We start from the raw sequence: 48,117 nt of genomic DNA on the forward strand, positions 1-48,117 counted from the left end.
GTCGCCCGCCGGGGCGGGCGGGGCGGGGGCGGCCGGCGCCCCACGAGCGGGCCGCGAGGGGCACCACGTGTCGTGGGGGGGGGGGGCCCACCCCCCCGCACCGCCCGCCCCCTTCCCAACACCGGACCCGAAGGGACGTACAGCCATGTCCGTACCCGGCTCCCTGCCGTCCGTCGACCACCTGCCTCCCGCCGACTCCCTGGCCGCCGGCGCCTGGGGCGACGCGGCGGTCAAGTTCGGCAACAGCATCGGCGCGATCGCGGGCTTCCTCGGCATCCTGCTGCTGGTCTTCCTGGTGGCCGGCCGGGCCAGGGGCCGGCTGGCCCGACCGCTGGCCGTGCTGGTGTTCCTCGGGCCGGCCGTGCTGCTGCTGGCGGTCGGCCTGGTGGTGCCGCTGGTCCGAACCGTCTACCTGAGCCTGCAGAACGCCGACGGCAGCAGGTTCGTCGGTGGCGAGAACTTCGGCTGGGCCTTCACCACCGACTCGATCCGGGAGGTGCTGCTCAACACCCTGCTGTGGCTGGTGGTCGCGCCCCTGGTGGCGACCGGGCTGGGTCTGGTGCTGGCGCTGCTGGTGGACCGGATGCGCGGTCAGGCGGTGTACAAGTCGCTGATCTTCATGCCGATGGCGATATCGCTGGTCGGCGCCTCGATCATCTTCAAGTTCGTCTACGAGGCGCGCGGCAAGGACCAGCCGCAGATCGGTCTGCTCAGCCAACTCGCCCACGTGGTGGGCTGGTCGGACCCGCCGAACTGGCTGCTCAGCCAGCCGCTGAACACCTTCCTGCTGATGGCGGTCATGGTCTGGGTGCAGACCGGCTTCGCGATGGTGGTGCTGTCGGCGGCGATCAAGGCGATCCCGGACGAGGTGACCGAGGCGGCCCGGCTGGACGGCGCGACCGGGCTGCGGCTGTTCTGGTCGGTCACCGTACCGATGATCCGCACCACGGTGATGGTCGTGCTGACCACCGTCATGATCATCACCTTGAAGGCCTTCGACATCGTCCGCACCATGACCGGCGGCAACTTCGGCACCCAGGTGCTGGCCAACGAGATGTACTCGCAGTCCTTCGTGCAGTTCAACGACGGGCGGGGCAGCGCCCTCGCGGTGCTGCTGTTCCTCGCGGTGCTGCCGCTGGTGGCCTACAACATCGTCCAGCTGCGGAGGGAGCGTGAGGTGCGGTGAGCACTCCTGAGGGGGAGGCGGTCGGCGCGGGACCCGTCGACCGGAAGCCTGCCGACCGTCGGGCCGATCGTCGTCCGGCTGATCGTCGCCGGGCTGGTCGTCGTCCCGCCGACCGTCGTACGGCTGAGGGGAGCCCCGTGCGGAAGGCCTTCAGCAGCCCGCTGGCCTCGGTGTTCGTGATCGCGATGACGGTGCTCTGGACGATCCCGACCCTCGGCCTGCTGGTGACCTCGCTGCGTCCCAAGCAGGACGTGACGGCCGACGGCTGGTGGAACGCCCTGCTCCACCCGGACTTCGGGCTCGGCAACTACCACGCGGTGCTGTTCGAGGGCGGCTCCGGCGTCTCCACCGGTCTGATGCCCTTCCTGGTGAACTCGCTGGCGATCAGCGTCCCGGCCACCCTCTTCCCGCTGGTGCTGGCGGCGATGGCGGCCTACGCGCTGGCCTGGGTGCGGTTCCGGGGGAGCGACGCGGTGTTCTTCACGGTGTTCGCGCTCCAGGTGGTCCCGCTCCAGATGGCGCTGATCCCGCTGCTGCGGCTGTTCTCCGGCGGCGCGCATCTGGGCCCGCTGACGTTGATCCCGGCGGTGGACCTGAAGGGCAGCTACGCGCCGGTCTGGCTGGCGCACACCATGTTCGCGATGCCGCTGGCGGTGTTCCTGCTGCACAACTTCATCGCCCAGCTGCCGCGCGACCTGATGGAGGCGGCGGTGGTGGACGGCGCGTCGCACTTCAAGATCTTCCGCTCGATCGTGCTGCCGCTGTGCGCCCCGGCGCTGGCCTCGTTCGCGATCTTCCAGTTCCTGTGGGTCTGGAACGACCTGCTGGTCGCGCTCACCTTCGCCGGCGGCACGCCGGAGGTGGCGCCGATGACGGTCCGGCTGGCCCAGCTGTCCGGCTCCTTCGGCGGGCGCTGGGAGCTGCTCACGGCCGGGGCGTTCCTGTCGATCATCGTGCCGCTGATCGTCTTCTTCAGCCTCCAGCGGTACTTCGTCCGCGGGCTGCTGGCCGGGTCGGTCAAGGGATAGACCGCGGTCACGTTCTTCTGAACGCGTTCAGAAGCAACTTTTGAACTTGTTCAGAATGGTCTACAGTCGGCAGCGGCCGAGGCGCCCGTCGCGCCCGTCGGCCGCCGGCGGACCGCCCCGAGGGCGGCTTCCGCATGCCCGCCGACCACTGAGGGGGACTCATGTCAGGCCTGTCCGCGCCCGCCCCGACCGATCCGCCGCCCGCGTCCGACCGCCGCCCGCCGGGCCCGTGCCGGTCGCCGGGCGCGAACGGGCCGTACCGATCGCCCGGCACGCCCGTGCCCTCGCGCGGTGAATGGCTGCGCCGCACGGACCCCGAGCACCGGGCGGCGGCCACGCCCCGGGTCCTCCTGTTCGCGCTGCTCACCGGGCTGCTGACGGCCTGGCTGCTGTACGACGGCGTGGGAGTCAACCTGCTGATCTGCGGTGCCGTCACCGCCGTCGGGGCCGGCCTCGTCGCCCACGCGGCGGGCCGCCGGGTCCGGCCCTGGACCGTGATCTGGAGCCTGCTCGCGCTCGCCATGCTCGCCGTCCCGGCCCTGTGGGACGCGAGCTGGCCCACCGTGCTGTCCGTCGGGGGCGCGCTCGGCCTGGCCTCGCTCGCCCTGCACGGCGGGCGCCGTTGGCCGGGCGTGCTGTTCGCCCTGCCCGCCGCCGTCTGGCAGTCGGTGCCGGGCGTGGGCTGGCTCTGGAACGGCCTGGAAGGCCGGCCGCTGCCCGGGCGCGGCCGGATCGTCCCGGTGCTCAAGGCGCTCGCGGTCGCCGCCGTGCTGCTGACCGTCTTCGGTCTGCTGTTCGCCAGTGCCGACGCCGCCATGGCGGACCTGCTGAGCGGCCTCAGCCCCAGCTTCGACCTCCGCCAACTGCCCCTGCGCGCGGTGCTGTTCGTGCTCGGCGCGCTCACGGCGCTGGGCTTCGCGCACATCGCGGCCGGCCCGCGCCGCTGGGACCGCATGACGGTTCGGCCGGGACGGGAACGGCGACGGCTGGAGTGGGCGCTGCCGCTGGTCGCGCTCAACCTGATGTTCGGCGCCTTCGCGGTGATCCAGGCCGTGGTGGTGCTCGGCGGCGCGGACGCCGTGCTCGGCCGCACCGGGATGAGCCGCTCCGAGTACGCCCGACAGGGCTTCTGGCAGCTGAGCGTGATCACCGTGCTGACCCTGGTCGTGGTGGCCGTCGCCAAGCGCTGGGCCCCACGCACCACGCCGGCCGACCGCCGGGTGGCGCGGGTCCTGCTCGGCCTGCTCTGCCTGCTCGCGCTGGTCGTGGTCGCCTCGGCGCTCGGCCGGATGTGGTTCTACGTGGACGCCTCCGGGCTCACCCGGCTGCGGCTGTGGGTGCTGGTGGTCGAGCTCTGGCTGGGTGTCGTCTTCCTGCTGCTGATCACCGCCGGCCTCACCCGCGGCGCCGGCTGGCTGCCGCGCACCGTCGTCCTGAGCGGCGTGCTCACCGTCGCGGTGTACGGGCTGATCGGGCCGGACGCGATCGTCGCGGAGCAGAACGTCGCCCGGTACGAGCGCTCACAGCAGATCGACCTGCGCAACGTCCGCGAGCTCTCCGCGGACGCGGTGCCCGCCCTGGACCGGCTCCCCGAACCGCAGCGGACCTGCGCGCTGCAGCTGATCCGCACCGATCTGGCGGACCACCCCTCGGCCTGGTCCGCCACCAGCCGCGCCGCCGACCGGGCCCGCGCGATCCTGGCCGCACGGCCGTTGGCCGACGACGGGCCGAGGGAGACGAGCGCCTGTAGGCGGGCGGGGCTGCGGATCGACCCGTACTTCTGACGGCCGGGGTGCGCGACGGGCCCGCCGGGAGCGTGCTGCTCCCGGCGGGCCCGTTCGGCGGCGGCGTCTCAGCGCGTCGCGGTGCCCCAGCGGGTCACAGCGCTCGGTGCGTTGTGATCGCTCAGCGCGTTGTGATCGCTCGGCGCATCGCGATCGCTCAGTGCATCGCGACGCCGGCGGAGTCGCCGCTCGGCAGGTCGCTGGCCTTCGCCTTGACCACGAAGAGCGCGATCAGCAGGGCGACCCCGGCGAGCGCTGCGCCGACGATGAAGCCGTGCGAAATCCCCTGGGTCAGCACGGAGTTGGAGGGGTCGGTGCCCGGGATGAACTCGTGATGCTGCTCGAAGAAGGCCTTCTCCTGCGGACTGGCGCTGTGCATGAACGCCGGAAGCTGGGCCTTGGTCTCGGCGGTGGCGTAGTGCGCGAAGACCGTGGTCAGGATTGACAGGCCGAGCGAACCGCCGATCTGCTGCATCGAGTTGAGCAGGCCGGAGGCGGCGCCGGTCTCCTCGCCCGGCACGCCCGCGACCGAGAGCAGCATCACCGGGACGAAGATCAGGCCCATGCCGAAGCCGAAGACGACCGTGGGGCCGAGCACCCCGTCGACGTAGCCGCTGTCCTTGCTCATCTGGGTCAGCCAGGAGAGGCCGACGGTGACCAGCAGCGCGCCGCCCGCCATGAACGGCTTCGGGCCGTACTTGGCCTGCAGGTTGGATGCGATCTGCGCGGCGATGATGATCGAGATGCTGATCGGCAGGAACGAGACGCCGGCCTTGAGCGGGCTGTAGCCGAGCGGTCCCTGCACGAACAGGACGACGTAGAAGAAGATGCCGAACATGGCCGCGGCCAGGCAGAGCATCATCACCAGGCCGCCGGTGCGGTTGCGGTTGGCGAACAGGTGCAGCGGGGTGATCGGCTGGTCGGTGCGGTTCTCGATCACGAGGAAGGCGGCCAGCAGGATCGCACCGGCCGCGAAGGAGCCGAGCGTGATGCTGTCCGACCAGCCGTCCGAGGCGGCCCGGATGAACCCGTAGACCAGGCCGACCAGGCCGAGCGTCGAGGTGAGCGCGCCGGGCACGTCGAAGCGGCCCGGGTGGCGCTCGGACTCGGCGATGTAGCGCGGCGCGGCGATCGCGATCAGGATCGCGATCGGCACGTTGACGAAGAACACCCAGCGCCAGTTCAGGTACTCGGTGAGCAGACCGCCGGCCAGCAGGCCGATCGCGGCGCCTGAGCCGGCCACCGCCGAGAACACGCCGAACGCCTTGTTGCGTTCCGGTCCCTCGTCGAAGTTGGTGGCGATCAGGGCGAAGGCGGTCGGTGAACAGATCGCGCCGCCGATGCCCTGGAGCGCGCGGGCCGCCAGCAGCAGGCCGCTGTCCTGCGCGAAGCCGCCCAGCAGCGAGGCCAGGCCGAACAGCAGGGTGCCGAAGATGAACACCCGGCGGCGGCCCAGGATGTCGCCCGCGCGACCGCCGAGCAGCAGCAGCCCGCCGAAGGTCAGCGTGTAGGCGTTGATGACCCAGGACAGGTCGGTGGTCGAGAAGTTCAGCGCGTCCTTGATGTGCGGCAGCGCGATGTTCACGATGGTCGTGTCGAGCACGACCATGAGCTGCGTGGCCGCGATGACGGTCAGGGTGATCCCCTTCCCCTGACCTGCGCGGCCCTTCGGTGGTGAGTTCTTGTTGAGCGTGTCGGAGATGGCCACGAATCTTCCCCCTGCGGGCTACGTGCTCGGTGCCTGGTACACGGTGCGTGGTGCTGGTGCGCGATGGTGCCGCGCGGTGGTGGTACGTGCTTGGTGCCCGATAACTCGGTGCTTGGTGTCCGGCCTACCTGCCGGGCCCGGGGTGCTGCTGTGCGATGGTGCCGCGCGGTGGTGGTACGTGCTTGGTGCCCGATAACTCGGTGCTTGGTGTCCGGCCTACCTGCCGGGCCCGGGGTGCTGCTGTGCGCCGATGACGGGCAGGTGCAGGTGTGGGCTGGGAAGGAACGGTGCCGTTCACTAATCTGGACGATATCCTGGGCTTGATAGTGAACGCAAGCGTCCCTTAAGGAGGGTGGCAATGGATCGGTTGGTGCGGCGCCTCACGGCGGACCGGGCGTCCGGTCGGGCGGCCGCCCGACCGGCGGAGGATGCGGTGCCGTCGCCCCCGGCGGCTGTGGCTGCGGCAGCGGGTACGGCGCCCGTTGGGCCCGCAGGCCCTGCGGCGCCGGTGGGGCCCAAGGCGTCAGGGGAGTCCGGGGAGTCGGTGGCGCTCGCGGGGCCGCCGGGCGGGGAGTCGGAGCCCCGCTGTCCGGTGCGGGTCGCCCGGGAGGCGTTGGCCCGGCCGGTGCGGCGCCGGGGGAAGGAGTTGGAGAACGCGATCTTCGCGGCCGCGCTCGATCAGCTCACCTCCGGCGGCTACGCGCGACTGACGATGGAGGGCGTCGCCGCTGCGGCGCGGACCGGGAAGGCCGCGCTCTACCGGCGTTGGGCCTCCAAGATGGAACTCGTCATCGACGCCCTGGACTCCACTCTCCCACGCCCTCACGGGGTGCCCGACCTTGGGTCCGCCCGGGCTGAATTGCTGCAGCTCATCGAGCTGTTCACGGGGGCGATCGGCTCCAGCGCGGGCGCTGCCCTGCACGTTCTGATGGGAGAGCTCCCCCAGCAACAGGCCGAGGTGTTCAAGGGCTTCATCGTGCAGCGGGTGATGGAGCCGATCAAGGACACCATCCTGGACATCCTCCGTCGTGGCGTCGAGCGCGGCGACGTCCGGCCCGGCGCGGTCAGCCCGCTGGTCGCCGACGTCATTCCGGCGATGCTGCTGTTCCGGGTGAAGGTCCACGACCGGGAGATGGCCCCCGACTTCGCGGTCCGGCTGGTGGACGACGTGCTGGTCCCGCTGATCCGGCAGCCGTAGAGCGGCCGCGCGGGGCTGGCTCGGGGCGGCCGCACTGGCCGGGCTCGGCCGGGCTGGGCTGGGCTGGGCCGCGCCGGGCTTGGGCTCAAGCAGTCGTGCGGGCTCGGCTCGGGGTGGTCTTTCAGCGGGCTTAGGCTGGGGGTTGCCCCACTCGAACGGGCTGCCTTGCCGAACGGAGCCCCTGCGATGCCCATCGTCCCGCCGACGCACTCCGTCGAACGCTCGCTCCGCCGGGCCGGCGCCAAGGTCGTGGTGGGCCTGGACGAGGTCGGACGCGGCGCCTGGGCCGGGCCGGTCACCGTCGGCGCGGCCGTCACCGGACTGCGCAAGGCGCCCGAGGGGCTGACCGACTCCAAACTACTCACCGAGCTGCGCCGCAAGGCACTCGCGCCGGTGCTCGCCGACTGGGTCACCGCGTACGCGCTCGGGCACGCCTCACCGCAGGAGTGCGACGAACTCGGCATGACGGCGGCGCTGCGGCTGGCCGCCGTCCGCGCGCTGGAGGTGCTGCCGGTCGAGCCCGACGCGGTGATCCTGGACGGCAAGCACGATTACCTAGGAGGCCCCTGGCGGGTGCGCACGGTGATCAAGGGTGACCAGTCCTGCATCTGCGTCTCCGCCGCCTCGGTGCTCGCCAAGGTCCACCGCGACGGAATGATGGCCGAACTGGGCGAGGCGTACCCGGATTACGGCTTCGCGGAGAACGCCGGCTATCCGTCCCCGGTGCACCGCGCCGCGCTGGAGGAGTACGGCCCCACCGAGCACCACCGGCTCTCCTGGGCCTACATGGACGCATTGCCGAAGTGGCGTCACCTCAAGCGCGACCGGGACGTCGGGGGCGTGGTTCAGGGATCCGCCGACGAACAGTTGACGCTCGGTTTCTGACGGTCCGTCTGGAATTGCCCCGGGTGCGGGTGGCAGGTGTCCGGTGCTCAATGGGTGGGGCGCCCGTGCACCTCCGACCGGCATTTGATAGATATCCGGGTATGCCTGTCTTCCCCGAGGAGCCGGAGATTCACGAGAGCCTCCCGGGCCCCGGCGTTCCCTTCCCCCGCGAGTCGGACGCACAAGCCCTCCACGTGCCTGCCACCGGCGGCGCACCCGCCACCAAACCCACCGCCGTCGCACCGGCCCCGGTGCCCGGTCCCCGTCCGGCGCCCCCGCGCCCGGCTCAGCCGCGCGCCGACCGTTCGGGCCCGCCGCGTCTGATCCCCAAGCCGGGACCGGCGCCGCGCCGCCCGGCCGCTGCCACGCCGCGGGTCGAGGTCCAGCGGATCGCCGCCACCCCGGCCCAGGCGCTGGAACGCGCCGACGACGCGGTCGACCAACTGCTGGACTCCGGCCGCAACCCGGGCGACATCCTGGTGCTGACCGTCGGCGGGGCACACCCCTGGCAGCAGCACGAACTCTCCTTCGGGGAGGAGCGCTACTGGGCGCAACTCGCCGAGGGCGCGGATGTGTTCTACGCGGACGCCGCGCTCACCCGTCCGGTCCGCCGCGAGGTGGTCGTCCTGGTGGTCAACGGCGGTTCGCCCACCCGGGCCGTCGAGGCGTACACCAAGGCGCTCGGCCGCGCGACCGGCCTGCTGGTGGTCTGCGGGGAGGCCGGCCCGGCTGCCGCCGGGGTTGCCGCTGCCGCACCGGGACGCCCGGTCACGGCCTGACATTCGTTCCCACTCCGGGCCCGACGCCTCACGGTGCCGGGCCCGGAGTCCGTCCGAGGTGACCCGCCCCGCCGCGCGTCGGCGCGGAACTGGGCGTGCCGGGTGTGCTGGGCGTGCCGGGCGTCGTGCGCCGCGTCTGCCGGTGCGTGGTGGTGCCCGTCGGCGCGTACGGCGACTGCCTGTCAGACTGCGGCCTCCGGGTCCGCCGGGCTGGTGGTGCCCGTCGGCGCCGTTCAGCGGGTGCCGGTGCGGCGGCTCGGTTCGACGGCCGTGACCCGCGCCGGCGTCCACGGGGGCTCGGACGGGTGGGAGTGCGGCGCAGCGTCGACGCGCTTGGCCTGCTCGGCCGCCTGCTGCCGGGCGCGCTGACTGCGCGGGGCGTCGTCGAGCGCCGATCGGGGCGGCAGCTCCGTCACGGTGTGCACCGGCCCGTCCGTCCACGAACCCGCATGCGGATTGCGTCCACTGCGCCCGTCGCCGAGGATCTGCCAGCCCGCCGGGGTGAGTCCGATGTACGAGCCGCAGCGCAGCCCGTGCAGCACGGACGCGTCCCGCAGCGCCCACATCCAGGCGCCGTCCTGTTCCGTCCAGCCGGGCGCGCCCTCGCGGCAGCGCAGCAGCACGGCCGTCCGGGTCGGCTCGGGCCGGCGCAGGTCGTGCGGGATGATCCGGCGCAGGTGGGCCAGCAGGTCGTTCCGGTGCTGCCAGCCATCGGTGTCGTGCGGCCAGGGCGTGAACGAGGCCGAGGCGGCCAGGTGGTGGAGCGTGTCCAGGACCGCGAGCACGATCGTGCCCGACTGGGGCAGGTGGCGCTGGTGCAGTTCCAGGACGAACTCGCGCGGATCGCGCAGCATCGGGATCCCCGAGGCGGTCCAGGTCTCCAGGTCGAGCAGCCGTCTGGGTGACGAACTCCCGGAGAGGGGATGCTGACCTCGGCCGATACCGTTGATCACGATCCTCCTTCCTGGCCCGTGGGCAGGCGGGTGCCTGGGTACGCCGAAGGGCGGGTCCAGCGGACCGGATTTCGGGTACCCCCCAATTCTCGGGGCAACCAGGGCGGACCGGCAACGATGAAATGATGAACGCCACCCGAAAGCCCATGATCTGCCGGATATGTTCCGCGGCCGCCCAGGTGTTGCCGAGGCGGCGCCCGACCTTGATCCACACCTCGCAAAGGGCATGGTGAAGCGCGTTCGGCATGGTGGGCACTCCTTTCCCGGGTCGGTCCGCGATGTGATCGAAATCGCCCTGTCTGCTCCTTTCTGTTAGGCCATTCGGGTGAGGGTGGTTGTGGCCGGAGACGCTCTGCCCGCGGCGGTCGGCCGCGGCCCGCTCACCCCTGCACGGCCAGGACCAGCGGCAGCACCGCGCTCGCTCCGGCCCGGCGCAGCAGCCGGGCGGCCACGGTGACCGTCCACCCCGAGTCCACGAGGTCGTCCACCAGCAGTACCGGCCCGCCGGCCGCCGCCACCGCCTGCTCCAGCTCCGGCGGCAGCATGAGCGCCCCGGCCAGCGAGTGCAGCCGTTGAGCGCTGTTGCTGCGGGCCCCGTGCGGCGGCAGCCCACCCGCGTACTCGATCCTCCCGAGCAGCGGCAGCCGCCCGATCTCGGCGATCCGCGCGCCGAGACTGCCGACCAGCTGGGGGCGGGTGGAGCAGGCCATGGTCACCACGCCGACCGGCCGCTCCAGCCGGGTGCCCTCCGCCGTCGTCGGCCCGGCCCAGCCGCCCGGGCCCCGCGCCCAGTCGGCCAGCACCGCCACCAGCGCGTCCACCGCCTCGCCGGGCACCGGCACGTCCGGCGCCTGCTCGGCGAGCAGGGTGCGCAGCCGGTTGCCCCAGCCGATGTCGGACAGCCGGCCGAGCGCTCGTCCGGTCTCCGCCTGCTCGCCCGCGGGGATCCGGCCCTTGAGCGGCACCCCGAGCGCGTCCATCCCGGTGGGCCAGAGGCGGCGCGGCTCGAAGCTCACGCCCGGGCGGCCGAGCGCGGCCCGGGCCGCGGCCAGCGTCTCGGCCGAGACCTCAGGGGTGTGCAGCGGGCCCGCGCAGTTGTCGCACCGCCCGCACGGCGCGGCCTGCTCGTCGTCCAGCTGGCGGCGCAGGAACTCCATCCGGCAGCCGGTGGCCGCCGCGTAGTCGCGCATCGCCCGCTGCTCCGCCTCCCGGGAGGCGGCCACCTTGGCGTAGCGGGCGGTGTCGTACTCCCAGCTCTGCCCGGTGGCCGTCCAGCCGCCCTTGACCCGGCGGACGGCGCCGTCGACGTCCAGCACCTTGAGCATGGTCTCCAGCCGGGCGCGGCGCAGGTCCACCCGGGGCTCCAGGGCGGCGGTGGAGAGCGCGCGGCCGGCGTCGGCCAGGGCGTCGATGGTGCGGCGCACCTGTTCCTCCGGCGGGAAGGCCAGCGAGGCGAAGTAGCGCCAGATCGCCTCGTCCTCGCGCCCGGGCAGCAGCAGCACCTCGGCGCGGTCCACCCCGCGCCCGGCGCGGCCGACCTGCTGGTAGTAGGCGATCGGCGAGCTGGGCGAGCCCAGGTGGACGACGAAGCCGAGGTCGGGCTTGTCGAAGCCCATGCCGAGCGCGGAGGTGGCGACCAGCGCCTTGACCCGGTTGGCCAGCAGGTCGGCCTCGGCGGTGCGGCGCTCGGCGTCCTCGGTGCGGCCGGAGTAGGAGGCCACCGGGAAGCCGCGCTCGCGCAGGAAGGCCGTCACCTCCTCGGCCGCGGCCACCGTCAGGGTGTAGACGATGCCCGAACCGGGGAGCCGGTCGAGGTGGTCGGCCAGCCAGGCCAGCCGGTGCGCCGGGTCGGGCAGGGCGAGCACACCCAGGGTGAGGCTCTCCCGGTCGAGCGGGCCGCGCAGCACCAGGGCGTGCTCATCGGTGGTGCCGGTGCCGAGCTGCTCGGCGACGTCCGCGGTGACCCGGGCGTTGGCGGTGGCGGTGGTGGCCAGCACCGGGACCCCGGGCGGGAGGTCCGCGAGCATGGTGCGCAGCCGCCGGTAGTCGGGGCGGAAGTCGTGGCCCCAGTCGGAGATGCAGTGGGCCTCGTCGACCACCAGCAGGCCGGTGGAGGCGGCGAGCTTCGGCAGCACCTGGTCGCGGAAGTCCGGGTTGTTCAGCCGCTCGGGGCTGACCAGCAGGATGTCGACCTTCCCGGCGGCGACCTCGGACTGGATCTCGTCCCACTCCTCGGTGTTGGCCGAGTTGATGGTGCGGGCGTGGATGCCGGCCCGGGCCGCCGACTCGACCTGGTTGCGCATCAGGGCGAGCAAGGGGGAGACGATCACCGTCGGCCCGGCGCCGCGGGCGCGGAGCAGGGCGGTGGCGATGAAGTAGACCGCGGACTTCCCCCAGCCGGTGCGCTGGACGACCAGTGCGCGGCGGTGGTCGACCACGAGGGCCTCGATGGCCGTCCACTGGTCCTCGCGCAGGGCGGCGGCGGGGCCGGCCAGTTCACGGAGGACGGCCTCGGCCCGCGCCCGGACCTGGTCGCGGTCGGCGGTGGCGGTGGTGTGGATGTCGGGCTGCTGCATGGCGTCGATGTAACCCCATGGCGCCGACAAGGGGCGAATGCGGGTGAGGCACGGGAGCGGAAGGCGCAGTGGATTTCATCCGGTGATCCGCTGAACGGTTGTCAAAATCCACCCGGTGGAGTGGGTGTCGTGTGCTCCGAAAGGGCGATGGGAAATTCGGGGCCCGAGTTATCCACAGGAAAAAAAGACGTTCGGCGCCGTTGTCGGATTGCGTCCACTCTTGCGGCCATGAACGCGATGAACAACGAACACGTCATCCTGTCCCTCGGCCCGGCTTCCGAGCAGCGGCCGGTCGTCATGCGCGGTCCGGCCGACATGGCCGAGCTGTTGCCCTATCTCCTGGGGTTCTACCCCGACGACAGCATCGTCGCGGTCGGCCTCCAGGGCCCCGACCTGCACCAGGGCGGAGTCATCCGGGCGGACCTCCCGGCCTCACCCGCGGACTGGCCCGCGGCGGCGGAGGAGACGGCCGCCCTGCTGGTCGCCCTCTCCGAGCGCCACGGCAGCCGCCCGTTCCAGGTGCTCCTCTACCTCTGCCAGGATCCGGTCACGGCACACGCCCCGCCGGTGGTGGAGGGCCTGCGGCCGCTGGCCGACCACCTGCGGGCGGCCTTCGGGCGCAGGGGAGCGGTGGTCAAGGAGTCGCTGTGCGTCTCGGACGGCCGGTGGTGGTCCTTCCTCTGCCGCCGTGAGGGGTGCTGCGATCCGGCGGGCAACCCGGTGCGGCGCGGGCCCGATCCGGGCCCGGCGGCCGCCGCCGCGACGGTGGCGGGCCTGGTGCCGCGCGGTAGCCGCAAGGCGATCATCGGCGGGCTCGTCCCGGTCGGCCCACCGGAGGACGCTGCCCAGCGCGAGGCGCTCGCCCGCTCCGAGGCCGCCGTCGACTCGGTCTCCCGCGAGCAGGGCATCGAACTGTTGGGGCAGGCCTTCGCCGAGTTCGCGGCCGGCGCCCGGGAGCTCGACGAGGAGCGGGCGGCCCGGCTGCTCCTCGCCCTGCGGGACCGCCTCACCCGGGACCGCGGCGTCGAGTACGTCCGGCCCGCCGAGCTCGCCCCCGCCGAGCGGCTCTGGCGCTTCCTCGCCCGGCGCGCCGTGCCGCCGTACGAGGGCTGTGCGGTGGCCCCGCTCACGCTGCTGGCCTGGGCCTCCTGGGTCGCCGGGGACACGGCGACCGCCCGGGTGGTGCTCGGCCACGTGCTGCGGCTCGCCCCGGGCTACCTGCTGGCCGAGCTGCTGTACGAATCGATGAACGACGGCATGACGCCCGGGGCGCTGATGGCCGCCGTCGAGGCCCAGCGACGGCGGCGCGAGGAGCGCGCGGGCAGGCCGGCCACCGAGCCCGATCCCGCTGTGGACGGAGCGTCTGGGCCGGGGCCCGTCCCGGGCGCGGGCGAGGCCCCCGAGTGTCCCGAGGAGCGGCCCGGAACGGCCGACGGCGGGCGCCGACGCCGACGGGGCGCCCGCCGGAAGGGCGCGGCCACGGCGTCGACCCGGACCGATCGTGGCCCCGACGGGCCCGGTGGCCCCGAGAGCTCCGGCAGCTCCGCCGAGCAGGGGTCGGACGGGGGCGGGCCCGGGCCGGTGTCCCCGCTCCCGAGGTCAGGGTGTGGCCCGGCGTCAGGGCACGATCCGGCGGTCGGGCGGCGCCCCGCCCGGGGTGTGCGGCTCGGCCGGGCGGCGGCGTGCGCGTCGGCCGCCGTCCGGTCCGGTGTCGGGCGCCATCGGTGCCGGGGCACCCGGCAGGCGGCGAGAGGGGCCCGCCGTGTGCACTGATCCGCTCGCCGCCGGGTCGACCCCCGAGCTGCTACACCTCGCCGTGGGCCATCTTGATCAGCCGGTCCAGCACCTTGCCGCCGCTCACCCGCAGGCCGTCGTGCTCCCACTCGTTGGTGATCCAGGGCCGCAGGCCGCGCACCGCGCGGGCGGTTGCCAGCGAGTCGGCGGTGTCCACGTACATGTCGTCGTGGTACACCGCCGCCACGACCGGCACGGTGTTGGCGGCCAGCCGGGCCGGGTCGTACAGGTCGGGCCAGTCGGTGCGGGCGGCGAGAAGGTCCGCGGTCTCCTTCAGCGGGCGCAGCGCCGGGTCGGTGTCGAACATCCAGGGGTAGATCATCTCCCCGGTGAACAGCACCGGGGCGCCGGACTCCAGCGAGGCCCGGGCATCGAACTGCGGGAACTCCTTGCGGACCCGCTCGGCCGACCAGCCGGTGCCGCCTTCGTCCACCGAGCGCTGACCGTAGATCGACTCGTGCAACACGGCGTAGAGCGGGCCCTCGGCGAAGGAGAGCCGGGCCTGCACGCCGGCCAGGAAGGTGTCGGAGAGCTCGGCCCCGGCCGGGCCCTCCGCCCAGGCCTCCTCCAGCAGGTAGTGCAGGGAGCCGGAGCCGCTGCCGCCGCCGAGCATGAGTCCGAGCGACTGGAAGGCCTCGACGGTCAGCAGCCCGCCACCGGGCAGGGCGGCGGGGGAGTCGGCGAGGTGGGCGGAGATCCGCCGCACGGTCTCGACGTCCTGCGGGAAGCGGGCGTAGTGGTCCTCGTTCTTGCTGACGACGCGCGGGTATGCGGCGCGGTAGACGTCGTCGGCCGAGCTGCCGAGGCCGGAGAGGCCGCCGGTGATGAAGGCCTCGGTCAGGCCCTCCGGAGCGAAGGAGAGGTAGGTGAGGGTGCAGAAGCCGCCGAAGCTCTGGCCGAGTACGCTCCAGCGCTTGTCGGCGCCGAGCAGCCGGTGGCGGATCAGCTCGGCGTCCCGCACGATCGAGTCCGCGCGGAAGTGCGCCAGGTAGTCCGCCTGCTCCTGCGGGCCGCCGCGGCGGGCGAGGGTCTGCCGGGTCGCGGGCGTGGAGCGCCCGGTGCCGCGCTGGTCGAGCAGCAGCACCCGGTAGTCGTCCAGGGCGCGGTCCAACCAGGAGTCCCGGCCGAGCGGGCGGGCGGCCTTGCCGCCGGGCCCGCCCTGGAGGAAGACCAGCCAGGGCAGGGCGTCCTTCTCGCGGCCGCAGGCCACCACCTCGCGGGCGTACACCTCGATCTGCTCACCGTCGGGGGCGGAGTGGTCGAGGGGGACCTGGAAGACGTGGTCGGTCGTGACAATCCCGGGCAGCCGGCTGACGGTGGACATGCAACTCCTCGGTCTCTGCTGGTCACAGCGATTGCGTCGCGGTTCACGGGGTCACCGGGTGCGGGCGCCGCGACCCCCGCACCGTATCCTGGCGGCGGTCGAGCGCCGGTTCGACCGTCTCCCCGGTCGGACAGCCTGCGGCGGCCGAGCCCACCGCTCCGAGCGGCACCGGAGCCGGCCTCAGCTCATGGACGGTGACGGGCCCGCGGCGAGGCCCTGAGCAACGGCCCGGCGGAGGCCGGGGGCGGCGACGCGACGGCCTGGCGGGCCGGGTGCGACCGGCGACCGCCACGTCGGGGCGTGACCTGGCGGCGGTGTGCGGCGTTCACCCCGGGGGCCCTGCGCCCGTACCGTGTCCGACCGGCGCCCGGTTCCGGGCGGCCGCCCGCTCGGCGGTGCGGACCGGCCGAGCGAGACCGCCGGCCCGACGGGCGCGGGCCACGGGGGTGGGGCGCCACGACCGGGGCGTCCCCGGCAGGGCGTCACCGTCAGGCCCGGGCACCGGACCTGACGGCGTGGCCGGGCACGATGGCGTGCCCGGCGCGGAGGCGTGGCGCGCCGGTACCGGCCCGGTACCGCACGCCGCATGGCACGGCCCACCGTCGGGTACGGCCAGGCACGGAACACCGCCGGCGGGAGAAACCCCGTCGGCTCGGCACCATCAGCACGCGATCGAGCATGCTCGCGGCCCACCGGCCCTGACCGGCCACCGGACCGCCGAGGGGAGGAGAGTCCGGTGACCGCCATGAGGCCACTACAGGCCACGCCGGCCGAGAGCGTGGTCGGCGCGCCCAGACCGGCCGGCCGGCCCGAGCAGATGCCGGCGTCCGGGCCGACGGGCGCACCCGTCGCCCAGGGCCGGCCCACGGCCCCGCCGCGCCCTCAGCCCCCGGCCGTCCACCATGCGGTGCTCTGCGTCAACGCCCCCGCGATGGCCGCCTCCGGACCCGACGGCCAGCTGCGCGGCCACGGACTGCACGGCTTCTACCGCAACGGCGTCCGGGTGGTCGCCCGGATGGAGCTGCGGCTCGGCGGCATGGAGCCGCTGCCGCTCCAGGGCGCCCAGACCAGTGCGGCCCAGGCCCGCTTCCTCGGAGCCGTCCGCCTGCCCGGCGACCTCGACCCGGACCCGGCGCTCACCGTCGAACGGCTGCGCCACGCGGACGGCGTGGAGACCGTGACCGTGCGCAACACCGGCGCCCGGCCCGCCCGGCTGCCGCTGGAGATCGCCCTCGGCACCGACCTCGGCCCGGTCGCCGAGATCGCCGCCGGGCACCGCCCGCCCGACCTTCCGGGACAGGTGCAGTCCGCCGGGCTGCGCTGGGCCGGCCCGGTGCACAGCGCCGTGGTCAGCGCCAAGCCCTCCCCGCACGCCGTCCTGGCCGGCGCCGGAGTGCTCCGCTGGGACCTGGAGGTCCAGCCCGGCGCCCGCTGGTCGGTCGAGCTGCGTGCCGAACTGGAGAGCGCCCCCGGCGGCCCGCGCCCGCCGGGTGGGCGCGGCACCGGCGTCCCGCTGCCCTGGGCCGAACCGGAGGTGCGCAGCGACGACGTCCGGGCCGCCCTGCTGGTCTCCCGTTCGCTGGACGCCCTCGGCGGGCTGCTGTTCGCCGACCCGGACCGCCCGACCGACCTCTACCCGGCCTCCGGAGCGCCCTGGCGCTTCGGCCTCGCTCCGGCCGACGCGCTCTGGGCCGCCCGGCTGACCCTCCCGCTCGGCACCCGGCTCGCCGCCGGCACCCTGCGCGCGCTGGCCCGCCGTCAGCAGCTCGCCCCTGCCTCCGGGCGGGTCGAGGGCCTGCTGCCCGGCGCCCTGCGACACGGCGGTCCGGAGCTGCCACCCACTTGCACCGCCACCGAGGCCACCCTGCTGTTCGTCACCGTGCTGGCCGAGGCCTGGCGCTGGGGGCTGCCCCGCGGGGAGGTCGCCGAACTGCTCCCGGCCGCCGAGCGGGCCCTGACCACCCTGCGCGAGGGTCTGGTCGACGGCTTCGTCACCGACCTGAGCCGCCCAGTGGAGGACCGGGCCGCCCACCCGGTGGCCGCGCGCGCGGAGGTCCAGGCACAGGCCCACCGCGCCGCCCTGCACGGGGCCGAGCTCCTGGAGGCCTTCGGCCGCCCGGGCGCCGAGGACTGGCGGAACTGGGCCGCCGGGCTGCGCGGCCGCTTCCGCGAGCGGTTCTGGATCGACGACCTCTCCGGCGGCCGCCCCGCCGCCGGACTGGCCCCGGGCGGTCAGCCGCTGCCGGCCGTCGCGTCCTCCCTGGTGCACCTGCTCGACACCGGCCTCGCCGACGACGGCGGGCGGCACGAGAGCCTGCTGGACCGCGAGCAGACCAGGCTGCTCGCCCAGCGTCTGGTCGCGCCGGAGCTGGACAGCGGCTGGGGCCTGCGCACCCTCAGCGCCAAGTCCCCCCGCTTCAACCCGCTGGGCCATCGCGGCGGCGCGGTGCGGATCCACGAGACGGCGCTGGCGATCGCCGGACTCGCCGAGGCCGGCCACGAGAACGAGGCCGGCACTCTGCTGGAGGGCCTGCTCGCCGCGTCCGCCCACCTCGAGGGCCGGCTGCCGGAGATGTACGCGGGGGAGCAGCGCACCCCTGGCTGTCCGCCGGTGCCGCACCCTGCCGCCTGCCGTCCGGCGGCGGTTTCCGCGGCCGGAGCCGTCCACGCGGTGTTCGCGCTCGCCGGGGTCCGGCCCGACGTCCCGGGCGGCCGGGTGCTGGTCCGCCCGGCCAGCACCGCTCCGCTCGGCGAACTGGAGCTGACCGGTCTGCGGGTGGCGGGTGAGCCCTTCTCGGTCAGGGTCAGCCGGATCGGCGTGGCGATGGTGGAGGAGGCCTCAGTGGACCTTCAGCTGGTGGCCCGCTGACACCGGGCCCGACCGTGCAGGGCTGTCGGCCCCGGGCCTGCACGGTCGGCGCCGCGCCCGCCCCGCCAGCGCCGCGCCCGCCCGTGCGCGAACCGTGACCGGGCGGGCGCGGTCACCGGGGCTGTGCACCCCGTGCGCGGGCCTGTGCTTATCGTCAGAGAGACGACTATGATCGTCGCCATGTCGCGTTACGATCCGTCGGCCTTCCCCCCATTCGCTGTCACGGTTGACCTGGTGGTGCTGACGGTGCGCGACCACTCGCTCTGCGCCCTGCTGGTCAGACGGGGCGAGCCGCCCTACCAGGGGTACTGGGCGCTGCCCGGCGGCTTCGTCCGTCCGGACGAGGGCCTGGCCGAAGCCGCCTCCCGTGAGCTGGCCGAGGAGACCGGCCTTCGCGCCCACTCCGCCCCCGGCCACGACGCGGTCGGCCCCGGTGCGGCCGGCGCCCACCTGGAGCAGCTCGCCACCTACGGCCACCCGCAGCGCGACCCCCGGATGCGCGTGGTCAGCGTCGCCTACCTGGTGCTCGCCCCCGACCTTCCGACGCCCCGGGCCGGCGGTGACGCCAGCAGCGCCCGCTGGGCCCCGGTCGGCGAACTCCTCGGCGAGAGCCCGGTCGACGGCGTCCCGCTCGCCTTCGATCACGGCCTGATCCTGGCCGACGGCGTGGAACGCGCCCGCTCCAAGATCGAGTACTCCTCGCTCGCGACCGCCTTCTGCCCGACCGAGTTCACCGTCGGCGAGCTGCGCCGCGTCTACGAGGCCGTCTGGGGTGTGGTCCTCGACCCGCGCAACTTCCATCGCAAGGTCACCGGTACCCCCGGCTTCCTGCTCCCCTCGGGCGGCACGACGACCCGTCAGGGGGGCCGCCCGGCCCAGCTCTTCACGGCGGGCGGCGCGACCGTCCTCAACCCGCCCATGCTCCGCCCGGAGTCCTGAGCACCCTGGGGTCCCGGAGCCGGCTTCGCGCGGGGCCGCCGAACGGCCCCGGTCCGGAGGCCGATGCGGTGCCGCCGACGCACAGTGTCGGTGGACGCTTCGGTCGCCGGACCGGAGGACTTTGGAGCCAGGGAGCCCCGTGATGGCCGCCGACGACATCTGTGCCAGACAGCGAGCCGGCATCGAGAGTTTGGTGGCGGACCGCAAGAGTCTCATCGCGACCACCACCAGAACCGAGCGGCAGCTGGCCGCCCTGAAGGCCGCGCATGCCGATCCGGCGACGATCGCCTCCGTGCAGGAGACGCTGAGCGCCGAGCAGGAGCAGTTGGCCGAGATCGCCGTCGCGGGCAAGGCCGCCGTTGAGGAGTTCCAGGGGGAGTGCGTCGACCAGCCGCTCCCGACGGGAGCCTCGGACTTCCTGTGACGGTCACAGCCACGGCACCGGCCACCGGTCGGGGCACCGACGGCCCCCGGAACACGCGCGCCCGTGAATCGCAGGATCGGATTGTCCCCTGATCGGGTGAGGCGGGCGGCCGGTGGGCCCGTGGCGGTTCGGTAATGCCCGGAATCGGCGGTGCCGACCCCTAATGTGCTGGCGTCGAGCAGATCGGCCGAGGGCATGGGAGCAGCCAGCGATGATCCAGATCACCGGACTGACCAGGGTGTATCGCAAGGGCGCCCCACCCGCCGTACTCGATCTGACCTTCGATGCCCGGCCCGGCATGGTGACCGTTCTGCTGGGTGACGAGGGGGCGGGCAAGTCCACGGCCCTGCGGCTGATGCTCGAACTGGAACGTGGCCGGGGCATCACGCTCTTCAACGGCCGCCCCTACCAGCGGATCCGCCGCCCCGAGCGTGAGGTCGGTGTGCTGCTGCCCGGGCCGGGGGAGGGGGCCGCCGCGGTGGCCGGGCACCCGGGGCGCAAGGCGTCCGGCCACTTGCGGATGCTGGCCGCGGCCGTCGGCGTCCCCGCGCGGCGCGCCGACGAGCTGCTGGAGCAGACGCGGCTGGCCGCCGTCGCCGGTCGGCGGCTGCGTATCTTCTCGCCCGGCATGCACCGCCGGCTCGCTCTGGCCGCCGCGCTGCTCGGCGATCCCGGCACACTGCTGCTGGACGCGCCGACCGAGGGCCTGTCGCCGCGCAACGTCGAGTGGTTCCACTCCTTCCTGCGCTCCTTCGCGGTCGCGGGCGGGACGGTCCTGGTGACCACCCGCACCCTGCAGGAGACCGCGCGGCTGGCGGACCGGGTGGTCACCCTGGACCGCGGCCGTCTGGTGGCCGACCAGCCGGTCTCGGAGTTCTGCCGGACCAGGCTCAGCCCCGAAGTCGCCGTCCGGGGTCCGCAGATGGCGCGGCTGGCCGACCTGCTGGTCAGCCACGGCGCCGAGGTGCGCCGGGATGGCGGTGCGGGCCTCGCGGTGGCGGGCATCGAGCGCACCGAGATCGGTGAACTCGCCTACCGCCACGGGATCCTGCTGCACGAGTTGGCCGACCGGGTGGTCGAGCAGCAGGCGCCCCGGGCCGCCCTGCCGGCCCCCGCCGGGCGCTCCGTCCAGCTCCGCCTCCAGCAGACGGCCGAACCGGCCCCCGAAGCGGAGCCGAGCCCCGAGCCCAGTGCGGACCGGCACGCTGAGTCGCACTCAGACCCGCACGTCGAGCCGCACCCCGACCCGTACGCCGAGTCGCACTCGGACCCGCTCCCCGAGCCGATCCACCAGCCCGTGGTCGCCGAGCCCGCTACTCGGGGCCGCTCCCGGGACGACGCCTCCCTGCCCACCCGCGCGCTGCCCGTCGCCGCTGTGACGGCCGCCCTCCCGGTCCTCGGCGCGGCCGCCGCCGACCAGGCCGACCCCGCCCCCACCGTCGCCCTGGACCGGCTCGTCCGCGACCAGCCCGCCCCGGCGCCGGGCCCCGCCCGGGCGAGCACTGCCGTCCCGGCAAACGCCACCGGCCGGGCGAGCACTGCCGCCCCGACCGGCACCACCGCTCGGTCAGACGACTCCGCCCGCACCGAGACCCAGCCCCCGCGCTGGCGCCAGAGCGCCGCCGACCTGCTCACCGACGACACCGTCCGCCTCGGCCGCCTCACCAGCGGCAAGGCTCCTGCCACCCCCGACGACCACCGGAGCGAGTGAACCGTGCGTGTCCTGGCCTACGAGCTGCGCCGCCTGCGCGGCCTGCGTTCCACCTGGCTGCTGCTCGCCGCCGTACTGCTCTGCGACGCCGTCGTGGCCGCCGTCCTGGCGAGCCAGGCCCCGCCCGGCCAGCTGGCCGGGCGGGCCGGGGTGCGGCTGCTGACCGCCGCCGTCCCGCTGATCCCGCTGCCCTTCGCGGCGCTCGGAGCCGGCGTGCTAGGCGCGCTCTCGTACGGCCACGAGGTGCGCCACCCGGGGCTGGCGGCCTCGCAGGTGGCGTACTCGCGCCGGGTGCGGCTGCTGCTGGCCAAGCTGCTGGTGGTCGCCCCGGTGGCTGCGCTGTTGGCGCTGGGCACCCTGCTGCTCGACACGGTGGCCGTGCACCTCGCGCTGCCGGCCGGGGTGACGGTGGCGGCCTGGTCGGACCCGGCCGCGCTCTCCGGGCACGCGTCCGGGGCGCTGGCCGCCGCCGGGAGGAACGCCCTCGGCGACCTGCCGGGCGTGTTCGCCCCGTTGGCGCTGTTGGCCGGGGACGGGGTGCCGGCCGCGCTGCTGGCCTTCGTCCTGCTGACCGTGGTGGCGGGCTGGACCGGTGTGCTGACCGCCTCGCTGACCCGTAGCGCCGTCGCCGGGGTGCTGCTGCTGTGTGCGCTGCCGCCGCTGCTGGAGTCCGGCGTGGCCCTGCTGCTGCGCTGGACCGGTCGCCCATGGCCGGGCCGGGCGGCCGAGCTGCTGCCGTTCCAGTCCGGCATCGAGTGGGCCTACGGCTTGGTGTACGGGGCAGCGCGCGGGGCGGTGGCCGGCAGCCCGGCGTTGACGGAGCCGGCGTTTCTCGCGGCGGCCGTGGCCCCGCTGGCGACCCTGCTGCTCGCGGCCCTGATCGTCCAGACCCGCCGCCGCGCGCTGTAGCGCCGGCAGCGGGACCGCAGGCGGCGCAGGCACCGTGGGCAACCGGCAGACCGCCCCGAACCACCAAGATCGACCAGCAGTGACCGCAATGTGCGGTTCTTCCTGATAAAAAGTCAATTATCCAGTCACGGCCGATCACCCTTTCGTGTGCTTTTCACGAGAATTCTCAAGCTGCGCCTGCCGATCGCCGACAAAGGAGGCGTGAGTACCCTTGCGCACCCCACCATGACCCCCGCCCGTTCCGCCGAAGGGCCCATCCCCGGCTCCGGCGACCTGGACCGCTTCTCGTACGCCGACCGGCCGACGCCGCCGGCGCCCCGCTGGGAGGGCGCCGAGTCCGACATCGCCCGGGTCGGCCGCAAGACCACCAGCAGCCGCGGTCGCGGTCTGCACGGCCAGCTGGTCCAGCAGCTCGGCCAGATGATCGTCTCCGGCGACCTCGGCGCCGACCGTCCGCTCGTGCCCGAGGAGATCGGCCAGCGGTTCGAGGTGTCCCGGACCGTCGTCCGCGAGTCGCTGCGCGTGCTGGAGGCCAAGGGCCTGGTCAGCGCCCGTCCGAACGTCGGCACCCGGGTCCGCCCGGTCAGCGACTGGAACCTGCTGGACCCGGACATCATCGAGTGGCGCGCCTTCGGTCCGCAGCGTGACGAGCAGCGCCGGGAGCTGTTCGAGCTCCGCTGGGCGATCGAGCCGCTGGCCGCCCGGCTCGCGGCCGGCCACGGCCGGGAGGACGTCCAGCAGCGGCTGGTCGAGCTGGTCGAGATCATGGGCCACGCCGCCGCCCAGGCCGACCCGTCCACCTACACCCGGGCCGACGCCGAGCTGCACGGCCTGGTCCTGCAGATGGCCGGCAACCGGATGCTGGAGCACCTGTCCGGGATCGTCTCCTGCGCCCTGCAGGTCTCGGGCGGCCCGGCGATCTCCTGTGAGCGGCCCTCCGAGTCCTCGATCAGCCTGCACGCCCGGCTGATCGACGCGCTGGGCGCCGGCGACGGCACCGCGGGCGAGGCCGCGATGCGGGCGCTGCTCACCGTCCACCCCGAGGTGGAGCCCTCCGTCCCTGCGCCCCGGGAGCACTGAGCGGGCTGTTCTCGACGAGCGGGCGCGCCGGGCGCGGCTCGCTCCTCCAGGGCCCTCCGGCCGCACCGCGCGGCGCAGCCGGAGGGCTCCTGCGCGGCGGTGGCGGCCCGAGAGCCCGCGACGGTCACCCGGCCCCGGCCTCGCCGTCCAGGTCGGCGGGACGACAGCCCGCGCCCGTACCGTGCCGTCGCGGTGCCCGACCGTATGGCCAGTCCATGACAACCAACTCCGGAGCGAGTGCGCGATGATGGATCCAGGCCCCCGGGCCGCGGGCGCCGAGCGGTGTGACCCGCGACACGAAGGCCATGCGTAACACTTGACGAGTAGCAGCGATGTGTCCTGAGCGAGAGCAGCTCCGGAATACTCCAACATGTCAGAATGCTGTGTTGGTCCGCGGCGCTGCTGCCGTCCTGCAAACCCAGTCCTCAAGCCCGAGTCGGTCGGAATCGACACCGCGCGTCCGGCGCGCGATCTCCTTCCCCGCCCGCTCGGGCGGCCGGTACGGGTTCGAGTCCACTCATCGTCCGAGAGGTTGTTCGTGTCGGCCAGCACATCCCGTTCGCTTCCCCCCGAGATCGCCGAGTCCGCGGCTCTGCTGGCGCTCATCGAGCGGGGCAAGGCCCAGGGGCAGATCGCCGGTGACGACGTACGCCAGGCGTTCGAGGCGGACCAGATCCCGGTCACCAAGTGGAAGAACGTCATGCGCAGCCTCAACCAGGTGCTGATTGAGGAGGGGGTGGACCTCATGGTCAGCGCGGCCGAGCCGGCCGGCGCCAAGCGCAAGAGCGTTGCTGCCAAGAGCCCCGCCAAGCGCACCGCCACCAAGGCTGTCACCACCCGGACCCCGGCCGCCTCGTCGGCCCCGACCAAGCCGCCCGTGCGGATCGCCCCCGGCGCGCCCGTCGCGGCTCCGGCCGTCGCGGCCGCCGCGGCCTCCGCCCCCACGGTCTCCGCCGAGATCACCGTCGACGCGGCGACCGGTTCGGTCACCGAGGTGAAGGCGGCTCCGGCGAAGAAGGCCGTCCCGGCCAAGAAGACCGTGGCCAAGAAGACCGCTGCGCCGGCCAAGAAGGTCGCCGCCAAGAAGACCGCCACCGCCAAGGCCGGCAAGGGCGGCGACGAGGAGCTGCTCGGCGACGAGGAGCTGCTCGAGGAGGTCGCGCTGCCGGGCGACAAGGCCGAGGCCGAGGGCCCGGAGGAGGAGTCGGAGGGCTTCGTCCTCTCCGACGACGACGAGGACGACGCGCCGGCCCAGCAGGTCGCCGTCGCCGGTGCCACCGCCGACCCGGTCAAGGACTACCTGAAGCAGATCGGCAAGGTCCCGCTGCTCAACGCCGAGCAGGAGGTCGAGCTCGCCAAGCGCATCGAGGCCGGCCTGTTCGCCGAGGACAAGCTCTCGGCCGCCGACAAGCTCGCCCCGAAGCTCAAGCGCGAGCTGGAGATCATCGCCGAGGACGGCCGCCGGGCCAAGAACCACCTACTGGAGGCCAACCTCCGCCTGGTGGTCTCGCTGGCCAAGCGCTACACCGGTCGCGGCATGCTCTTCCTGGACCTGATCCAGGAGGGCAACCTTGGTCTGATCCGTGCGGTCGAGAAGTTCGACTACACCAAGGGCTACAAGTTCTCGACGTACGCCACCTGGTGGATCCGTCAGGCGATCACCCGCGCCATGGCCGACCAGGCCCGCACCATCCGCATCCCGGTGCACATGGTCGAGGTCATCAACAAGCTGGCCCGCGTCCAGCGCCAGATGCTCCAGGACCTGGGCCGCGAGCCCACCCCGGAGGAGCTGGCCAAGGAGCTCGACATGACCCCCGAGAAGGTCATCGAGGTCCAGAAGTACGGCCGTGAGCCGATCTCGCTGCACACCCCGCTGGGCGAGGACGGCGACAGCGAGTTCGGTGACCTGATCGAGGACTCCGAGGCGGTCGTCCCGGCCGACGCGGTCTCCTTCACCCTGCTCCAGGAGCAGCTGCACTCGGTGCTGGACACCCTCTCCGAGCGCGAGGCCGGCGTGGTCTCGATGCGCTTCGGCCTGACGGACGGTCAGCCGAAGACGCTCGACGAGATCGGCAAGGTGTACGGGGTCACCCGTGAGCGCATCCGCCAGATCGAGTCGAAGACCATGTCGAAGCTGCGCCACCCGTCGCGCTCCCAGGTGCTGCGCGACTACCTGGACTGATCGGCCGTACGACGGCGCTCGCCCACGGCAGGCGGAGCGAGCGCCGCGCGCACAGTGCGCAACGAAGGCCCGGAGCCGTACGGTTCCGGGCCTTCGGGCTGTTCGGTGCCGGGTTCGTCAGCGTCCGAGTGGCGCTTGTCGCTCGTCCGGGTGGCGGCGCCACCGGAAGCGGTCGCACAGCGTAGTTGATCACCTACGCTGTGCCGGTTGCCTGCTGCCGAGCCTTCTGGAGTCACGGTGCTGACCGACCCGGACCGCGCTGATCTGTCGACCCCCGCCCCGCCCCGGGCCGACCCGGCCACCGCCCGGACGGCCCGTCGCCGCCGACGGGCCGCCGCGCTGGCGCTGCTCGCCGCCGTGCCCGTCCCGCTGGTCGCCCTCGGTGCGGCCGGCCCGGCCGAGGCGCAGCGCCGGGTGGTCGGCGGCAGCACCGTGAGCACCGTCGACCACCCGTGGATCGTGGCGCTGGCCAGCCGCCAGCAGTTCGGCAGCGGGCGCTCCGGCCAGTTCTGCGGGGGAGCGCTGGTCACCCCGACCAAGGTGGTGACGGCGGCGCACTGCTTCTACGACGAGGCCAAGGGGCGGGTGGACCGGCCGGGGCTCAAGGTGATCGTCGGCCGGGACGACATGCGCGGCTCGGCCGGCCACGAGGTGGTCGTCCGGTCGGTCTGGGTCCACCCCGGCTACAACTTCGCGGCGAACATGAACGACGTCGCGGTGATCACCCTCGCCGACTCCCAGGGCGCCCGGCCGGTGGTCGAGCTGGTCGGCCAGGGCGAGAGCGCGCCGTACGCGGCCGGGACCAGGGCGCAGGTGTACGGCTGGGGCGACACCAGCGGGCGGGGCGACTACTCGCCGGTGCTGCGCGGGGTGGACGTGCCGATGGTCCCGGACCAGGCCTGTGCGCACGCCTACCCGGGCGGGCCGGACGGCAGGTTCGACGCTCGCGGCATGGTGTGTGCGGGCGAGGAGAAGGGTGGCAAGGACGCCTGCCAGGGCGACAGCGGTGGCCCGCTGATCGTCGGCGGCAGGCTGGTCGGCCTGGTGTCCTGGGGGACGGGCTGCGCCGAGGCGGGCCGCCCCGGCGTCTACACCCGGGTGTCCTCGGTCACGGACGCGGTGCGCTCGGCGCTGTGAGCGTCGCCGCAAGTGATGGCGCGGTGACGTTCTGACGTCGTTTCGGGTCCGGCCGACCCGGCGGCGGTGCTCCGAGAGCGAACGCGGGAGAAGCGTCCGGAGAACAGCTGAGCCGGGTGGCCGGCCCCCGAAGGGTCCGGCCACCCGGCTCACCGGTCGCGCGCAGTGCGCGACCGGACACAGCTCGACGCTGGCTGCTGGTTACGGCGCCTGGGATCAGCGCTCGTCTTCGGCGGCCGTGGCGGTGGTGCTGGTGCTGGTGAGACGGCCGCTCTCGTCCTGTATCTCCACGGCGATCTTCTTGAGCTCGGGCTCGAACTTCCGGCCGTGGTGGGCACAGAAGAGCAGCTCTCCGCCGCTCGCGAGTACGACGCGCAGGTAGGCCTGGGCGCCGCAGCGGTCGCAGCGGTCAGCCGCGGTGAGCGGGCTCGCAGGTGTCAGAACAGTAGTCACGTCGCCTCTTCTCTAGCTCGACGAGCTGTCGTACCAGGGTCAACATCCAACCAGGCCGAAAACGTTCCCGCTCGTGGCTTTTCTTCTCTGAGGATTCTGCTGTGTTGATGAGGACGTGCCCCGGGCGTCGGTGGTTCATGCGTGCCGAATCCCGGGATCCGCCCGTCGCTCGAACGCCCGATCGGGATCGGGTCCGAGGTCCGCGTAGCATAATCCTCTGCCGGGTTGGAGCATAAGCCCCGTCCCGGGCCCCGGTAGCCTGCATAACGGCAGTTCCGGAGGCTGTGCCGGACCCCACGATCCGCCAGGACCGGTGGTACCGGGAGGAGATGGCGGCCCCGGGGCCCACGCCCGGGCGCGGTCCTTGTTCGCGCAGCGCGTACAAGCTGCGCGGGACCGGCCCGCCGTGCTGTGCGCCCGGCGCAGGGGTGCGAGCACACAGAGCGACGACTGTCGGTGCGGCGTGCTGCACTGGCGGTTGGTCCGGATGCGTCCGGATGTGACCGATGAGACAGAACTTCACCGAGGAGAGTGCCGCGTGAGTGCCGAAACGACCGTGCCGTCCGCGCTGCTGGCCGGCGACGACGGTTCCAACTACACCGCGCGGCACCTGCTCGTCCTGGAGGGCCTGGAGGCGGTCCGCAAGCGCCCCGGCATGTACATCGGCTCGACCGACAGCCGCGGCCTGATGCACTGCCTCTGGGAGATCATCGACAACTCCGTCGACGAGGCGCTGGGCGGCCACTGCGACCACATCGAGGTCGTGCTGCACCCGGACTCCTCGGTCGAGGTCCGCGACAACGGCCGCGGCATCCCGGTCGACGTCGAGCCCAAGACCGGGCTGTCCGGCGTCGAGGTCGTGATGACCAAGCTGCACGCCGGCGGCAAGTTCGGCGGCGGCTCCTACGCGGCCTCCGGCGGTCTGCACGGTGTCGGCGCCTCCGTCGTCAACGCGCTCTCCGCCCGCTTGGACGTCGAGGTCGACCGCAGCGGCCACACCCACGCGATCAGCTTCCGCCGTGGCACCCCCGGCATCTTCACCGAGGCCGGTCCGGACTCGCCCTTCGAGCCGGCCAACGGCCTCAGCAGGAGCCGCAAGGTGCCGAAGACCCGCACCGGCACCCGGATCCGCTACTGGGCCGACCGGCAGATCTTCCTCAAGGACGCCAAGCTCTCCCTGGAGAACCTGCACAACCGCGCCCGGCAGACCGCCTTCCTGGTCCCCGGCCTGACCATCGTCGTGCGTGACGAGCGTCTCACCGAGAGCGAGCAGGTCGAGGAGTCGGTCTTCCACTACGACGGCGGCATCGCCGAGTTCTGCGAGTTCCTGGCCCCCGACAAGCCGGTCTCCGACGTGCTGCGGCTGCACGGCGAGGGCACCTTCAAGGAGACCGTGCCCGTCCTGGACGAGCTCGGCCACATGACCCCCACCGAGGTCACCCGCCACCTCGGGGTGGACATCGCGCTGCGCTGGGGCACCGGTTACGACACCACCCTGCGCTCCTTCGTCAACATCATCGCCACCCCCAAGGGCGGCACCCACGTCACCGGCTTCGAGCGCTCGCTGGCCAAGACCGTCAACGAGGTGCTGCGCGCCAGCAAGCTGCTGCGCGTCGCCGAGGACGACATCACCAAGGACGACGCCACCGAGGGGCTCACCGCGGTGGTCACCGTCCGGCTCGCCGAGCCGCAGTTCGAGGGCCAGACCAAGGAGGTGCTCGGCACTTCGGCGGCCAACCGGATCGTCGCCGCCGTCGTCGCCAAGGAGCTCAAGGCCTTCCTCACCTCGGCCAAGAAGGACCAGAAGCTGCAGGCCCGGGCCGTGCTGGAGAAGGTGGTCGCGGCCGCCCGCACCCGGGTCGCCGCCCGCCAGCACAAGGAGGCCCAGCGCCGGAAGACCGCGCTGGAGACCAGCTCGCTGCCGGCCAAGCTGGCCGACTGCCGCAGCGACGACGTCGAACGCAGCGAACTGTTCATCGTCGAGGGCGACTCCGCGCTCGGCACCGCCAAGCTCGCCCGCAACTCCGAGTTCCAGGCGCTGCTGCCGATCCGCGGCAAGATCCTCAACGTGCAGAAGGCCTCGGTGAGCGACATGCTCAAGAACGCCGAGTGCGCCGCGATCATCCAGGTCATAGGAGCCGGCTCGGGCCGCACCTTCGACATCGACCAGGCCCGCTACGGTCGGGTCATCTTCATGGCCGACGCCGATGTCGACGGCTCGCACATCCGCACCCTGCTGTTGACCCTCTTCCACCGCTACATGCGGCCGATGGTCGAGCAGGGCCGGGTCTTCGCCGCCGTGCCGCCGCTGCACCGGATCGAGCTCACCAACCCCAAGCGCGGCCAGGAGAAGTACCACTACACCTACTCCGACGCCGAACTGCGCTCGACCCTGCTGGAGTTCCAGCGCAAGGGGATGCGCTGGAAGGAGCCGGTGCAGCGCTACAAGGGTCTGGGTGAGATGGACGCCGACCAGCTGGCCGAGACCACCATGGACCCGCGCCACCGCACGCTGCGTCGGATCAACCTGGGCGACCTGGAACAGGCCGAGAAGATCTTCGACCTGCTGATGGGCAACGACGTCGCCCCGCGCAAGGAGTTCATCGTGGACTCGGCGGCCACCCTGGACCGCTCGCGCATCGACGCCTGATCCCGGCAGTGCGCGAGGGCCCTCCACCCACGGGTGGAGGGCCCTCGCGTTCCGGGTTCCACCCGGGGTCCACCCCGGCTCCGATCAGCGGGAACCGCCGGATCCGTAGCGTCGGAGAGGTCAGAACAAGCCTCTCCTCGGGACGGATGATCCGATGCCTGCCGTAGCCAATCTCCTCGTGATCGCCGCGGTGACGGTCCTGGTGGTCCAGCGCCAGATGCGCGTCCAACGCCTGGACACCGAGCGCCGCTTCTGGTTGCTGCCGCTGATCCTGGGCGTGCTCGCGCTGCGCGATCCGCAGATCATCGACCACCAGCACACCGTGCTGTCGGCCGCCCTGCTGGCCGCCGGAATGGTCGCTGTGCTCGCGATGGGCACCGTCTGGGGCTGGACCGTCCGGATCTGGCGGGCCGCGGACGGCACCGTCCTGCTCAAGGGCACCAAGGCCACCCTGGCCGCCTGGGGTGGGATGATCGCCATCCGGATCGGGCTCTACGCGCTCGGTTCGGCCCTGGGCGTCCATCAGGCGGGCAGCACGCTGATGCTCGGCATGGCGGTCCTGCTGCTGATCCGCTCGCTCGTGGTGAACTTCAGGGCCCGGACGCTGGAGCTCGCGCAGACCACCGCCGTCCTGCACTGACCCATCGCCGTGAGCACCGAGGAGGCACCCGTGGCCGGGAGGTACTGGACCCGCTGGCCGTCCCGGGAAGGACTGGAGCGCGAGGCCGAGAGCCGGCCGCGGCGGGTCCTCACCGTGTTCGGCCGGAGCGTCCTGCTGGTCATCGTCGGGTGGGGGACCTTCTCCGACGGCAAGTACGCCGGCTGGGCGGTGGCGGCCGCAGCGGCCGGGCTGGCCGGGGCCATCGCGCTGTGCGCGCTGTACCTGCGCGCCACCCGGGAGCAGCGTCCGGCGGCCTCGTACCTGCTGGCCGCCGCCCTGGTCGGCGGCGCCTGGCTGGCCAACTGGGGGCTGGCCTACACGCTGGCCGACTTCCTCTGGATCGGGCTGGCCGTGACGGTACTGATCCGGCTGCCGCCCGGGCCCGCGCTGCTCGCCACGGCGGCCGCGCTGGGCTCCTACACGATGGCTTCCCCGGCGAGCTGGCTCAGCATCTCCGCCACCGTCGGCGGTTGCGTCCTGGTCGGCTTCCTGCTGCGGTTGGACATCGAGGCGCGCGGCACCGCCCGCAGGCTGCTCGCCCAGGAGCGCGCCGCCCGGGCCGCCGAGGCGGAGAGCGCGGCGCTCGCCGAACGGGCCAGGATCGCCCGGGAGATCCACGACGTGCTCGCCCACAGCCTCTCCGCGCAACTGGTCCACCTGGAGGCGGCCCGGCTGATGCTGGACGCCGGGACCGACCGCGAGCAGATCCGCGAACGGGTCGTCGCCGCCCGGCGGATGGCGCAGGACGGTCTGGCCGAGACCCGGCAGGCGCTGTCCGCGCTGCGCGGGGAGTTCACTGCGGTCGGCGAGTTCCTGGTGGAGCTGACCGAGCGCGAGCGGGCCGTGCTCACCGTCACCGGTACGCCCCGGCCGCTGGCCGCCGAGGCCGGACTGGCGGTGCGGCGCACCGCGCAGGAGGCGGTGACCAACGTCCGCAAGCACGCGCCGGGTGCCCGGTGCACCGTCGAACTGCGCTACCTGGACGGGGCGGTGGAGCTGGAGGTGCGCAACACCCGGGCGCCGCGCGGCGAGTCCTCCGGAGAGCTGGCCGACAGCGGCAGCGGGTACGGTCTGCTGGGGATGCGCGAACGCGCGGAACTGCTCGGCGGCACCCTGCTGGCGGGCCCGGAGGACGGAGGATGGCGCGTGCTGCTGCGGGTGCCGGAATGAGTGAGCGCGGCGAACCCATCATCGGGAGGTGCGGATTCCGCGAAGCGACCGCCGGGCGTCGCGAGGTGGACGCATGAGCGGGACGGTCACCAGGGTGCTGGTGGCGGACGACCAGACCGTGGTGCGCGAGGGCATCGTGATGCTGCTGGGGCTGCTGCCCGGCATCGAGGTGGTCGGCGCGGCGGCGGACGGGGAGGAGGCCGTGGCCCTGGTGGAGCGTCATCACCCGCACGTGGTGCTGATGGACCTGCGGATGCCGCGGGTGGACGGTGTCGAGGCGACCAGGCGGATCCGGGCCGCCCACCCGGAGACCGAGGTCGTGGTGCTCACCACCTACGCCGACGACGACTCGCTGTTCCCGGCGCTGCAGGCCGGTGCGCGCGGCTACCTCACCAAGGACGCCGGCGGTGAGGAGATCGCCAAGGCCATCGCGGACGTCCGCGCGGGTGCGGCCGGTCTCTCCCCGCAAGTCCAACTCCGCTTGCTGGAGCGGCTTTCCGAGAAGCCGACCCAGCCCGCGCCGACCGCCGAGCGGCCCGCCGCCCGGTCCGGGGAGCTGCCGGACGGGCTGACCGTGCGGGAGGCCGAAGTGCTCGCGCTGATCGCCGAGGGGCTCTCCAACGCCGAGATCGCCCAGCGGCTGTTCGTCAGCCAGGCCACCGTGAAGACGCACATCAACAACCTGTTCGCCAAGACCGCGGTGCGGGACCGGGCGCAGGCCGTCGCGTACGCCTTCCGCCACGGAATCACCGGTACGCAGCAGTAGTCGTATGGGTGTCCGTCAGATGATCGACCACCTCATCGGGTGAACGTATCTGCGATGGTCAGGGGCGGTGTCCGGCGGCCCCCATGATGGTTCGGGTCAGAACGCCCGGCCCGGCCCAGGAGCAGCAGTGCCACAGCAGCAGACCAGCAGTCCCGGCCAGGGGCAGCGATTCGACTGGTGGGCCGCTCCGGCCGCCGCCACCGCGTCCGAGCCAGCTGTCGCACCCCGCCGAACGGCCGTACCGGCCCAGCCGGTGTCCACCCGTACGGCCGTCGCCCAGTCGGCCGCCGCCCCCGAGCCGGTGGCCCCTCCGCTCGCCCCGGCCGTCGTGCCGCAGGAGCCGTCGGTGCCGCCGAGTACCACCGACAGCACCGAGGTCTACCGGTCGGTCCAGGCCAGCGCGGCCTTCCAGGACATCCGCCGCAGCTACCGGGTGTTCGTCTTCCCGGTCAGCGGCGCATTCCTCGGCTGGTACCTGGTGTACGTCGCCGCCGAGGCCGTCGCTCCCGGCGTGATGCGCAGCCGGGTGGCCGGCCCGCTCAACGTGGCCTGGCTGCTCGGCCTGCTGCAGTTCGCCACCACCTTCCTGCTCACCTGGCTCTACGCCCGCAACGCCCGGACCAAGCGCGACCGCGCCGCCCTGGGCCTGCGCTGGGACACCCAGGACCAGCTGCGATGACGACCCTGACGAACGCGGTGACGACCGCCGCCACCCCGCCGCCCGTCGCCCCCACCGGCGACCACCACGACCTGGCGATCGTGCTGTTCGCCGTCATCGTCCTGGTCACCCTGGGCATCACCCTCTGGGTCGGCCGCCAGGGCAACGCCGCCGAGGACTTCTACGCCGGCGGCCGCGGCTTCACCCCGCTGCAGAACGGCTTCGCCCTCTCCGGCGACTACCTCTCCGCCGCCTCCTTCCTCGGCGTCGCCGGACTGATCGCCCTGTACGGCTACGACGGCGTGCTCTACAGCATCGGGTTCCTGGTCGCCTGGCTGGTCGTGCTGATGCTGGTCGCCGAACTCGTCCGCAACGCCGGCCGGTACACCCTCGCCGACGTGCTCGCGTTGCGGCTGCGCCGCCGCAGGGTGCGCGCGGCCGCCGGCGGCGCCAGTGTCGTGGTCACCCTGCTCTACCTGGTCGCCCAGATGGTCGGCGCCGGCTCGCTGGTCGCCCTGCTGCTCGGCACCAACAGCTCCCAGGCCCGGACCTGGACCATCATCGCCGTCGGCGCCCTGATGATCGTCTACGTCACGGTCGGCGGGATGCGGGCCACCACCTGGATCCAGATCGTCAAGGCCTTCCTGCTGATCGCCGGCTCGGTGCTGCTCACCGTGCTGCTGGTGGTCCGTTTCCACGGTGACCTGTTCGAGCTGATGCGCCAGGCCGCCCAGCACAGCGGCGCCGGGCACCGCTATCTCGAACCGGGCCTGAAGTACGGCGCCACCTTCACCAGCCGGCTGGACTTCTTCAGTCTGGGCCTGGCGCTGGTGCTGGGCACCGCCGGCCTGCCGCACATCCTGTCCCGCTTCTACACCGTGCCCACCGCGCGGGCCGCCCGCCGCTCCACGATGTGGGCGATCGGGCTGGTCGGCGGCTTCTATCTGATGGCCATCGCGCTCGGCCTCGGTGCCTCCGCACTGGTCGGCTCGGCCGAGGTGCGGCACGCCAACCCGGCCGGGAACACCGCCGTCCCGCTGCTCGCCCTGGTGCTCGGCGGTGGCAACGGCAGCACCGGCGGGGTGGTGCTGTTCGCCCTGATCTCGGCGATCGCCTTCGCCACCATCCTCGCCGTGGTCGCCGGGCTGACCCTGGCCTCCTCGGCGGCCTTCGCCCACGACATCTGGGCGGGCGCCTGGCGGGGCCACCCGCGTCGCGGTCGTGCGGCCGAGGTCAGGGAGAAGCCCAGCGAGCAGCAGGAGGTGGTGGTCGCCCGGTTCGCCGCCGCCGGGATCGGCGCGGTCGCGATCGTGATCAGCCTGTACGCCCAGCAGCTGAACGTCGCCTTCCTGGTCGGCCTGGCCTTCGCGGTGGCCGCCTCCTCCAACCTGCCGGTGCTGCTGTACAGCCTGTTCTGGTCGCGGTTCACCGCCCGGGGCGCGGTCTGGTCGGTGTACGGCGGGCTGGTCCCGGCGATCGTGCTGGTGTTCTTCTCGCCGGTGGTCTCCGGTTCCAAGGCGGCGCTGTTCCCCGGCGTCGACTTCCACTGGTTCCCGCTGGAGAACCCCGGCATCGTCTCCATCCCGCTCGGCTTCCTGGCCGGCTGGCTCGGGACGCTCACCTCGCCCGAGCCCGCCGACGCGGACCGCTTCGCCGAGCTGGAGGTGCGTGCCCTCACCGGTGCGGGCGCGGCCTAGGGTTTGCCCTGAGGGTCGCGCCCCGGGGAACCCCGGCGGGCCTGGGGCCGCCGGGGTTCCCCCGTGTCCGCGTGCCGGGCTACGCCCCGGCGGCCAGTCCGTAGCGGTGTTCCGGGCGGCCGGTGTCGCCGTAGCGCAGGGTCAGCCGCAGCCGGCTGTCCCGTTCCAGCTGCTTGAGGTAGCGCTGCGCCGTCGAGCGGCTGAGCCCGGTGGCGTCGGCGACCTCCTGGGCGGACAGCGGGCGACCCGCCCGGCGCAGCACGCCCAGCACCAGGTCGGTGGTCGGCGCCGAGTGCCCCTTCGGCAGCGCGCCGGCCGGGGCGGAGACGCTGCGCAGGGTCGCGAACAGCCGGTCCACCTCGTCCTGGCCGGCCTCCCGGGCCGGTGCGGCCAGCGCGTGCCGCAGCTGGGCGTACGAGACCAGCTTGCCCCGCAGCCCGGCGAAGGTGAACGGCTTGACCAGGTACTGCAGTGCGCCGTGCTGCATCGCGGCGTGGACGGTGGAGACGTCCCGGGCCGCGGTCACCATCATCACGTCGCAGGCCACCTGGCGTTCCCGCAGCCGCCGGACCAGGGCCAGGCCGGTCTCGTCCGGCAGGTGGTGGTCGAGCAGCAGCAGGTCCACCGGGCGGCGCTCCAGCGCGGCCAGCGCCTCCCCGGCCGAGTGCGCGGTGCCCGTGACCCGGAAGCCCGGGACCTTGGCCACGTACGCGGCGTGCACGTCCGCGACCCGGAAGTCGTCGTCCACCACGAGTACGTCGATCATCACGCCTCCACGAGCTGAGTGGTGAGCAGGGCCTCGGGCAGCTCGACGGTGAACCGGGCGCCGCCGAGCGGGCCGGAGTCGAGCACGATCCGGCCGCCGGTGCGTTCGACCAGCCGCCGCACCATCGCCAGGCCCAGCCCGCGCGGACGGTGCGCGGGCGCCTCCTTGCTGGTCCATCCGTCCTCGAAGACCTGCTCGCGCAGCTCCTCCGGCACCCCCGGGCCGCTGTCCGCGACCTGCAGCAGCAGCGTGGAGCCGGCCGCCGCCAGCGTCACCTCCACCTGCCCGCCCCCGGCGGGCGCCAGGGCGTCGACCGCGTTGTCGACCAGGTTGCCGAGCACCGTCACCAGCGCCCGGGCGTCCACGACCGCGTCCGGCAGGTGGGCCGCCGGGGCCAGCACCAGCCGCACCCCGCGCTCGCCGGCCACCGCCGTCTTGCCCGCCAGCAGGGCCGCCACGTGGGGGTCCTGCACCTGTTCGGCGATCTTGGCGGCGACCACGGCGTGCGAGCCGGACTGCTCGGAGATGAAGGCGACCGCCTGCTCGTGGCGGCCGAGCTCCAGCAGGCCGAGCAGGGTGTGCATCCGGTTGGCGTGCTCGTGGTCCTGGGCGCGCAGCGCCTCGGTCAGGCTGCGGGTGGTGTCCAGCTCGCGGACCAGTGACTCCAGCTCGGTGCGGTCGCGCAGCGTCACCACCGCGCCGCCCTCGGGCCCGGCCGAGGCCGTGGCCATCCGGTTCACCACCAGCACCCGGTCGTCCCGGACGGCCGGCAGGTCGGTGCCGGTGATCCGGCCGGTCAGCACGTCGGTCAGCCGGCCCGGCGGCAGCACCTCGGCGATCGGGCGGCCGGTGCAGTCCTCGGGCAGGCCGAGCAGCCGGACGGCCTCGTCGTTGGCCAGCCGGATCCGGCCGCGCTCGTCCAGCGCCACCATGCCCTCGCGGATGCCGTGCAGCATCGCCTCGCGTTCGACCAGCAGCGCGGAGATGTCGGCGAGCGCGATGTTGTGGGTACGGCGCTTGAGCCGGCGGGCCAGCGCGAGGGTGGCGACGGTGCCGGCGGCCAGGCCAGCGCCGGCGCACAGCAGGATGCCGGTGAGCATCTTCAGCAGACGGCGGCGGATCGAGTCGTCGCTGATGCCGACCGACACCTCGCCGACGATCCGGCCGTCCGCCATCCGCAGCGGCACCTTGCCACGGGCGGTGCGGCCCAGGGTGCCCTGCTGGATCGCGGTGACGCTGCGGCCGCTGAGGGCGGGCTCCGGGTCGGTGCTGACCCGGTGGCCGATCCGGCCCGGGTCGGTGTGCGAGAGGCGGATCCCGTCCAGGTCGGTGACCACCACGAAGCTGGCGCCGGTGGCCAGCCGGATCTGCTCGGCGTTGCGCTGGGCGGTGACCACGTCGCGGGCGGCGGCGGCCCGGGCGATGGTCTCGTCGGTGGCGGTGGCCTGGGCGATGGACAGCGCGCGCTGCATCGCGTCGTGGTCCAGCTCGCTGCTGACCGGGGCCAGGAACAGCCCGGCCGTCACCGTGGTGACGCCGACGGTGACGACGGTCTGGCTCAGCAGCAGTTGCGCGAAGACCCGGCGGGGCCAGCGGGGGAGCTTCATCCGGGCCTCCTCTCGGCGGCTGCGGGCCGGTGCGGGCGGGGGGTTGGGACACCCTATGTTTCCGCCGTGTTTCTGTCAGCCGCGTCCCCGCAGTTGTAGCGGAAGCAAAACGAGCAGAACACCCCTCAATGCGGAGAAGCCGCACTACGCGAAGAAGGCTCCCGCCGGGGCCGGGCCCGCTCCTACCTTTCCGGGGCAAGCACTGACCCGGGAGGCAAAGCATGACCAACACCCCGGCGATCGAGCTGACCGGCGCGACGAAACGCTTCCGCACCCCCTCCGGGGCCCTGCACACCGCCGTCCGCGATCTCGATCTGACCGTCGCCCAGGGCGAGTTCGTCGCCGTCGTCGGCCCCACCGGCTGCGGCAAGTCCACCACGCTGACCCTGGTCAGCGGCCTGGAGGAGCCCACCGAGGGCGAGGTCCGGGTGCACGGCGAGCCCGTGCGCGGGATCCACTCCCAGGTCGGGTTCGTCTTCCAGCAGGACGCCGTCTTCCCCTGGCGCACCGTGCTGTCCAACGTCATGGCCGGTCCGCGCTTCCGCGGCGTGCCGACCGCCGAGGCCAGGGAGCGGGCCCGGGACTGGCTGGGCCGGGTCGGCCTGGCCGCCTTCGAGGACCGCTATCCGCACCAGCTCTCCGGCGGCATGCGCAAGCGGGTCGCGCTCGCCCAGACCTTCGTCAACGACCCGGCGATCCTGCTGATGGACGAGCCGTTCTCGGCGCTGGACGTGCAGACCCGCGCCCTGATGTCCGACCAGCTGCTGGAGCTGTGGGCGGGGACGGGGTCCTCCAAGAGCGCGGCCTCGGTCATCTTCGTCACCCACGACCTGGACGAGGCCATCGCGCTCGCCGACCGCGTCGTGGTGATGACCGCCGGGCCGGCCACCGTCAAGGAGATCTTCACCGTCGACCTGCCACGACCGCGCACCGTGGAGGCCGTCCGGCTGGAACCGAGGTTCGTCGAGCTGTACCGCGAGATCTGGGCCTCCCTCGGCGAAGAGGTGCGCATCACCCGGGAGAGAGGAGCGGGTCGTGCCGCTTGAGAGCGTGTCCGAGACCGCGTCGGCCGTGGCGGGGAAGCCCGTGGCCGTCACGACGAGAACCGAGGCCCGTGAACGGGCCGCACGCAACCGGAAGTTGGGTGTCTACGGAGCCCGGGTCGGGGTGCTGATCGCCTTCCTCGGACTGTGGGAGGTGTGCGCCCGGACGAACGTCATCGACCCGTTCAACTTCGCGCAGCCGTCGAGGATCTGGGACCAGATCCGGCAGTGGGTCACCCACGGCACCGCGCAGGGCTCGCTCGGCGAGCAGATCGGCTACACCCTGTACGAGGCCCTCACCGGCTGGGTGCTGGGCGTCATCGGCGGTGTGCTGCTGGGCATCGCGCTCGGCCGGATCCGCTTCCTGGCCGATGTGTTCGGGCCGTACATCAAGGTGCTCAACGCCATCCCGCGGATCGTGCTCGCCCCGATCTTCCTGATCTGGTTCGGCCTCGGCCCGGCCTCCAAGGTCGCCTCCGCGGTGGTGCTGGTGTTCTTCCCGGTGTTCTTCAACGCCTTCCAGGGCGCCCGCGAGGTGGACCGCAACCTCGTCGCCAACGCCCGCATCCTCGGCGCCGACAACCGCAAGGTCACCCTGCAGGTGGTCATCCCCGCCGCCACCACCTGGATCTTCACCAGCCTGCACGTCAGCTTCGGCTTCGCGCTGATCGGCGCGATTGTCGGCGAGTACATCGGCGCCACCAAGGGCCTGGGCCTGATGGTCGCCGCCGCCCAGGGCACCTTCAACGCGGCCGGGGTGTACGCGGCCATGGCCATCCTCGCGGTCGTCGCCCTGGTGACCGAGGGGCTGTTGACCTACGCCGAGAAGAAGCTGTTCCGCTGGAAGCCCGCGGACGCGGGCGACGGCCGCTGACCCCCTTTCCCGTCCGTAAGAGAGGCACCCCCACCCATGCGCCCGAACCCGACAGGCAGAGCGGCGGTCGCCGCCCTCGCCGCCGTGCTGCTCCTCCCGCTCTCCGCCTGCGCCAACGACGCCGCCACCTCCACCCACGGCGCCGCCGCCCCGGCCGGCCGGCAGGTCGACGGACCCAAGGTCAAGATCATGGTCGGCGGCCTGGACAAGGTCATCTACCTGCCCGCGATGCTCACCCAGCGGCTCGGCTACTTCGCCGACGCCGGCGTCAACGTCGAGCTGATGAGCGAGCCGGCCGGCGTCAACGCGACCACCGCCCTGCTGGCCGGCGACGTCCAGGGAGCCGTCGGCTTCTACGACCACACCATCGATCTGCAGGCCAAGGGCAAGCACGTCGAGTCCGTCGTGCAGTTCGCCCAGGCGCCCGGCGAGGTCGAGCTGGTCTCCACCAAGCAGGCCGACGCGATCAAGTCCGGTGCCGACTTCAAGGGCCGGAAGCTCGGTGTCACCAGCATCGGCTCCTCCACCGACTTCCTCACCAAGTACCTCGCGGTCAAGAACGGCGCCGCCGTCAGCGACTTCAGCCCGATCGCGGTCGGCGCCGGCCAGACCTTCATCGCCGCGCTCCAGCAGGGCAGCATCGACGCCGGGATGACCACCGACCCGACCGTCGCCAACGTCCTCGACAAGGGCCTCGGCAAGATCCTCTACGACATGCGCACCCCCGAGGGCTCGCGCCAGGCGCTCGGCGGGCTCTACCCCTCGTCCTCGCTGTACATGAACACCGAGTGGGTGGAGAAGAACCGGGACACCACCCAGAAGCTCACCAACGCCTTCGTGAAGACCCTCAAGTGGATGTCCACCCACACCCCGGAGGAGATCGCCGCGAAGATGCCCGCCGACTACGCGCAGGGCGGCGCCGAGCAGTACGCGGCGGCGATCAAGTCGACCCTGCCGATGTTCACCACCGACGGGGTGATGCCGGCCGACGGCCCCAAGACGGTGCTCGCGGTGCTCGCCGCCTTCCACCCGGACGTCAAGGGCAAGGAGGGGACGATCGACCTGTCCAGGACCTACACCACGGAGTTCGTCGGCAAGGCCACCGGCTGAGGCCCTGCCGCCAGCCTGCGGCCCTGCCGCCGCCGCGGTCCCGCGCTCACCCCCACGGGCGCGGGACCGCTACACGCCCCGCACCGACAGCACGTCCATCCGCGACGGCGTCCCCGCCGCCTTGCCGCAGCTCTCCGGACGCGCCGGCTCGCTCACCGTCTCGATCACGTCCACCTCCCAGGCCCGGCCGTCCCGGTGGATCACCCGGACCAGCCAGCGGCCCTCGCCGTCCGGCCGCTGGGTCAGGGTCAGCGCGTCCACCCCGGTCTCGCCGGTCGCCAGCCGCACCGCGTGCTCCGCCGCCTGGCCCGGACGCTCCCAGCCCGAGCAGCCCCGGGCCCACTCCGGCACCATGTGCCCGGCCGCCGTCGCGGCCAGCACCTCCTTGGCGGTCTCCGCCGTCAGCCGCCCGTACGCGTAGCCGTACGGCAGCACCAGCATCGTCGGGGCGAACCGGTGCCCGCCCAGATGGGTCACCTCCCACACCTCGCTGTGCCCGGCCGCCGCCAGCTCCGCCGCCAGCGGACGCCCCAGCAACGCGCAGCAGCGGTCCCGGCGGCCGTTGGTGCACACCAGCGCCAGCGGGCCGCCGATGTGCTCCGCCCCGAAACCCGTGTGGTCGCCGACCCCCAGCGCCGCGAAGTCCAGCTCCAGCAACTCGGCCGGATCGGCCACCTGCGCCCGGCGCACCCAGCCGCGGCCCGGCACCGTGTGCGCCACGACCACCTCGTGCCGCGTCGTCGGCAGGCAGTCGGCGTGCCGGCCCGGCCGCCGGATCAGCGCGATCCGCACCCCGGTCCCCGCCGTGGCCTCCTCCAGCGCGCGTCCGGTCGCGGGGTCGAGGTGGCTCTCCCGCAGCGCCTTCGCGCCCCACGGGCCGTTCTGCTCCAGCAGCAGCCAGGTGGTCGCCACCGCGGCCGTGGCGGTCAGCGGCTCCGAAAGTTCACGCGACACGGTCGCACAGGTGCTCACCCGTGTAAGGCTACCCTCAGCGGTTCGGCCCGGTCCGGGTGCGCCGGAGGGCGGGGAGCCCGCAGGCACCCCGCCCTCCCCGGGCTCCCTCCCGCTACGCCGGGCCGGCGACCACGGCGATCGGAGTGGTCACCGGGGTGCCCGAACCGTCGCGGCGCGGGTCGCGCTCCGGCAGGTCGACCGGGGCGCCCTTGGCCGTGGCGGCGCGGGCCGGAGCGGCGCCGGCCCAGGCGAAGGTCAGGCCGTCCTCGCCGCGCAGGAAGCGCTGGCAGCGGACGCCGCCGGTGGCACGGCCCTTGCGCGGGTACTGCTCGAACGGGGTGACCTTCCAGCTGGTCTGCTCGTCACCGGCGAGGGTGCCCGAAGCCCCCGCCACCGAGACCACCACCGCGTCCGCGGCCGGGTCCACCGCCGTGAACGACAGCACCCGGGCGCCGTCCGACAGCTTGATGCCCGCCATGCCACCCGCCGGGCGGCCCTGCGGACGGACCTGGCCCGCCGGGTAGCGCAGCAGCTGGGCGTCCGACGTGATGAAGACCAGGTCCTCCTCGCCGGTGCGCAGTTCGACCGCGCCCACCAGCTCGTCACCCTCCTTGAGGGCGATCACCTCGAACTCGTCCTTGTTCGCCGGCCACTCCGGCACCACCCGCTTCACCACGCCCTGCACCGTGCCCAGCGCCAGGCCCGGCGAGGACTCGTCCAGCGTGGTCAGCCCGAGCACCCGCTCCCCGGCCTCCAGCCGCAGGAACTCGTCCACCGCCGCACCGCCGGCCAGCGTCGGCGACGGCGTCGGCGGCAGCGCCGGCAGGTCGATCACCGGCAGCCGCAGCACCCGGCCCGCCGACGTCACCACACCCACGTCCGCGCGCGCCGTCGCGTGCACCGCCGACACGATCACATCGTGCTTGGAGCGCTTCTCCGACACCTCGAACGGCTCGCCGTCCGCCGTGCGCGCCAGCAGCCCCGTCGAGGACAGCAGCACCCGGCACGGGTCGTCCGCGACCTCCAGCGGCACGGCCAGCGCCGCCGCCGGGGCCGCCCCCGCCTCCAGCAGGACCGTGCGCCGCTCCGTCCCGAACTGCTTGGACACCGCGCCCAGTTCGGACGACACCACGCTGCGCAGCCGGGTGTCCGACTCCAGGATCTCGGTCAGCTCCGCGATCTCCGCGGTCAGCTTCGCCTTCTCCTGCTCCAGCTCCACCCGGTCGAACCGGGTCAGCCGCCGCAGCGGGGTGTCCAGGATGTACGCCGTCTGCGTCTCCGACAACGAGAAGCGCTCCATCAGGCGCTCCTTCGCCTGCTGCGCGTTGTCACTCGACCGGATGATCGCGATGACCTCGTCGATGTCGACGAGCGCCACCAGCAGACCCTCGACCAGGTGCAGCCGCTCCTCGCGCTTGCGCCGGCGGAAGTCGCTGCGCCGGCGCACCACGGTGAAGCGGTGGTCGACGTAGACCTCCAGCAGCTCCTTCAGCCCGAGCGTCAGCGGCTGGCCGTCCACCAGCGCCACGTTGTTGATGCCGAAGGTCTCCTCCATCGGCGTCAGCTTGTACAGCTGCTCCAGCAGCGCCTCCGGCACGAAGCCGTTCTTCACCTCGATCACCAGCCGCAGCCCGTGCTCGCGGTCGGTCAGGTCCTTGACGTCCGCGATGCCCTGCAGCTTCTTCGCGTTGACCAGGTCCTTGATCTTCGAGATGACCTTCTCCGGGCCGACGTTGTACGGCAGCTCGGTCACCACGATGCCCTTGCGGCGGGCCGTCACCGACTCCACCGTCGCCGTCGCCCGGATCTTGAAGGTGCCGCGGCCCGACTCGTACGCGTCCCGGATCCCCGACAGGCCCACGATCCGCCCGCCCGTCGGCAGGTCCGGACCGGGCACGAACCGCATCAGCGTGTCCAGGTCCGCGTTCGGGTGCTTGATCAGGTGCCGGGCCGCAGCCACCACCTCGGACAGGTTGTGCGGCGGCATGTTCGTCGCCATGCCCACCGCGATGCCCGTCGCGCCGTTCACCAGCAGGTTCGGGAACGCGGCCGGCAGCGCCAGCGGCTCCTGCTCACTGCCGTCGTAGTTCGGCCCGAAGTCGACGGTGTCCTCGTGGATCGACTCCACCATCGCCATCGACGCCGCCGTCAGCCGCGACTCGGTGTAGCGCATCGCGGCCGGCGGGTCGTCGTTGCCCAGCGAACCGAAGTTGCCGTGCCCGTCGATCAGCGGCAGCCGCATCGAGAACGGCTGCGCCATGCGCACCACCGAGTCGTAGATCGACGCGTCACCGTGCGGGTGCAGCCGACCCATCACCTCGCCCACCACGCGCGCGCACTTCACGTGCGCGCGGTCCGGGCGCAGGCCCATCTCGTTGGCCTGGTACAGGATCCGGCGGTGCACCGGCTTCAGACCGTCCCGCGCGTCGGGCAGCGCACGCGAGTAGATCACCGAGTAGGCGTACTCCAGGAAGGAGCCCTGCATCTCGTCCACGACGTCGACATCGAGGATCCGCTCCTCGAAGTCTCCGGGCGGCGGGGTCTGCGAACTGCGGCGGGCCATCGCGGCGGGGCTCCCTTACGTGTCGCTGGCTTTGTCGTCGGTCCGACGTCGGTCGGTCGTCGGCCGTCGTCGGTCGGTCGGACGGGCGTCGCCGTCCTGCTCCCCGCCCTGCCGTCGGACCCGTCAACCGGGCGCCGTCAACAGGGCACGGCGCCCCCATTGTGGACCCTCCCGCCGACACTCCCGGTCAGCGGCCCTCTTCCGCCCCTGGCGAACGCCCCGTCCGCGCGGACACAAACACACCTTCCGCGCGTTGCACCACAATGGGGGACGCCACACGAACCCCGACATCGACGACGGGAAGGACCCGAGCGCATGGCCAACCCGGCCCCCGCCTCCAGCCGAGGCATCGCCATCACCGAGCACCGCCTGGCCAACGGCCTGCGGGTCGTCCTCTCCGAGGACCACCTCACCCCGGTCGCCGCGGTCTGCCTCTGGTACGACGTGGGCTCCCGGCACGAGGTCAAGGGCCGTACCGGCCTCGCCCACCTCTTCGAGCACCTGATGTTCCAGGGCTCGGCCAACGTCTCCAACAACGGCCACTTCGAACTCGTCCAGGGCGCCGGCGGCTCGCTCAACGGCACCACGAGCTTCGAGCGCACCAACTACTTCGAGACCATGCCCGCCCACCAGCTGGAGCTCGCCCTCTGGCTGGAGGCCGACCGGATGGGCTCGCTGCTCGCCGCCCTCGACGAGACGTCCATGGAGAACCAGCGCGACGTCGTCAAGAACGAGCGCCGCCAGCGCTACGACAACGTCCCGTACGGCACCGCCTTCGAGAAGCTCACCGCGCTGTCCTTCCCCGACGGCCACCCGTACCACCACACCCCGATCGGCTCCATGGCCGACCTGGACGCGGCCACCCTGGAGGACGCCCGCGCGTTCTTCCGCACCTACTACGCGCCCAACAACGCCGTGCTGTCCGTCGTCGGCGACATCGACCCCGAGCAGACCGTCGCCTGGGTCGAGAAGTACTTCGGCTCCATCCCCGGGCACGACGGCAAGCAGCCCCCGCGCTCCGGCGAACTCCCCGACACCATCGGCCGCGAACTGCGCGAGGAGATCCACGAGGACGTCCCCTCCCGCGCCCTGATGGCCGCCTACCGCCTGCCGCACGACGGCACCCGGGAGGCCGACGCCGCCGACCTCGCGCTCACCATCCTCGGCAGCGGCGAGTCCAGCCGCCTCTACAACCGGCTCGTCCGCCGTGACCGCACCGCCGTCGCCGCCGGCTTCGGCCTGCTGCGCCTCGCCGGCGCCCCCAGCCTCGGCTGGCTCGACGTCAAGACCTCCGGCGACGCCACCATCCAGCAGATCGACGCCGCTGTGGACGAGGAGCTCGCCCGCTTCGCCGCCGAGGGGCCCACCTCGGAGGAGCTCGAGCGCGCCCAGGCCCAGATCGAGCGCGAGTGGCTCGACCGGCTCACCACCGTCGCCGGCCGCGCCGACGAACTCTGCCGCTACGCCGTCCTGTTCGGCGACCCCAAGCTGCTGAACGACGCCCTCCCCAAGGTCCTCGACGTCACCGCCGAAGAGGTCCAGGCCGTCGCCAAGGCCCGGCTCCACCCCGACAACCGGGCCGTCCTCGTCTACGAGCCGACCGCCGCCGCTTCCGACGCCGCTTCCGAAGAGGAGGGTGCCGCCGTATGAGCACCGACTACGTCCCCGCGATGACCTTCCACCCCCAGCCCCGGCCGGGCACCCCCAGCCCGTGGGCGTTCCCCGCCCCCGAGCGCTCCGCCCTCGGCAACGGCATCACCGTCCTGCACTGCCACCGGCCCGGCCAGCAGTTGGTCGCCGTCGAGGTCCTCCTCGACGCCCCGCTCGCCGCCGAACCCGAGGGCCTCGACGGCATCGCCGCCATCCTCGCCCGCGCCCTCAACGAGGGCACCGACACCCTCACCGCCGAGGAGTTCGCCGCCGAACTCGAGCGCGCCGGTGCCACCCTCGACGCCCACGCCGACCACCCGTGCATCCGGGTCTCCCTGGAGGTCCCCGCCTCCCGGCTCCAGCGCGGCCTCACCCTGCTCGCCGACGCCCTGCGCGCCCCCGCCCTCCCCGCGGAGGAGATCGAGCGGCTGGTCGCCAACCGCCTGGACGAGATCGTCCACGAGCAGGCCAACCCCGCCCGGCGCGCCGCCAAGGCCCTCTACGCCGAGCTCTTCGACGCCGCCGACCGCCTCTCCCGGCCCCGCAGCGGCACCGCCGAGACCGTCAAGCCGATCGACCGCGCCGCCGTCAAGGCCTTCTACGAGGCCCACGTGCGCCCGGCCACCAGTACCGTCGTCGTGGTCGGCGACCTCACCGGCGTCGAGCTGCCCGCCCTGCTGGAGAGCACCCTCGGCACCTGGACCGGCTCCGCCGCCGAGCCCTCCGCGCACGCCCCCGTCACCGGCGACGACCGCGGCCGCGTCGTCATCGTCGACCGCCCCGGCTCAGTCCAGACCCAGCTGCTCATCGGCCGGATCGGGCCCGACCGCCACGACCCGGTCTGGGCGGCCCAGATCCTCGGCACCTACTGCCTCGGCGGCACCCTCACCTCCCGCCTCGACCGGGTCCTGCGCGAGGAGAAGGGCTACACCTACGGCGTGCGGGCCTTCGCCCAGCCGCTGCGCTCCGCCGCCGACGGCAGCGGCCGCGCGCTGCTGGCCATCAGCGGCTCGGTGGACACCGCCTCCACCGCGCCCGCGCTCGCTGACACCGGGACCATCCTGCGCACCCTCGCCGCCGAGGGCCTCACCGACGCCGAGCGCGACGAGGCCGTGCAGTTCCTGGTCGGCGTCGCGCCGCTGAAGTACGAGACCGCGGGCTCGGTCGCCGGCACCCTGGCCGACCAGGTCGAGCAGCAGCTCGCCGACGACTACCAGGCCGAGGTCTACCGGCAGCTCGCCGAACTGCCCACCGCCGCGGCCACCGAGGCCGTGGTCGCGGCCTTCCCGCCGGACCGCCTGGTCACCGTCCTGGTCGGCGACGCCGCCGCGATCGAGGCGGACGTGCGGGCGCTCGGGATCGGCGAGGTCACCGTCATCAGCTGACGCCCGCTGTCGTTCGGTCCGGCCCGGTGGAGCTTCCCGCTCCACCGGGCCGGACGCGTTTTTAAATCCGTTGCGGGCCCGGCCCGTTCTGTGGATAGATGTTCCCCGACGCACAACACGTGCGAACTGCGACGAACGAAGGGAGGCGGTCACCATGCGGGTCGAGCGAGCCATACGACGACGCTCCCCAAGGCCGTATCTCCCCTGTTCCGCTCCGGCTGCCTGAGCGCACCCGTTTCTGAACTTCCCCGAGCCGCACCGGGATTTGCATATGCGCGGCGATTCCATTTCTGAACCACCCGACCTCTGGAGGTCGTTCAACCATGACGTACACCGAGGTGCCCGGAATCCGGGTGCCGATCCGGATGTGGACCGACCCGGCGACGGTCGAGGGGGCGGCCATGCAGCAGCTGCGCAACATCAGCTCCCTGCCCTGGCTGCACGGCCTCGCCGTGATGCCCGACGTCCACCTGGGCAAGGGCGCGACCGTCGGCTCCGTCATCGCCATGAAGGGCGCGGTCTGCCCGGCCGCGGTCGGCGTCGACATCGGCTGCGGGATGAGCGCGGTGAAGACCTCGCTCACCGCCAAGGACCTCCCGGACGACCTGTCCCGCCTGCGTTCCAAGATCGAGCAGGCCATCCCGGTCGGTCGGGGCCTCCACGCCGACCCGGTCGACCCGACCAAGCTGCACGGCTTCCGCGCGGCGGGCTGGGACGACTTCTGGCAGCGGTTCGACGGGGTGGCGGAGGACGTCAAGTGGCGCCGTGAGCGGGCGATGCAGCAGATGGGAACGCTCGGATCCGGGAACCACTTTTGCGAGGTTTGCATCGATACGTCCGGTTCTGTGTGGCTGATGCTGCACTCCGGCTCCCGGAACATCGGCAAGGAACTGGCGGAGCACCACATGGGCGTCGCCCGCTCGCTGCCGCACAACCAGGGCCTGATCGACCAGGACCTCGCGGTGTTCATCGCGGACACCCCGCAGATGGCCGCCTACCGTCAGGACCTGTTCTGGGCGCAGGAGTACGCGAAGAACAACCGTGCCCTGATGATGGCGCTCTTCCAGGACGTCGTCCGCCGGGAGTTCCGCAAGGCAAAGGTCACCTTCGACGAGGTGATCAGCTGCCACCACAACTACGTATCGGAGGAGCGGTACGACGGCGTCGACCTGCTGGTGACCCGCAAGGGCGCGATCAGGGCCGGCTCCGGCGACTACGGGATCATCCCCGGTTCGATGGGGACGGGCTCCTACATCGTCCGTGGCCTGGGCAACGAGGCGGCGTTCAACTCGGCCTCGCACGGCGCGGGCCGCAAGATGAGCCGCAACGCGGCGAAGAAGCGGTTCACCACGCAGGACCTGGCCGAGCAGACCAAGGGCGTGGAGTGCCGCAAGGACAGCGGCGTCGTCGACGAGATCCCGGGCGCCTACAAGAACATCGAGAAGGTCATCGAGCAGCAGAAGGACCTGGTCGAGGTGGTCGCGCACCTCAAGCAGGTGGTCTGTGTGAAGGGCTGACCGAAACGGATCGGGGTGGGGGCCCCCCGGGGGGGGGCCCCCCCCCCCCGGGGGGGGGGGGGGGGGGGGGGCGCCCGGGGGGGGGGGGGGCTTCAAAGCGCACGATTGGGGGGGGGGGGGAGGGCCC

Annotated in this window: 36 protein-coding genes; 27 read left to right on the forward strand and 9 right to left on the reverse strand. The window is 73.1% G+C overall.

Annotated elements, in window-relative coordinates; genetic code table 11:
- Positions 1-145 precede the first annotated feature (145 nt).
- The 3 genes from ACIRYZ_RS25940 to ACIRYZ_RS25950 all read left to right on the forward strand — a co-directional run bounded on the left by ACIRYZ_RS25940 (position 146) and on the right by ACIRYZ_RS25950 (position 3,998).
- Entirely contained in the window at positions 146-1,186 is a 1,041-nt protein-coding gene (locus ACIRYZ_RS25940) for a carbohydrate ABC transporter permease (RefSeq protein WP_402948265.1), read from the forward strand.
- Between the two features lie 137 nt (positions 1,187-1,323).
- Positions 1,324-2,214, forward strand: a complete 891-nt coding sequence (locus ACIRYZ_RS25945) for a carbohydrate ABC transporter permease (RefSeq protein ID WP_387620413.1) — start codon at positions 1,324-1,326, stop codon at positions 2,212-2,214.
- Between the two features lie 278 nt (positions 2,215-2,492).
- Positions 2,493-3,998: a DUF4153 domain-containing protein gene (locus ACIRYZ_RS25950; protein ID WP_402948268.1), complete on the forward strand. Its 1,506-nt coding sequence runs from the start codon at positions 2,493-2,495 to the stop codon at positions 3,996-3,998.
- 157 nt (positions 3,999-4,155) lie between these two features.
- Here ACIRYZ_RS25950 and ACIRYZ_RS25955 read toward each other — a convergent pair whose 3' ends face one another.
- Entirely contained in the window at positions 4,156-5,706 is a 1,551-nt protein-coding gene (locus tag ACIRYZ_RS25955; RefSeq protein WP_402948271.1) for an MFS transporter, read from the reverse strand.
- 544 nt (positions 5,707-6,250) lie between these two features.
- Between ACIRYZ_RS25955 and ACIRYZ_RS25960 the strand changes: the two genes are divergently transcribed.
- The 3 genes from ACIRYZ_RS25960 to ACIRYZ_RS25970 all read left to right on the forward strand — a co-directional run bounded on the left by ACIRYZ_RS25960 (position 6,251) and on the right by ACIRYZ_RS25970 (position 8,568).
- A complete protein-coding gene (locus tag ACIRYZ_RS25960; RefSeq protein WP_402948274.1) occupies positions 6,251-6,904 on the forward strand; it encodes a TetR-like C-terminal domain-containing protein in 654 nt (217 codons plus the stop codon).
- Between the two features lie 186 nt (positions 6,905-7,090).
- On the forward strand, positions 7,091-7,789 hold the full coding sequence (locus ACIRYZ_RS25965; RefSeq protein ID WP_402948277.1) for a ribonuclease HII: 699 nt from the start codon (positions 7,091-7,093) through the stop codon (positions 7,787-7,789).
- Between the two features lie 101 nt (positions 7,790-7,890).
- Positions 7,891-8,568, forward strand: coding sequence for a hypothetical protein (locus ACIRYZ_RS25970; protein ID WP_402948281.1), 678 nt, complete (start codon positions 7,891-7,893; stop codon positions 8,566-8,568).
- A 233-nt stretch (positions 8,569-8,801) separates the two neighbouring features.
- On the opposite strand, the gene ACIRYZ_RS25975 is transcribed toward ACIRYZ_RS25970, so the two are convergent.
- Both ACIRYZ_RS25975 and ACIRYZ_RS25980 read right to left on the reverse strand, forming a co-directional pair.
- A complete protein-coding gene (locus ACIRYZ_RS25975) occupies positions 8,802-9,524 on the reverse strand; it encodes a hypothetical protein (RefSeq protein WP_402948393.1) in 723 nt (240 codons plus the stop codon).
- A gap of 377 nt (positions 9,525-9,901) precedes the next feature.
- Positions 9,902-12,097 (reverse strand): RecQ family ATP-dependent DNA helicase, encoded by a 2,196-nt coding sequence (locus ACIRYZ_RS25980; RefSeq protein ID WP_402948284.1) that lies wholly within the window; start codon positions 12,095-12,097, stop codon positions 9,902-9,904.
- 228 nt (positions 12,098-12,325) lie between these two features.
- Between ACIRYZ_RS25980 and ACIRYZ_RS25985 the strand changes: the two genes are divergently transcribed.
- Positions 12,326-13,870 (forward strand): DUF4192 domain-containing protein, encoded by a 1,545-nt coding sequence (locus ACIRYZ_RS25985; RefSeq protein ID WP_402948287.1) that lies wholly within the window; start codon positions 12,326-12,328, stop codon positions 13,868-13,870.
- 31 nt (positions 13,871-13,901) lie between these two features.
- Here ACIRYZ_RS25985 and ACIRYZ_RS25990 read toward each other — a convergent pair whose 3' ends face one another.
- Positions 13,902-15,215 carry an alpha/beta fold hydrolase gene (locus ACIRYZ_RS25990; RefSeq protein WP_402948289.1) on the reverse strand — a complete coding sequence of 438 codons (1,314 nt, stop codon included), beginning with the start codon at positions 15,213-15,215 and terminating at the stop codon, positions 13,902-13,904.
- A 745-nt stretch (positions 15,216-15,960) separates the two neighbouring features.
- Between ACIRYZ_RS25990 and ACIRYZ_RS25995 the strand changes: the two genes are divergently transcribed.
- The 8 genes from ACIRYZ_RS25995 to ACIRYZ_RS26030 all read left to right on the forward strand — a co-directional run bounded on the left by ACIRYZ_RS25995 (position 15,961) and on the right by ACIRYZ_RS26030 (position 26,466).
- Positions 15,961-18,084: a glycogen debranching N-terminal domain-containing protein gene (locus ACIRYZ_RS25995; RefSeq protein ID WP_402948396.1), complete on the forward strand. Its 2,124-nt coding sequence runs from the start codon at positions 15,961-15,963 to the stop codon at positions 18,082-18,084.
- A gap of 180 nt (positions 18,085-18,264) precedes the next feature.
- Complete coding sequence (locus ACIRYZ_RS26000; protein ID WP_387620383.1) at positions 18,265-19,023, forward strand: NUDIX domain-containing protein; 759 nt, start codon at positions 18,265-18,267, stop codon at positions 19,021-19,023.
- A 142-nt stretch (positions 19,024-19,165) separates the two neighbouring features.
- A complete protein-coding gene (locus ACIRYZ_RS26005; RefSeq protein WP_402948292.1) occupies positions 19,166-19,447 on the forward strand; it encodes a hypothetical protein in 282 nt (93 codons plus the stop codon).
- Positions 19,448-19,658: 211 nt separating this feature from the next.
- The gene (locus ACIRYZ_RS26010) at positions 19,659-21,158 is read left to right on the forward strand and encodes an ATP-binding cassette domain-containing protein (RefSeq protein ID WP_402948295.1); all 1,500 of its coding nucleotides are present in this window, start codon (positions 19,659-19,661) and stop codon (positions 21,156-21,158) included.
- 3 nt (positions 21,159-21,161) lie between these two features.
- Positions 21,162-22,067 (forward strand): hypothetical protein, encoded by a 906-nt coding sequence (locus tag ACIRYZ_RS26015; protein WP_402948297.1) that lies wholly within the window; start codon positions 21,162-21,164, stop codon positions 22,065-22,067.
- Positions 22,068-22,214: 147 nt separating this feature from the next.
- On the forward strand, positions 22,215-23,147 hold the full coding sequence (locus tag ACIRYZ_RS26020; protein WP_402948300.1) for a FadR/GntR family transcriptional regulator: 933 nt from the start codon (positions 22,215-22,217) through the stop codon (positions 23,145-23,147).
- A 538-nt stretch (positions 23,148-23,685) separates the two neighbouring features.
- Positions 23,686-25,329 carry an RNA polymerase sigma factor gene (locus tag ACIRYZ_RS26025; protein ID WP_402948301.1) on the forward strand — a complete coding sequence of 548 codons (1,644 nt, stop codon included), beginning with the start codon at positions 23,686-23,688 and terminating at the stop codon, positions 25,327-25,329.
- Between the two features lie 207 nt (positions 25,330-25,536).
- Positions 25,537-26,466: a S1 family peptidase gene (locus tag ACIRYZ_RS26030; RefSeq protein WP_402948304.1), complete on the forward strand. Its 930-nt coding sequence runs from the start codon at positions 25,537-25,539 to the stop codon at positions 26,464-26,466.
- Positions 26,467-26,682: 216 nt separating this feature from the next.
- On the opposite strand, the gene ACIRYZ_RS26035 is transcribed toward ACIRYZ_RS26030, so the two are convergent.
- Complete coding sequence (locus ACIRYZ_RS26035; protein WP_402948306.1) at positions 26,683-26,919, reverse strand: hypothetical protein; 237 nt, start codon at positions 26,917-26,919, stop codon at positions 26,683-26,685.
- Between the two features lie 538 nt (positions 26,920-27,457).
- On the opposite strand from ACIRYZ_RS26035, the gene ACIRYZ_RS26040 reads away from it, so the two are divergent.
- The 6 genes from ACIRYZ_RS26040 (at position 27,458) to ACIRYZ_RS26065 (ending at position 34,521) form a co-directional block, all read left to right on the forward strand.
- The gene (locus ACIRYZ_RS26040) at positions 27,458-29,569 is read left to right on the forward strand and encodes a type IIA DNA topoisomerase subunit B (RefSeq protein ID WP_402948309.1); all 2,112 of its coding nucleotides are present in this window, start codon (positions 27,458-27,460) and stop codon (positions 29,567-29,569) included.
- Between the two features lie 154 nt (positions 29,570-29,723).
- On the forward strand, positions 29,724-30,209 hold the full coding sequence (locus tag ACIRYZ_RS26045) for a DUF1453 domain-containing protein (protein ID WP_402948311.1): 486 nt from the start codon (positions 29,724-29,726) through the stop codon (positions 30,207-30,209).
- Positions 30,210-30,239: 30 nt separating this feature from the next.
- Entirely contained in the window at positions 30,240-31,400 is a 1,161-nt protein-coding gene (locus ACIRYZ_RS26050; RefSeq protein ID WP_402948313.1) for a sensor histidine kinase, read from the forward strand.
- 73 nt (positions 31,401-31,473) lie between these two features.
- Positions 31,474-32,166, forward strand: a complete 693-nt coding sequence (locus tag ACIRYZ_RS26055) for a response regulator (RefSeq protein WP_402948316.1) — start codon at positions 31,474-31,476, stop codon at positions 32,164-32,166.
- A gap of 127 nt (positions 32,167-32,293) precedes the next feature.
- Entirely contained in the window at positions 32,294-32,845 is a 552-nt protein-coding gene (locus ACIRYZ_RS26060) for a DUF485 domain-containing protein (RefSeq protein ID WP_402948319.1), read from the forward strand.
- A complete protein-coding gene (locus ACIRYZ_RS26065; RefSeq protein ID WP_402948321.1) occupies positions 32,842-34,521 on the forward strand; it encodes a cation acetate symporter in 1,680 nt (559 codons plus the stop codon). Before ACIRYZ_RS26060 ends, ACIRYZ_RS26065 begins: the two co-directional genes overlap by 4 nt.
- Positions 34,522-34,600: 79 nt before the next feature.
- On the opposite strand, the gene ACIRYZ_RS26070 is transcribed toward ACIRYZ_RS26065, so the two are convergent.
- Together ACIRYZ_RS26070 and ACIRYZ_RS26075 are read right to left on the reverse strand one after the other, a co-directional pair.
- Entirely contained in the window at positions 34,601-35,287 is a 687-nt protein-coding gene (locus ACIRYZ_RS26070) for a response regulator (RefSeq protein ID WP_402948324.1), read from the reverse strand.
- Positions 35,287-36,894 carry an ATP-binding protein gene (locus ACIRYZ_RS26075; RefSeq protein WP_402948326.1) on the reverse strand — a complete coding sequence of 536 codons (1,608 nt, stop codon included), beginning with the start codon at positions 36,892-36,894 and terminating at the stop codon, positions 35,287-35,289. Before ACIRYZ_RS26075 ends, ACIRYZ_RS26070 begins: the two co-directional genes overlap by 1 nt.
- A 221-nt stretch (positions 36,895-37,115) precedes the next feature.
- On the opposite strand from ACIRYZ_RS26075, the gene ACIRYZ_RS26080 reads away from it, so the two are divergent.
- The 3 genes from ACIRYZ_RS26080 to ACIRYZ_RS26090 are packed head-to-tail and all read left to right on the forward strand — an operon-like array spanning position 37,116 to position 39,921.
- Positions 37,116-37,940 (forward strand): ABC transporter ATP-binding protein, encoded by an 825-nt coding sequence (locus ACIRYZ_RS26080; protein WP_402948329.1) that lies wholly within the window; start codon positions 37,116-37,118, stop codon positions 37,938-37,940.
- A gap of 4 nt (positions 37,941-37,944) precedes the next feature.
- Positions 37,945-38,811 (forward strand): ABC transporter permease, encoded by an 867-nt coding sequence (locus ACIRYZ_RS26085; protein ID WP_402948399.1) that lies wholly within the window; start codon positions 37,945-37,947, stop codon positions 38,809-38,811.
- A 36-nt stretch (positions 38,812-38,847) separates the two neighbouring features.
- A complete protein-coding gene (locus ACIRYZ_RS26090; RefSeq protein ID WP_402948332.1) occupies positions 38,848-39,921 on the forward strand; it encodes an ABC transporter substrate-binding protein in 1,074 nt (357 codons plus the stop codon).
- 69 nt (positions 39,922-39,990) lie between these two features.
- Here the strand turns inward: ACIRYZ_RS26090 and ACIRYZ_RS26095 are convergent, their stop codons facing one another.
- Together ACIRYZ_RS26095 and ACIRYZ_RS26100 are read right to left on the reverse strand one after the other, a co-directional pair.
- On the reverse strand, positions 39,991-40,893 hold the full coding sequence (locus tag ACIRYZ_RS26095; RefSeq protein ID WP_402948335.1) for a sucrase ferredoxin: 903 nt from the start codon (positions 40,891-40,893) through the stop codon (positions 39,991-39,993).
- A gap of 94 nt (positions 40,894-40,987) precedes the next feature.
- Positions 40,988-43,438: a DNA topoisomerase (ATP-hydrolyzing) subunit A gene (locus ACIRYZ_RS26100; RefSeq protein ID WP_402948338.1), complete on the reverse strand. Its 2,451-nt coding sequence runs from the start codon at positions 43,436-43,438 to the stop codon at positions 40,988-40,990.
- A 315-nt stretch (positions 43,439-43,753) separates the two neighbouring features.
- On the opposite strand from ACIRYZ_RS26100, the gene ACIRYZ_RS26105 reads away from it, so the two are divergent.
- The 3 genes from ACIRYZ_RS26105 to ACIRYZ_RS26115 all read left to right on the forward strand — a co-directional run bounded on the left by ACIRYZ_RS26105 (position 43,754) and on the right by ACIRYZ_RS26115 (position 47,990).
- Positions 43,754-45,088 carry a M16 family metallopeptidase gene (locus ACIRYZ_RS26105; protein ID WP_402948341.1) on the forward strand — a complete coding sequence of 445 codons (1,335 nt, stop codon included), beginning with the start codon at positions 43,754-43,756 and terminating at the stop codon, positions 45,086-45,088.
- 20 nt (positions 45,089-45,108) lie between these two features.
- Positions 45,109-46,473, forward strand: coding sequence for a M16 family metallopeptidase (locus ACIRYZ_RS26110; RefSeq protein WP_402948402.1), 1,365 nt, complete (start codon positions 45,109-45,111; stop codon positions 46,471-46,473).
- A 323-nt stretch (positions 46,474-46,796) separates the two neighbouring features.
- A complete protein-coding gene (locus ACIRYZ_RS26115) occupies positions 46,797-47,990 on the forward strand; it encodes an RtcB family protein (RefSeq protein ID WP_402948344.1) in 1,194 nt (397 codons plus the stop codon).
- Positions 47,991-48,117 lie beyond the last annotated feature (127 nt).

This window comes from Kitasatospora sp. NPDC101155, from assembly GCF_044768305.1.
In the GTDB taxonomy this organism is placed as follows: Bacteria; Actinomycetota; Actinomycetes; order Streptomycetales; family Streptomycetaceae; genus Kitasatospora.

What these genes read in the sequence shown, in the direction of transcription:
- ACIRYZ_RS26000 (WP_387620383.1), top strand. Translation starts at nt 18,265, where the DNA reads ATGTCGCGTTACGATCCGTCGGCCTTCCCCCCATTCGCTGTCACGGTT.
- ACIRYZ_RS26070 (WP_402948324.1), bottom strand. Translation starts at nt 35,287, where the DNA reads ATGATCGACGTACTCGTGGTGGACGACGACTTCCGGGTCGCGGACGTG.
- ACIRYZ_RS26075 (WP_402948326.1), bottom strand. Translation starts at nt 36,894, where the DNA reads ATGAAGCTCCCCCGCTGGCCCCGCCGGGTCTTCGCGCAACTGCTGCTG.
- ACIRYZ_RS26065 (WP_402948321.1), top strand. Translation starts at nt 32,842, where the DNA reads ATGACGACCCTGACGAACGCGGTGACGACCGCCGCCACCCCGCCGCCC.
- ACIRYZ_RS25990 (WP_402948289.1), bottom strand. Translation starts at nt 15,215, where the DNA reads ATGTCCACCGTCAGCCGGCTGCCCGGGATTGTCACGACCGACCACGTC.
- ACIRYZ_RS26045 (WP_402948311.1), top strand. Translation starts at nt 29,724, where the DNA reads ATGCCTGCCGTAGCCAATCTCCTCGTGATCGCCGCGGTGACGGTCCTG.
- ACIRYZ_RS25965 (WP_402948277.1), top strand. Translation starts at nt 7,091, where the DNA reads ATGCCCATCGTCCCGCCGACGCACTCCGTCGAACGCTCGCTCCGCCGG.
- ACIRYZ_RS25980 (WP_402948284.1), bottom strand. Translation starts at nt 12,097, where the DNA reads ATGCAGCAGCCCGACATCCACACCACCGCCACCGCCGACCGCGACCAG.
- ACIRYZ_RS25970 (WP_402948281.1), top strand. Translation starts at nt 7,891, where the DNA reads ATGCCTGTCTTCCCCGAGGAGCCGGAGATTCACGAGAGCCTCCCGGGC.
- ACIRYZ_RS25940 (WP_402948265.1), top strand. Translation starts at nt 146, where the DNA reads ATGTCCGTACCCGGCTCCCTGCCGTCCGTCGACCACCTGCCTCCCGCC.
- ACIRYZ_RS25995 (WP_402948396.1), top strand. Translation starts at nt 15,961, where the DNA reads ATGAGGCCACTACAGGCCACGCCGGCCGAGAGCGTGGTCGGCGCGCCC.
- ACIRYZ_RS26005 (WP_402948292.1), top strand. Translation starts at nt 19,166, where the DNA reads ATGGCCGCCGACGACATCTGTGCCAGACAGCGAGCCGGCATCGAGAGT.
- ACIRYZ_RS26055 (WP_402948316.1), top strand. Translation starts at nt 31,474, where the DNA reads ATGAGCGGGACGGTCACCAGGGTGCTGGTGGCGGACGACCAGACCGTG.
- ACIRYZ_RS26090 (WP_402948332.1), top strand. Translation starts at nt 38,848, where the DNA reads ATGCGCCCGAACCCGACAGGCAGAGCGGCGGTCGCCGCCCTCGCCGCC.
- ACIRYZ_RS25985 (WP_402948287.1), top strand. Translation starts at nt 12,326, where the DNA reads ATGAACGCGATGAACAACGAACACGTCATCCTGTCCCTCGGCCCGGCT.
- ACIRYZ_RS26105 (WP_402948341.1), top strand. Translation starts at nt 43,754, where the DNA reads ATGGCCAACCCGGCCCCCGCCTCCAGCCGAGGCATCGCCATCACCGAG.
- ACIRYZ_RS26010 (WP_402948295.1), top strand. Translation starts at nt 19,659, where the DNA reads ATGATCCAGATCACCGGACTGACCAGGGTGTATCGCAAGGGCGCCCCA.
- ACIRYZ_RS26110 (WP_402948402.1), top strand. Translation starts at nt 45,109, where the DNA reads ATGACCTTCCACCCCCAGCCCCGGCCGGGCACCCCCAGCCCGTGGGCG.
- ACIRYZ_RS26080 (WP_402948329.1), top strand. Translation starts at nt 37,116, where the DNA reads ATGACCAACACCCCGGCGATCGAGCTGACCGGCGCGACGAAACGCTTC.
- ACIRYZ_RS26115 (WP_402948344.1), top strand. Translation starts at nt 46,797, where the DNA reads ATGACGTACACCGAGGTGCCCGGAATCCGGGTGCCGATCCGGATGTGG.
- ACIRYZ_RS26100 (WP_402948338.1), bottom strand. Translation starts at nt 43,438, where the DNA reads ATGGCCCGCCGCAGTTCGCAGACCCCGCCGCCCGGAGACTTCGAGGAG.